Here is a 54,550-nt window from a genome sequence, read left to right as displayed (position 1 = left end):
GCCCGCAGCGTCACCACCCTGTCCCAGGACGCCCTGCTCAGCCTCGACGTGAGCGGCCCGACCTTCGACACGGTCCTGCGCAAGGCGTGGGGCGCCGCCCTGGACGCCTACCGGCACAGCAGCTTTGACTCCGTCCGGCTCTGGGACATGATCGACACCGTTACCCACGAACGCGGCAGCCGCTTCGCCCGTGACGTCGTGTTCAACGACGTCAGCAGCGTCCCCGCCACGTCCGTGGGCACCGCGGACGCCGAGCCCGGCACAGCAGTCCCCGACCTCTCCTTGACCTGGGGTCCGGAGCAGGAACTGCCCACACGCCTGCTCACCTTCGTCCATGCCATCGAACCGGCTCTGCGCCTCTCCCTGTGGGCCGACCCCGCCCTGTTCACGCCCGAAGAAGCCGAAGGCCATCTGCACGGACTCGTCCGGCTGCTGGAGGCCGCCGCACACGCGGACGTCCCGCTGGAGGACCTCACTGCCCTCACCGGCGTGCGCCCCGCCCAGCGTGACAAGCACTGGCATCGCGTCGACGGCTGCTGGATCTCGCGCCCTGCACTCGAACAGGCCATCAGCCACGTCACGGGCGGTCTCCAGGTGCGTGTCACTGTCACCGACCACGCCCGGGCCGCGGACGGCACCGAGCCAGCGGAGCCCACCGCGACGAGCACCGATGACCCCGACCCAGGCCGGCACGGCCGGCGCCTGACCGCATTCATCGTCGCGCCGCACGCACCGCCGCCGACGCCGCGCGGCATCCACACCGCGCTCATGACACAGGTCGCGGCACGCTCCGAGCTCCTCGCCCCGCAGCGCTACGTCATCGTGCGTACGCCCCCTTGTGATCGCGGTGACTCCACCGCGTGGCACCAACTGCCTGCCCTCATCGACGGGGACGGCCGGGAAAGGCCGATGTGACATGACCACCGACCATACGACCGACACGCTGCCCAGCCCATGGCGCTCGGCTCCCTTCCGGCTGTTCTTCACCGCCCGCAGCGCCTCGCTGTTGGCCGACGGCATGCTGATGGTCTCGCTGACCACCGCCGTGCTCGCCACGGGCTTCGGCCCCGCGGGCGTGGGCTACGCCCTGGCCGCGTGGATGGCCCCCGTCGTGCTCCTCGTCCTGATCGGCGGAGTGCTGGCGGACCGATTCTCCCCACAGACCACCATGGTCGCCGCGGACCTGCTGCGCATGATCGCCATGCTGCTCATGGCCGCACTCCTGGCGTTCGGTTCTCCCGAGCTGTGGCAGATCATGACGCTGATGGCGATCAGCGGGGCCGCGACCGCCCTGTTCCAGCCAGGACTTGCCGCCCTCGTGCCGCAGGTCGCGCAGGACATCCAGCGAGCCAACGCCCTGCTGCGCCTCTCCGAGGCGCTGAGCGCTCTGCTCGGTCCGGGACTCGCGGGTTTGCTGGTCGCGTACGGGGACATCGCCGCCTCCTACCTGGTGATCGCCGGCGCCTACGCGCTCAGCGCGCTGGGGCTGCTTCCCCTCAGGCGCCTGGCCTCCCGCCCCGACGAGGAGACCGCGCCGATCTGGCACCGTCTGGCCGTCGGCTGGCGGGAATTTCGCTCCCGGACCTGGCTGTGGAGCGTCATCCTCATCTGGTCGATCTTCGGACTGTTCGTCTTCGGTCCCGCACTGCCCCTGGGCGCCGCGCTCATCACCGAGCAGCACGGCGCGAACGGATACGGCTGGATCGCCTCCGCGGACGGTGCCGGCACCATCATCGGCGGACTGCTCGGCATGCGCGTGCGACCCCGCAAGCCGATCGTCGCCGGAGCGCTCGCCATGCTGATGTTCGCGCTCAACCCGCTGGCCCCCGCCCTGGGGTGGTCCTTTCCCGCCACTGCGGCCGCACATGTGCTGGGCGGTTGCGGGTTCGCCTTCTGGGGGGTGATGTGGGCGACGAGCATCCAGACACACATCCCGCTCACGGTGCTCAGCCGCGTGTCCGCCTACGACGTGGCGGGCTCCATCATGGTCATCCCCCTGGGGCGCGCCCTGTCAGGTCCCGCGGCCGAGGCGTTCGGCACCGCCCGCGTCCTGCAGTTCTCCGCCGTGGTCGCCGTCCTCCTCATGGCAGTGATGCTGACCGTCCCGGCGATTCGCCGACTCGGCCGCGAACCGGCCAGCCCCTCGGCACCGTCCTTGGCGCCGCTGACCGCGGCTGACTAGGACTTCGGTCGCTGCCCCTTCCGGCCGGTGCCGTAAGGGGCAGCGACCGCAGGGGCATGTTGCCGCCCCCAGGGGAGCCAATCGCCGGGTACGAGCCGCCGGGTACGACCCTCGCTTGAGGCCGTTCGGGGGAACTTGCCGCCGCCTGCGCACGGTTCACTCCGGAGCGATTGTCGTACGGTCATGAACGCCACGTACGCCGAACAGCGCCCGCGCCCTTCCCTGCGCGCCTGCCCAACATCCCTTCCATCGGCCGCCGAACGCCGCCATCTGCGGGAGCAGTGGGGGCTGACGCCCCTTCAGGTGGCGTCAGCGTTCGGCGTGACGGTGATGACGGTGCGGTCCTGGGAATCGGGGAAGACCTCTCCCAGAGGTGAGCGACGCCAGGCCTACGCTCGATTCCTTGAGGGCCTGGCCCAGAAAACCTGCGCGGTGCCTGCCACACCGCACCGCGTCCAGCGTCCAGCTGGGGCGATGACCGTCCCGATGAGACCAGGTGCTTCGCCCATGGTGAGCGGGCGCCCGGTTGGGAATGCACCCGATCCCATCTCCCCTCAGCGTCGGCGCAGGCTGCGCCTTGCTGCCGCAGGCGTCGGCCTGTGGAGCATCTTTGTGCACCTGATGGTGACCATCCCCGCCCCTCCCACCTGACCGGGCCTCAGCCCGCTTTCGCCCGGGGGCCGCACCGCCTTTCAGCGGCCACCGGGCAGAGGCGGGCTCAGCATGACGCGCCGCCGCGGCTCCTGTCGGCATCAACCCTGGCATCGAGAGGTGGCAGGCGGCGCCCACCCGGGGCGCCCCTCAGCAACGTCCCCTTCTGAGCGCGTGGCGTTGTAGCCCTAACCATCGGCCTTGGCGTCGAGGAGGCCCGCGATGAGGTCGGTCAGCGCCGTGACCGCCTCGCTCTCGGTTGACCGTTCTTGGTTCAGCTCGACGGCAAGCGCCTCGGCCGCACCCAGCACGCCGACACAACGCAGCCGCAGGGCCTGGGGCGCCAGGCCGGTATAGGGCAGCAGCGCCGTGGCCATCAGGTCCGTGTAATCCTCCGTCAACTCGTGCTGGACCGCTTCCATTTCCGGGCTTCCTTTCAGCGCGGCGGACACGGCGCTGAGCTCGGGCATGTCGGTGGCGCAGGCGAAGTAGGCACTGCTGATGACTCGGGCGATCTCCCCGGCGCCGGGGGGCGCATCCTGCAACGCCTGTGTGATCGCTGCCCGGTGGCGTGCGTCGAGCCGCCGGAAGAGGGCGAGCAGCAGACCGGGGCGCGTGGCGAAGTGGTCGTAGGCGATCGGTCTGCTCACCCCGGCTGCCTCGGCGAGGGTGACCAGAGTCAGGCCGTCGGCGCCTTGGGTGCGCACGATCGCCACGGCGGTGTCGAGCAGCTGCTCGCGTCTGGCCGGTTTGGACAGGCGGGTCGGTGGGGTGGTCATGGTCTCCCTTGCGGTCGCCTCCCAATCTAAGCTACAAAACGTAGGTTACAAAATGTAGCTTCATGGATGAGGGGGAACTCATGGTGGAACCATCGGAATCGGTACTGATCTTGGGCGGTACGGGACAAGCGGGCGCGGGAGCCGCCGCCCTCCTGCGCCGATGGCACCCGGCCCTGCCGCTGACGATCGCGGGCCGCGACATCGGCCGCGCACGGCAGGTGGCCGCCGACCTGGGCGCCGCGACGGCCGTGACCACCAATCTGCGACGCGGCGATCTCGGCCTTCCGACCGAGCACCGCCACTCGGCGGTGATCGCCGCGCTTTGGGACGACCGCCTGCAAGGACTGCGCTACGCCCAGGATCGCGGGCTGCCCTACCTCAGCATCTCCAGCGGTCTGACGGACATCGCACCGGAGGTCATAGCGGGCGCCCACCGGTCAGGTGCAGCACCGATCCTGCTGGCCAGCCATTACTGCGCAGGAAGCGTCGCCCTCGCGGCTGTGCACTTGGCCCGGCAGTTCGACCGGATCGACACCATCCGGATCGGTGCGGTCCTGGACGACCTGGACACCGGCGGGCCCGCGGGTCAAGCGGATCTGCAGCGGTGGGCCACCGCCACCTCGGCCGGCCTGGTGCGCCGAGACGGCGTCTTCACCTGGGTCAACGGCCCCGACGCGCGAGCGGAGGTACACAGTGCCGACGGCACCGTCCTGCCGGCCCAGAGCATCGCCGTCCTCGACGTGCCTAGCCTCGCGCTCGCGACGGACGCACCCAACGTCCGCTTCGACTTCGCCGTCGGCGAATCCGCCGGCCGGCGCCGCGGCGAAGCCCCGTCCTTCGAGGTCCGGATCGACCTCGATGGCGCTGACCGGGCAGGTATGCCGATCAGCACGAGCAGCTACCTGGTCCATCGGGCAGGGCAGCGTCCCTTGACCGCACTGGGCATCGCCCTTGGCATCGAACGTCTGCTCGGCCTGCGCGGAGATGCCGTCACGCCGGGCATCCACACTCCCGAGTCGCTGCTCGACCCGGCCTACGCGGTCGAGCGAATGACCGAGACCGGCGCCGCCTTCATCGGCGCACCCGCCAACAGCTGACCTACCCATCACGGGTTCCACACCCGGGGGGCGCCCCGCTGCGATCGTGTCGGCGTTGCTGGTGTTTGCGCTGGCCACGAGGTTGCGGGCATTGAGGAGCAGCGTCAACTCCGCGCGTTCATCCCCACCTTGGCGGCTTTGGTGAGTTTGGGGGCCCCGGCGGGGAACGTGGCTTTCCCGCCTGAGAAGAGCAGGAGGCCGCCCGGCGTCTGGGCCACCACGTCCGCATACCTGTCGCCGTCGATGTCCAACGGGGGCAGGGTGGCACTGATCGATGTACCGCCGTAGGTCGTCGCGTCGAAGGCGGTGGCCCGGGACGGGTCGGGGCCTGAACCGTCGGGTGCGCCGGGGAGCAGCGTGAAGCGGCCCGCCTTGTCCTCGCCGGGTGTGCTGACCACCAGGTCCGGATGCCCGTCACCGTTCACGTCACCGGCGCCGGAGACGGCACCGAACATGTCCCTTCCCTGCGAATCGCCGGGGATGCCGGGGGTCTCCTGGTCGTACACCGTGGTGCGGCGGCCCGTGCCGGGTCCGCCCTTGGCGCCGTAGACGATGGTGAGCTGCCCCGGGTCGAGGCCATCGGCCGGGGCAGCAGTGCCCCCTCCTCCGACGAGGAGGTCAAAGATGCCGTCACCGTCCACATCGCCGGCCAGCGGCGTCACGACTCCGTCCTCGGTGCTGTTGTCCAAGCCCTTGGGCGGGGCCGCCGAGACAGGCCCGTCAGGGCTGCCGCGGAAGTAGGCGGCTGCCGGGATCGGGTCGGACACCGGCTCCTCGTCGTCCGCGTACGGCGGGCTGCCGGTGAAGAGCAGGTCATCGAAGCCGTCGCCGTCGAAGTCACCACCGGTGGCCCCGCCTCCGGCGGCCTTCCAGTCCTGGCCCACCAGCCGGGCCGGGGAGCCGTCCCGGCCGAACGGGCCGTATGCGATCCGCCCGGGTGTCTGGGAGGGGTCTTTCTCCTGCGCCCCCTTGCCGCGGTCGATCAGGTCGAGGGCACCGTCGCCATTGACGTCGGCCACGGCCATCGCGAGGAACTGGCGCGGGGCGGCTACGGTCACCGGATCGCCGAGGCCGTTCCGGCCGCCGAACATGACCACCGCCTGGTAGATGGCGCCCGGCTTGGTCTTGTGGCCCGGTCGTGCGGGTTCTCGAGTGGTCACCAGGTCCGTGTACCCGTCGCGGTCGAGGTCGCCGCGGAGCAGCGGGCCGCTGTAGACGTCGCGATACCGGGTGGCGCGGGCCGCGTCCAGCCCCTTCTTCGAGCCCGGTACGACGACTACGTTCCAGGCCCATGAGCCGCCGGGGGCGCGGTTCGCGTCGACGGTGACGAAGTCGTCGTAACCGTCCTTGTCGAAGTCACCGAGGCCGGACTCACTGCGACCGTCGCGGTCCCGCGGAGCCGGACGGCTCTCCCCCGCACCGCCGCTTGTCCCCTGACGGCTCCCGCCGTCGCCTGCGCACCCCGTGAGCAGCAGGGCCGTGCAGCCCAGCAGTGCGAGCGCGAACCGGGGTGCAACCACAGGGAGCTCCTGACGCAAGGAAGTGACGAGGGATCCTGGCTCGCCACGTGACACAGCAGAGCCACCCGAATTTCGATGGCGCCCCAACCTAATAATCACCAGCCGTGGATGGCAATGATCAAAGCACGATGGCACAGACCACCTCGATGGCACTGAAGGCGCCTGAGCCAGCCGAAGGCCCGTTCACTCCTCCAGCCACACGGGAAAGATGCGTAATCCGGCGTCCCCTGGGGGCCGTTGGACGGGTCGGACACCGATGCCAAGGCAGGCGTCGTGGCCGATGGGGGGGCGGTGCGATAGCCGACGCCGGTGCCCTGGTCTTCGCGACGCCCGATTTGTTCAAGGTCCTCACGCTCTGAGAGCCCCGAACGCACGGCGACGGATCACCGTTTCGGCCTGCGCTCTCGCGGAGTTGGTACTCGAGCAGACTGCGGTCGCTCCGATCAGCTTCCAGTGGACACCGGCATCCCGAAGGACACGATCTTCGAGCACCATCGGAAAGGTTCGGCGCCAGCAGGCATCGCATGCCACGGTGTGCTCATCACGTCACGAGAGGAAGATGAGATGCAGCGAATGACGCGTTGGACGACAGGCCTGCTCGCCGCGGGTGGCGTCGCCGCGGCCTTGCTGGCCGCTCCTGCCGCAAGCGCCCAGCCGAACGAGTTCACCGTGCAGTGCCCCGGCGGCTGCGCCCAGACAACCCCCGACGGCTTCCAGGTCTCCTCCACCACGGGGAACTTCACCACCAACGGCAACTGGGACCCGCACTAGACCCCAGACGGACCAACCGCCAACCTCGGGAGATCCTCCGTTCACCGGCCTTGCCGCCAAAGACGATCACCAGGCTCAAGCCGGTCGCCCTTCACATCCGCCGCAGCAAAGCTCGCATCACCCCCTTGCAGGGCGCGGCCGGCACGGACAACGGACAGCGCGGGTTCGGAGCCGAGGGTTGTCCGGTTGAGGAAAAAGGCCCTGACGCGGCAAGACGGGCACGTCACAATGGGGCGCAGGAGGCCTGTTCACCGATCAAGGCCCTTTCCCGCTCGACGAATGTCGCAGCGAGGCCGCCAAGGCCACGACCGTGGACCCGAGCAGGGAGGGAACTACTTGACCTGGCCGACCCAGTGCTTCCCGTCCTGGTCGAAATCGGGGCGCACCTCCAAGTCGATCTTGTTGAGCTGCTTTTGCGGGACGTCGAACGCGAAGTAGGCCGCACCTGAAGATCCAGGTGACACACTGCCGGCGATACCCGCACCCAGATCCCCGTCGAAGATCTGCTCGCAGGTATCGCCGTCGCTTCCGGACTTCACGTACACGCTCATCAGTGCGCCCTGGAACGCCTCGTCCGTTCCGTTGTGCACCTTGATCCGCCACTTCACTGCCTGGTTGCCGGATTCATGGCCGATGGAATACGCGCCGGGCGTGAACGTGGTCGGCTTGGAAACGGTGACTGTCAGGCCACCGTCCCACTTCTTCGTGTCCTCCCAGTCGCCTGCCTGCTCAGCTGCGGGTGACAGCAGCGGAGCCGCCACGGCCAGGCTGCTGCCGGCGCCCAGGAAACACGCAGTGATCGCGGCGACCGAAAGCCGGGCGACCGCGGAGGTGCGTATGCCGTTCATACCTCCAGGGTCCGCCTGTGGTGGCGCTGGGTCGACCGGAGCACCCGGCGCGCGCGTACAGCGGGTCGGCTGCACAGCTCGGCGTCCCAACCCCCAAAGAGGCAGTCACGCAGCGTTTCAGGAAACAAGCGCAGGGGCGCCCCTCCGGGGGGCGGCCCCGGCTGCTCGGCGGAAGTGCGGGAAAGGATTCACGGCCAGGCACCAAGTAGGTACCATGGGTCTCATGCCATCACTGAATGTGAGCTTCACCGAAGAGGAGATGGAGGGCGTGCGCGCGGCGGCTGCCGCCGAGGGCAAGAGCCTGAAGGCCTATCTCCATGACCTTGGGGTGCGGGAGATGCAGCGCAGGCAGTTCGTCGCCGGCGCCGCCCAGTGGGCCGAGCGGCTGCGAGCCGAGTTCGACGCCGCCTTTCCCGACGAGGTGCCGCCCTCGCAGCGACCCGGAGCCGGAGCTGCAGCCGCCTGATGGTTCTGCACATAGACGTTTCCTGGCTGCTCGACATCCAGGAAACCGCCCTGGGTGACGACGACGTCTCCGTCTCCGACTACTCCGCGCTCGTCGCAGCCGTCGCCCGGCACAAGACACGGATGCCCACCCTGGAAGCATCCGACCCGGACGCCGCCTGGCGCGCCGCTGCCCTCCTGCACACCATCGTGCAGCTGGAACCGCTGCCGCACCGCAACAGCCTGTACGCGGCATTCGTCGCCGCCCAGTACATGGACCAGTCCGGCGAGGGCATCGATCCGCCCTACGGCGCCCTGTCGGACCTTGTCCGCAAGGTCCGCGACACCAGGATCAGCGTGTACACCGCGGCCGAAGCGCTGCGCGCCTGGAAGGTCTAGGACCCCGCCGGGCACGTTCCAGCCCACCGTCGAGCACACTCCTGCCGCGTTCCTGCTTGCGCCGGGGTCGGCTTCCTGCCTCCTTGATCACGCGCTCTCTTCTCGGCGGACGGCGAAGGCTCCCGCGGCAGCCGCCAGGACTGCCGCTTCTGCGGCCCGTTGCGGGAGGTGCGGGTCGGGGTCGGCTCGCAGGAGCACCAGCTGGTGGTAGAGCGGCGCCGTGGCGGCGATCAGCAGGCTCCGCGCGTCCGTGTGCGGTACGGGGAGTTCACCGCGCTCGACGGCGCGTTCGACGAGGACCTCGCATTGGGCGTACCGGTCCATCCACAGTTGCGTCTGGGCCCGCGCGGCCTGTTCGGAGTGGAACGAGGCGGCCATCAGGGCGATGGCGAACGACGGCCGCACGACGAGGGACTCCTGGATCTCCTGGTTGAGAGCCGTCAGATCGCCGCGCAGCGAGCCGGTGTCCGGCGGTTGCCAGTCGATTTCGCCCGCGGCGTCGATGACGTCGACGAGCAGGCCGCCGACATCGCGCCATCGGCGGTAGACCGTGGCGCGGTGCACTCCGGCGCGGGTCGCGACACCCTCCATCGTGAGGCCTTGGTGACCGCTTTCAGCGAGTTCGGCGCGCACCGCGGCGAGAACCTGGGCGCGGATACGGGCGGTGCGACCGCCCGGACGGCGGTCCGACGTCGTGTCCAGTGGGTCTGTCATCGGCAATCGGTATCCCGGTCATCAGTATCCGGTTGATCAAGGCGGCTGGGCTGTGCCAGCATCTTAACGCGACGGTTGTCGCCCTAGGTTCGCCCGAGAGGAATCGCCTCCACGATGCCGCCCGTTCCCGCTGACCCCACCGTGCTCCACCCGATGCCCGAGCACCCGCGCGTGGTGCTCCTCAAGCCGCTGGTGAAGTCGCCGCTGATCGAGGTCGGCGACTTCAGCTACTACGACGATCCGGACGAACCGACCGCGTTCGAGACGCGCAACGTCCTGTACCACTACGGTCCCGAGCGGCTCGTCATCGGCAAGTACTGCGCGCTGGGGACGGGCGTCCGGTTCATCATGAACGGCGCCAACCACCGCATGGACGGCCCTTCCACCTTCCCGTTCCCCACCATGGGGGGCTCCTGGTCGGAGCACTTCGACCTGATCACCGGCCTGCCCGGCCGGGGCGACACGGTGGTCGGCAACGACGTGTGGTTCGGCCACGGCGCCACGGTCATGCCCGGTGCACGCATCGGTCACGGCGCGATCATCGCCGCCGGCGCCGTGGTCACGGGCGACGTCCCCGACTACGGCATCGTCGGCGGCAACCCCGCCCGGCTCATCCGCACCCGTTACGACGCTGCCGACATCGCCCGGCTCCTCGCCGTGGCCTGGTGGGACTGGCCCGTGGAGCACATCACCGGACATGTACGGACGATCATGTCCGGGACCGTCGCCGAACTGGAGGAGGCCGCCGCGCAGATCGACCGGCCCTGACATCGCGTCCTCACCACACTCCCCCGCTCCCCGCCCCGCCTCACCCCCGCGCCAGAAACGAGGGATCGCCATCGCCATGCCCCAGCGCCGCGCCCATATCGCGATGGTCGGCGTCCCCATCGTCAGCCACGTCCTGCCCAGCCTCGCGCTCATCCGTGAACTGGTGGCCCGCGGACACCGCGTCACCTACGCCAACGACGCGTTCGTGGCCGACCGGATCGAGTCCACCGGTGCGCGATGGGTGCCCTGCACCTCCACGTTGCCCGTCGCGGACAACGACTGGCCCGCCGATCCCATCGCCGCGGCGAGCCTCTTCCTAGACGACGCCGTCCAGGCGCTCCCGCAACTGCGCGCCGCCTACGACGACGACCCGCCCGACCTGTACCTCTACGACATCGGCGCCTACGCCGCGCGCGCCCTCGCCGAAGCGCAGGGCCGCCCCCTCGTGCAACTGTCCCCGACGTTCGTCGGCTGGGACGGCTACCAGGAGGAAGTCGGGGCACATCTGCGCCGACTGTCGGGCGCCGACACCTACCGGGACAGGTTCGCCCGGTGGCTCGCCGACTGCGGTGCGACCACCACGGACGTGGACACCTTCTCCGGCCCGCCCGCCCGTGCCCTCGCCCTGATCCCCAAAGCGATGCAGCCGCACGCAGATCGAGTCGACACCGACACCGTGACCTTCGTCGGCCCCTGCTTCGACACTCCGGCGGACACGGACGGCTGGACCCGCCCGGCCACCGCGGACCATGTGCTGCTGGTCTCGCTCGGCTCGGCGTACACGCGCCAGCCCGCCTTCTACCGCCAGTGCATCGCGGCCTTCGGCGACCTGCCCGGCTGGCACGTCGTACTGCAAATCGGCAAGTACACCGACCCCGAGGAACTCGGCGCCATCCCGCCCAACGTCGACGTGCGTCCCTGGGTCCCGCAGCGGGCGATCCTGGAACAGGCCGACGCCTTCGTCACCCACGCCGGCATGGGCGGCTGCGGCGAAGGGCTCCTCGCCGGCGTTCCCATGATCGCCGTGCCGCAGGGCGCCGAGCAGTTCATGAACGCCGACCGGCTCGTGGAACTCGGCGTCGCCCGCCGCGTGGACACCGCTGACGCCAGCGCCGAGACTCTTCGTGCGGCACTGAACGACCTGGTCACGGACCCACAACGCGTCGCCCGGTCCCAGCAGTTGCAGGCCGCAGCCCGGGCCGAGGGCGGCACCGCGCGCGCCGCCGACCTCATCGAGCACGCGCTGGCGGCCACCAAGGGCCCACCGCTCTGAACCACTGCCACTTTCCCTTCCCCGGCCCACGCCGTCCTCGTCCGAGGACCGGCACCCGCAGGACAAGCACAGGCACCCCCGGCGCCAAGAACGGCTCCCCACCTGACTCGTGTACATCGCAAGCCTTGAGCGTCAGGCGTAGGTAGGCGCAGCGCTGCCACAAGGATCAGCGTGCGCGACCGTGGAATGCACCGCCGCCCCTAGTACTGCAACGGTGTTTGTTCTGAGTGCTGGGCAGGTGTCAGGGGCTGTGGCCGCGTCGTTTGTAGTGGCTGATGCGGGCCTGGTGTTGGCGTGTTCGTCGCCAGTGTGACCAGTGCAGGATGTGGTCGACGGGTGCGGGGCGGCGGTCGGTGAGGCGGGTGATCAGGCGTCGGATCTCGGCGAGGCTGAGGCGGATGAGCTGGGAGGATCCGTTTCTGCTTTCTCGGTGTCCAGCGCTTGGGCCCGCAGGACTGTCAGGCCGGCGTGGGCGGCCATCGCCAGGGTCATGTGGCGGTGCCAGCCGGGATAGCGGCGGACCTGGTAGTCGTCCAGGCCGCACTCCTGTTTCGCGCTCTGGAAGCATTCCTCCACCGCCCACCTGCTTCCGGCGACGTGGATGAGTTCATCCAGTGTCGTGTCGGCCGGGCAGTATGCGATGTAGTAGGAGATCTCCTGGGGCCTGCTGACGCTGCGGCGGGCCAGAACCCAGTGCCGGCGGTCCTCCCGGTGCCAGGGCCTGACCTCGACACGAGCCCAGTCGAAGACCCGCCGGCCGTGGGCCCCCTGGCCGCAGGAACGGCGTTTCCATTTCTGCCGGGGCAGGCCGGGAAACAGCTCGTTGACGGGGTGATCCATCGCCCAGCGACTGACCACGGTGTCATGCCGGGTGGTGGCCATGACGTGGAAGATGTCGCTCTGCTCCAGCTCGGTTCGCCAGCTCTTGCTGTAGCCGTAGGCGGCGTCCGCTGTCACCCATCCGAACGGGACTCCATCGGCGATCGCCCGGCGGACCATCGCCCTGCCCATGGCCACCTTCGTCTCGAAACCGACTGCGTCCTCAACGCCCGCGCGGCGGCAGCGTTCGCGGTCATCCGTCCAGGACGTGGGCAGATACAACCGCCGGTCGATCAGCGTGCGCCCGCGCCGGGATGCGTAAGCGAGAAAGACACCGACCTGGCAGTTCTCCGTCCGGCCCGCGGTTCCGGAGTACTGGCGCTGCACTCCGGCCGAGCGGACTCCCTTCTTCAAAAAGCCGGTGTCATCCACGATCAACACCGCATCGCGGTCACCGAGATGTTCGACGACATAGCCGCGGATGTCATCAAGGACCTCGTCGGCGTCCCACTCGATCCGGTTCAGCAGGCGATGCATGCGGTCCGGCGCGGCATGACCTGCCTGTTCGGCCAGTGTCCAGCCGTTCTTCCGCTCCAGCGGAGCGATCAACCCCCGCATATACGCAAGCGCCGACTCCCGCGGCTCGGACCGGTTGAACCGGTGCACGAACCGCTCGTGCACGGCTTCCAGTTCATTCGCCCACACACGCACATCAGCAAGGTCCCCACCCATAACCATGACAACGAGGAACCTGGCCAGCAGTCACGGTAGAAACCGTTGCAGTACTAGGACGTGTTTGAGATGTTGATCAGGATCGTGAAACGATCTTGGGATGTCTCGTGGCGATCTGACGGATGCACAGTGGGATCGGCTGGAGCCGCTGGTGCCTCCGATACCGAAGATGGGCCGGCCTCCGAGGGATCGGCGGCAGGTCTTCGACGGGATCTGGTGGCGGGCCCGGACCGGCTCCCCCTGGCGGGACATGCCCGAGCGATACGGGCCCTGGGAGACGGCATATGCGGTGTTCCGGCGCTGGCAGATCGACGAGACCTGGGCCCGGATCTTGACGAAGTTGCAGGTCAAGGCGGATTCCGACGGGATCATCAAGTGGGAGGTGTCGGTCGATTCCACCGTCTGCCGCGCCCATCAGCACGCTGCCGGGGCCCGCAAAAAGGGGCTGACGATCCGGACCGGCCGCGCGAGGACGGCCTGGCGTCCGAGCCGGACGACCACGGCCTCGGACGCTCGCGCGGCGGGCTGACCACCAAGATTCACCTCGCCGTCGACGCATCCTTCCATGTCCTCGCCGCTGTCATAACTGTCGGACAGCGAGGCGACGCACCCGCCTTCGAGCAGGTGATGGACCGAATCCGCGTCCCCCGGATCTGCGGTGGGCGCCCACGGACCCGGCCCGACCACGTGCTTGCCGACCGCGCTTACTCCTCCCGCGCCATCCGCTCCTACCTGCGCAAACGTCAGATTCCGCACACCATCCCGGAGAAGCGTGACCAGGCAGGACACCGCCTCCGGCGTGGTTCGGCCGGCGGCCGTCCGCCGGCGTTCGACCGCGAAATGTACAAACGAAGGCACAAAGTCGAGTGCAGATTCGCCCTGCTCAAGCAGGCCCGTGGCGTCGCCACGAGGTACGACAGACTTGCCGTCCGCTACGAAGCTACCGTCCAACTCGCCTTGATACGTCGGGCGCTGTGACCACATCTCAAGCATGACCCAGGTGCCGTCCAGCGGCTGTACTACAGTTGGCGAACCATGCCCGATCTCCTCGGAATCAACCATCTGACTCTGTCCACGACCGACCTCGACCGGCTCGTGACGTACTACACGGGGTTGCTCGGAGCGGGGCTCGCATTCGAGCGCGCTGCAACCCCTTCTGATCCTCGGATCGCAGTCCTCGATGTCGGCGGAGACGACCACCTGATGATCGTCGAAACCGCAACCGCCCCCACCACCGATCTCGACCCCATTGGCCGGGCGGGATGGGGACTGCGCGTGGGAACGTACGTGCAACTGTGTGAGGTTCGCGAGCAAATCTTGGGTGCCGGGTGGCCGGTCGGACAGATTGAGACGCTGCCAACGCAGTGGACGATGACAGCTCGCGATCCTGATGGACGTCCTGTGGACGTGCGGGCCCATCGCCCCCGCACCGCATCGCCGACCCCAACCATCGGCTAAAGGCAACCCGACTTTCAAAACACGCTCTAGCACAATCAAGGTTCGCCCCAGGTTTCCCCACACCCGCCCAAGCAACCTGCCGACACAGCAACTTGACCTGAGAGAAAGCAGGCACACACGCGCAAGTTACGCACCGCCCTTCAGCCGATGTACCGAAGCCTGGTGACGCGGACGCGCTTGCCGGTGGGCACTTCGATGACGACGATCATGGCGGCGGTGTATTCAAGGGTGAGGATGCGTTTGACGTCGGCGTCGTCCCCGCCGTGCGACTCCGTCTTTGCGTAGGGGTCTTCGCAGACAGCGACGATGGCACGCTCGAACTCATCGCGGGCAACATCGGGGAGCGAATCCCAGACCGCCTCGGCGGCCTCGCTGTAGCGGAGCTTGTACACCCGGTAAGGGTGTCAGGTCAGGCGGCGCCTTGGGGGTCGATTCGGGCGGCTGCTTCTTCAAGGCGGTGGGTGCCGTCGATCCACCGGCCGGGCGGCTCTTCACCGCGGGCTTCGGCGTCGAGGATCTCGTCCGCTTCGCCGACCGCGTCGAGGATGTCCTTCGCGACCCCTTCCCACTTGGCGAAGACGGGCAGCAACTCATGCGCCGGAGCCTTGCCGATCTCGTTGAGGAAGCGTTGGGACAACTGGGGACTACCGAGAGCGTCGCGAATCCGCTCGATGGTCCACGGCTCGCTGCTCATCGTGTCCTCCCGGTGCAGGTTCTCGTCCGAGTTCGCGGATCTGAATCCAGATGAGTTCCCGGTTGACATTCGGACTCACCGTAGCGCACTGAACAATGCGTGCGTAGGACTTCTACAGTGCCGGTGTGACCTGCACTTTTCTCCTTGCGGGATGCTTCAGGTACAGCTGCGAGCCTTATCGGCCGTGATCACCGCGTGGCCCGACGCCGGCAATCGCAATGACGCCATCGACCCCGGCGCCGCCTCGGCAACGACCTCCGCCGCGACATCGGCACCCGGGGAAGGAGGCGGTGGTCCAGCGAACGCAGGATCGGCCGGGACCAAACGTCCCGTCAGCGAACGTGGCCCCGAAGCAGTTCCGGCCCCTTGCCAGGTCTTCACCTGACTACTGGACTGCTCGGCGACGCGGGCGCAGGCGGTCGACGTACATGTCAGCCGGCCTGAAGACCGAGTGCCAGCGTCAGTTCGAGGACCCGGCGGGGTGAGGAGAGGTCCGGAAACAGTTCCCGCACCTGCGCCATGCGGTACCGGACCGTCTGGGGATGGACGAACAGCGCCGCCGCCACTTCGTCTCGCCGACCCTGGTGCAGCAGCCACTCCCGCAACGTCTCCTCCAGCCGCCGCGCGGTCGCGGCAGGCACGGTCTGCAGCGGTGCGAGGGCTCGGGCCCGCAGGTCGGCGAACGCGTCCATGTCGGCGCTCAGCACCAGCTCGGGCAGGTGGGCTTCGGTGTCGCGGATGTCGGAGGAGAGCAGGCGCGCGCGTACGGCTCGTGCGTACGAGGCGGACGCACGAGTCCATGGCCGGGCCGGGCCGACCACGGCGGTGCGGTCGGTGAGCTGCCGCAACAGATGCGACCGGTCCGCGTCGGGGACGAGCAGCACCCCGGTGGCATCCGGCAGATCGTCCAGGACGAGAGTGCTCGGGTCGAGCGTGCGATAGGCGGGCCGGGCCTGGGCGGCGGGCAGCAGGACCGCGGTCAGCGAAACCGGGGGCTGCCATCCGGCCCGTTGCACAGAGGCCAGCAGCATGTCCGGGCTCGCGTCGGCGAGCAGGTCGCGGGCCAGGTGTTCCAGGTCGCGCTCGTGGGCGCGGCCCCGGGCGACCAGTTCGTCGGCGTGGCCCGCGGCGCTCGCGGCGGAGAGCTCGTCGATGTAGGCGAAGGTCAGCTCGGCGAACTTGGCGACCTCGGCGGCGGGCAGACCCGCGGGTACGGCACCCGCTGCCAGGCATCGCCAGGCCACGCGGGCGCCGACGCGGTAGGCGCTGAGCAGGGCGTCCATCGAACGGCCGTCGCGCACCTCGCCGCGGCCCAGCTCGTAGGCTGCGTCACCGGCGTCGCCGCCCGTGGCGGCGCCGCTCGCGAGGTCCAGGTAGTGCCCCAGGGCGGTGCGGACGGCTCGGCGGATGGTGCCGCCCATGCGGCCCGACAACGCGTTGGCATAGGGAGGAACCTCGTCGATGATCGCCTGGACGACCTCGTCGGCGGTGCTCTTCAGCGCGCCCCGCAGTGCGGTGACCGTCGTCTCATCCAAGGCCAGTTCGCTGGCTTTCCGGACTGCATAGCTCATTTTTGTTCCCTGCGAACAATTCAGCCGACCAAATTCACGTCCTACGGTCAGGACTTTACGCCCTGCGGCGCATCAAGCTGAAGTCATGACGAGTGCAGCCCTCCGCACCAGGGCATGGAAACTGCTGGAGACGGTCACGACGCCGCTGCTGCCGTCGGACTACCTCGACCTGTTCAGCCCGCTGCGCACAGGCGCCGACCTGCGCGGCCGCATCGAGGCCGTGCTCCCCGAGACGGACGACGCCGCGACCATCGTGATCAGACCGGGACGGGGCTGGCGCGGCCACACCGCCGGTCAGTACGTGCGGATCGGAATCGACGTCGACGGGGTGCGCCTGTGGCGCGCCTACTCCCTCACCTCGCCGACCAACCGCAGGGACGGCCGCGTCACGATCACCGTGAAGGCCATCCCGGACGGCAAGGTCAGCAACCACCTGGTCCGCAAGGCGCAACCGGGCACCCTGATCCAGCTCGACCAGCCGACCGGTGATTTCGTGCTGCCGCGGGCCACGCCCGCCAAGGTCCTCTACCTGACGGCCGGCAGCGGCATCACGCCCGTGATGGGCATGCTGCGCGACAGCGAGTTCGACGACGTCGTCCTGGTCCACTGCGCGCCCCGGCCGCAAGACGTGATCTTCCGCACCGAGCTGCACGACCTGGCCGCGGACACGAAGCTGCGGCTCACCGAGGTGCACACCGACACCGACGGCATGCTCGACATCGCCCGTCTCGACGAACTCGTGCCCGACTGGGACGAGCGCGAGACCTGGGCCTGCGGGCCCGCGGGCCTGCTCGACGCCGCCGAAGCGCACTGGAGCGAGCACGGCGTGGCCGAGCGCCTGCACACCGAGCGCTTCCGGCCCAGCATCGTCGTGGCCGGCGACGGCGGCGAGGTCACGTTCAGTACCACCGGCAAGACCGTCGACGCGGACGGCGCCACGCCGTTGCTGGACATCGGCGAGGAGGCCGGCGTACTCATGCCCTCCGGATGCCGCATGGGCATCTGCTTCGGCTGCGTCACGCCGCTCAAGACGGGCGCCGTCCGCGACCTGCGCACCGGCGAGATCACCGAGGCCGAGCCGGGCGTCCTCATCCAGACCTGCGTGTCCGCCGCGGCGGGCCCGTGCGACATCGAACGGTAGGAGCACCTTGACCGCCATCGACCCCACCGCCCATCTGACCGCGGAGCAGATCGAGGAGCTTGGCCGCGAGCTGGACGCGATCCGCGACGAGGTGATCGCCGCACGCGGCGAGAAGGATGCCGCCTACATCCGCAAGGTCATCGCGGCGCAGCGCAAGCTCGAACTGGTCAGCAGGGGCGTACTGCTGTTCTCGATCTTCCCGCCCGCCTGGCTGATCGGCACCGCCGGTCTGTCCGTGGCGAAGATCATGGACAACATGGAGATCGGCCACAACATCCTGCACGGCCAGTGGGACTGGATGCGGGACCCGAAGATCCACTCCACCACCTGGGAGTGGGACCACGTCTCGCCGTCCGAGCAGTGGAAGCACTCGCACAACGAACTGCACCACACGTACACCAACGTGATCGGCAAGGACAACGACCTCGGCTACGGCATCATGCGCGTCGACGAGGACCAGCGGTGGCACCCGTTCCACCTCGGCCAGCCGCTGTGGAACTTCATCAACGCCTGCTTCTTCGAGTACGGCATCGCAGCCTACGACCTGGAGCTGGGCAAGAACCTGAACAAGCGCCGCCGCAAGAACCCGGAGTTCCGGGCGCGCGCCAAGGCCGTGGGCCGCAAGATCCGCAAGCAGGTGCTCAAGGACTACGTGATCCACCCGCTGCTGTCGGGCCCCTCGTTCGCCACCACGCTCGCCGCCACGTTCACCGCGAACGTGGTCCGCAACATCTGGACCCATTCGGTGATCATGTGCGGGCACTTCCCCGAGGGCGTGCAGGTCTTCGAGCGCCGGTCGATCAAGGGCGAGACGCGCGGCCAGTGGTACCTGCGCCAGATGATGGGCTCGGCGAACATCAGCGGCAGCAAGGCCATGCACTTCATGACCGGCAACCTCTCGCACCAGATCGAGCACCACCTGTTCCCCGACCTGCCGAGCAACCGGTACGCCGAGGTCGCGGTGAAGGTGCGCGCGCTGTTCGACAAGTACGAGCTGGAGTACGTCACCGGGCCGCTGCCCAAGCAGGTGTTCTCCGCGTGGCACAAGGTCTTCCGGCTCTCGCTGCCGAACAAGAAGCCCAAGGTCACCACGCCGGCCCGCGAGAAGGAGCTCATCGCGGCCTGACCCACCCGGCGTCCGTGCCACCACTCCTCCATCCCCCGCCGTTCACCGCGTCTCCAGTCAGTCCTGGGTCGGGGCGGTGTCGGTGAGGGATGCCGCCAGAGTCGTCAGGACCGAGCGGAATTCCCGCTCGGTCAGGGCGGCCTTGTGCACCGCCATCGCATGGCGGTCGACGGTGCTGTACACGTCCGTGTGCGGGCGGCGTTCGGTGCCTGTCTCCAGGAACAGCGTCAGGGCGTCCCGGCCCGGATCGCACCAGGCGCGGTGCAGCGCGAGAGGGCCCAGCGCATACGACGCGCCCGCGACGTAGCGGACCGTGTGCACGAGCCGGAGGCGAGACGGCCCCAGGGGCACGAGCAGCCAGTCGGCTCCGTCCGCGGACAGTTGCTCCCGGTACGCGGTGACCGTGAGACCCCCGTCCACGCAGCCGTCCCCCGGCCCCTGGGGCACATACAGGTCGGACCGCAGCTCACCTCGCACCACCGCGGAGGCCAGCGCGGAGCGGTGGTTGTGGATGTCCAGCCTCTCCTGCGGCCCGGCCGCCCGCCACGCGTGCAGCCGCAGGGTGCAGGAGTAGCCCCCGTCGATGAGCAGCAGTCGCCATCGGCAGCCCAAAGTGTCCCGGTAGGACCGCCGGGCGCAGGCAGCGGTGGTCTCCGTGCCGGTCGCGAGTTCCGTGAGCATTACCCGCAGGGTTGCTGCGTCCGCCAGCTCGGCCACCGTGGCGCGCGCCACGTCGAGCCGCCGCGCTTCTGGGACGTGACCGCCCAGCCTCGCCCGCAGGATTTCGCGCGCCCGCGTCAGATGTTCTCCCACCCCGTCCACCCACCTCCGTCAGGGATCACTGCTGTCAGGGACGACCAGAGCCCGAAGACGCTTCTTTGCACGGGAGTTGGAAGACGGCCACACAGGCCAGGTGATCCGAGTAGTTGTCGACCGTCACCGATTCGGTGAGGACCAGGTCGGGAGAGTGCAGGACATCGTCCACGCTGCGACCCCGGTGAGTGGGCCGTCCGTCGAAGGTGCTGACCAAAGGAACGTCCAGGGTGTCGAGCAGCAGCTCTGAGGCGTTCGCGTTGAAATCGCCGCACACCAACAATCGCCGCGGCCCGCCGGGCCGTTCCAGCTGGTCGGCGAGTGCGCGCCAGATCTCCTTGAACTCCGGCTCCGCCGCGTCACGGCGGAACAGGTAGAAGGGGAACGAGTGCAACGACGTGACATCCACCTCGCTCTCCCCCAGGCCGACGGTGACGCGTACGTGGCCCTTGTCGTGGCTGTGGATCTCCTGACCGTCCAGGACGACGCGAAGCCCGGGGTTGGGCAGCACGTACCGTCCCGTCTTCCGCAGCGGGAAGCGGCTGGCCACCGCCACCCCGCTGCGGCGGCCCGGCGTGAACGAGGAGGCGTGCAGCGGGTGCGCCGCCACGTGCCGCAGCGGGGTCCGACGCCGCAGTTCCGCCAGCAGTTCCGCGTGTCCGTGCCGGTCGAAGCCCACCTCCTGGAACGCTGCCACGTCCACGTTCCGTTCGGCGATCATCGCGACCACTTCCTCGGTGGCGCGTGGGTTCGCGGGGCCCGCCCCGTGCGCGAAGGCGCCGCTCGAGGCGTCGATCCCCTCATGCAGGTTCCAGCTGAGGACCGTGAGGGTGCTGCGCCGCGTATGGGCAGGGCCGCTTCCCGCTAGGGGCATGGCGTGGCCCGCAGTGCGTACTCCCGCATCGCCAGCGCCCCTTGGTAGGCCAGCCAGATCGGTTGCCTGCCGTCGTGCCATCGCCAGGTGCCATCCTTGAAACAGTCGAGGGTTGAGCGGGCCGTCGCGGCCAGCAGTTCGGGCGCCTCGGGCGCGCCGGGCAGCAGCAGCGCCCGCGTCACCCAGGCGGGGGTGAAGTGGCCGACCAGCAAAGCGTCCACGGTGCCGTCCGCCATGGGTCGGCGCACTTGTTCATCCGTGAGTCGTAGTTCGAGGTCTGTCCCGCACAGCCATCTGAGTCCGGCCCCGGCCACGCGGGTGAAGGGTGACCCGTCCGGCAGCGCCGCGGCCGCGCGGTGCAGGGCCAGGACGGCACGTGCGGTATGTGCGGCGGACGGCTCGGTCGCGTGCACGCTCTCTCCCCAGCACGCCGTACCGCCACCTGTCGCCGTGCCGGGGCGGGCGGCATCGGCCAGCCGGTGCACGAGCCGGAGCAGTCCGGAGGACTCCGGGGCGATCTCGGCCAGTGCGGCCACGACGATCGTGAGCACCGTGATGCGATCCATGCCGAGCGGGTCCTCCGCGGGATCGAGCATGTCCTCCAGCACGCCGGTCAGTCGTGCCCGTGTCACCTCGTCGAGGCCGCTGCGCACCATCGCGGCCAGCACCCACGCGGTGACCTCGGGCCGGCCGCGGTCACGCTGGGTGCTGGCCGCCCAGCCACCGCCGGTCTTCTGGAGCGCGAGCAGCGAGTCGAACACGTGGCGCCTGCGCACGCGCGGCTCGCGCAGGTCGCACGCCGCGAGCATGCGCAGCCCGTACGAGGTACCGATCGCGGTGGGTGGCACGTGGTGGTCGTCCAGGTACTGCGACCACCCGGCAAGGTCCAGGCCCCGGTGTGACAGCACACGGAACTCGGCCAGCACGCTGTGCGCCGAGTCGTCGACCAGCCGTCGTACGGAGACCTCCGCCGGCGGCAAAAGCGGTGCGGACGTTTCCTCTTCGGCGGGCAGGTCCCTCCGCCACTGCGTCGCCATCCGTAGAGCGAACCCCAGGCACAGGGCGCAGAGTCCGGCGAACAGGTACCGGAGCACGGAGAGGCTGAACCAGTCCTCCGGCAGCGCGTAGTCCAGCAACGCCTTGTAGGCCACGAGCGCCGCGGCGAACGGCCCCAGGGCGACGAGGCCGTCGGTGAGCCGCCGGAGTGCTCCGGGCGGTGCGGGGGGCGACGGGTCGGGGGCCGTGCCCGTGCGCATGTGGTGCGTCATCGCGTCGCCTCCCCCGACCGGCCGCGCGCGAGCCGGTAGGCGGCAGGATAGCCGGGATGCCCCGATACGTTCATGGGTGCCGCTTGATCTCTTCCAGGATCCTGCCCTCCCCCGCCGCGTCACCGCCCGCGTTGATCCACCGGCTCGGAGGGCAGGCACGAAACGGAAATTGCGCCGACCGGCGCGTCGTCGCGTGCGGCCCTGGTGCCTACTGCTCCCAGGGTGGCTTGCCCTCGAACGCCAGGTGGTGCACGTCGAAGAGGACCGCCGCCTCGACCCCGAGCGCGGCGCCGCCCATGCGCGCCGCCCAGGTCAAGAACGGGCGAGGTTCGAAGCTTTGCTCCCCCAGCCCACGGGTGTACTGCGCGTGGGCGGACAGCGACGCGATGCCGCGTTCCAGGGGTTCTCCGGTGACGTCCACGCCGTGAGTGGGGCGCTCGGAGCCGGCCACACACACCAGGCGGACGCCGCCCCAGGGCTCGAGACCTTCGTCGGCCAGCTCCGGGAAGATCCAGCGATTGCCCGCATCCCGGGCGGCATCCAAGGCCGCCAGGCCAACCATGCGGTGGTCGGCCTGGTTGGTGACACCCGCGACCATCCGCACGGTGAACGCGCCCGTCACCACCACCTCGGGCCGGTGCCGGCGCACCGCGCGCACGATGTCGCGGCGCAGGTCGGGGCCGTACTCCACCACACCGTCGCGATGGTCGAGGAATTCCACCGTGTCCACGCCCACCTCGCGGGCCCCGGCCCGTTCCTCGGCCTCCCGCAGCGGCCCGGCCTCGGCCGGATGCACCCCGTCGATGCCCGCCTCACCCCGGGTGGCCAGCAGATACGTCACCCGCTTGCCCTGAGCGGTCCAGCGGGCGACGGCCGAGGCCGCACCGTATTCGATGTCGTCGGGATGCGCCGCCACGGCCAGACATCGCTCCCAGTCCTCGGGAAGCGACGGCAGGGTGTTGTGAGGGCCGAACCCGTCCGTTTCGTCTCGTGTCGTCATGTACCGATGGTGACGCCCCACCTGGCCCGCTCCACAGAGGCGCGCGCGTCGTAACCGACCCACCCCGTCGCATGTATGCCTCTCCTTCCCCCCTGCCACCGCCGACTCCGTCGATGACGGCGGTCAGCCGACCGTGGCGGCCGGTGGGGTCCACCGGTGCGTGCGCGGGACCGTCGGGGAGACGCCGAAATCCTTCTTCAGCTGCTCGGGGATGGCGTAGTGCATGACGCGACCGCGGGTGAGGGAGGACAGTTCCAGAACGCTGGTCAGGTGGCCGAGGCGGTCCAACGCCCAGGCGCCCAGCGGGGAGCGGTCCTCGATCGTCTCCAGTACGCCCAGGAGGTGGGGCACGGTCTTGACGACGGTGTCCCACGCGGTGCGGGGAACCGCCAGCCAGTCGGCGCAGGTGTCTCCGACGAGAAAGCGGATCAGAGCCGAGACGATCGGGTCGAGGACGGTCCCGGGCACCACCTCTTCGTACAGGTCGATCAGCTGCCGGGTCAGATGCGCACCCTCTTCGGAGGGGCCCATGTGCCGGACCATGTACAGGTCCAGAAAGCGGCGGGCGTCATCGAGACTCTTGGGGACGGCGTCCTGGTCGACGCCGAGCATGGCTCCGACCACGCGCCACGCGTAGTAGTAGGCTTCCGCGCCTTCCGTCGTCATGTGGATGCCCATGCGGTGCAGGCTGTCCAGAACGAGCATCGAGAAGAACATCTGCCCGCCGATCATGTCCTCCTGACAGATCGGCGTCCCGAGCGCACCGCTGTCCCACCGGTTCTCGCGTGTGAGGTGGTGGCGGATCGAGGCGTGCAGCAGGCGGACCTTCTGGGCGGCGGGGATGAAGCGGCTGCCGCTCTCGAAGGCGTCGGGCTGCATCAGGTAGACGGTGAACTGCCCGGTCTCCGCCATCCGTTTGGACGGGTACTTCAGGCCGTGGGTGGCCGACAGCAGCTTCGCCACGTGCGGAACGACGTAGCAGGCGGGCATGGAGGCGAAGGACAGCGCGGTGGAGATGTGCACGTTGTTGTCGATGAAGAACAACCGCGCCTTCTCCATCTCTGCCCAGTCCACCCAGGCCGGCGGGGTGCGGGTGGCTTCGAGGTACTCGCGGGCGACGTCCGGAAGCCCGTCCGGCAGAGGTGAGCCGGCGGTGGAGACGTAACGCATCAAGGTGTTGAACGTGCCAACTTGGCCGCGTTCGAAGAGTTCGGCGACGGTGGCGTCGGCCAGTTCGTCCCCCGCCTGGCGCAGGGAGTCCATCGATGCCTCGGTGTAGCTCATGGCGGGGTCCTCGTCTTCTGCGTCTTCTGCGTTTGCTGCGTCTGTTGCGTTGTGCTGCGTCTGTTGCGTTGTGCTGCGTCTCTACGTGTGTCTGTCGCAGGGTCAGTCGACCCCTGCGGGCAAGGAAGCCCCGGGGGGGGCACCTGCCCCGGGCGAGGGTCAGGACAGGCGCAGGGCAGCCGAACGTGCCAGCGCCCTCAGGGCGGTCTTGGCGGGCGTCGGTGCGTCCAGGGAGTGCAGGGCGTCGAGTGCTTCCTCGACCCGTGCGCTGATCATGGCTTCGACGCGGGCGGGTGCCCCGAGCCGGTCCATCACTTGGCGCACCTCTCGCAGGCCCTCCGTGCCCAGGTCAGACTCGCCCAGGAGGATCCCTAGCCGCTCCCGCTCGGCGTCGCCGGCCAGGCGCCAGGTCTCCGCCAGCAGGGCTGTCGGCCGGTGGCCGCGCACGTCGTCGGCGTTGGACTTGCCCGTCTGGTCCGGGTTTCCGAACAGACCGAGCAGGTCGTCGCGGAGCTGGAACGCCTCTCCCAGCGGCAGTCCATACGCCCCGTAGCCCTCGCGCAAGCGGGGCCCGGCCCCGGCCAGGGCCCCGCCGATGAGCAAGGGTTGCTCGACGGTGTACTTGGCGGTCTTGTAGCGGATCACTTTCAGCGATGCCGTGAGGTCCGGGTCGGATCCGGTCCGCAGGATCTCCAGACACTCCCCCGCGATCAGCTCACGGGCCATCACCGACCACAGCGGGCGGGCCCGGGCCAGATACGCGGCGGGCAGCCCGCTGGTGGTGAAGAGGTGCCCGGCCAGCGCCATCAGCAGGTCGCCCACCAGCATCGCCAACGACCTCGCCGCGGTGGCGGTCTGCGGGTGATGGCGTACGGCGCCGCGCAGGGCGAGGTGCGCGGTGGGCCGCCCGTGCCGCAGCGGGCTGTCGTCGATGAGGTCGTCGTGCACGACGGCCGCGGCGTGCACGAGCTCCATGGAGGCCGCCGCCCGCACCAAGGCGTCGTTGTCCGGCTGGCCCACCGCGCGCCAGCCCCAGTAGCAGAAGGCCGCCCGCAGCCGTTTGCCGTCCGTGACCGCCGCCTCCAGTTGTCCGGCCACTGGGCCCAGGAGCGGATCGATGGCCGTCAGTTGGTCCGCCTCCTCGGCGACGAACCGGCGTAATGTCTCGTCGACGCGGGCCTTGAACGCGTCGGGCTCCCAGGCTTCAGACGTCATCCACGGCCCATCGCGCCAGCGCCTGCCGGGCCAGGACCTCCAGGTGAGCCGGGGGCACGGTCGCGTACCGGTCGAGCACGAGGCGACCGCGCGCGAGAAGTTCCCGTTCTGCTTCTGTCGCCAGTTCGGCGGCGTCAGAGCGCCGCAGCACTCCCCGGACCGTCCCCAGCGCCGAACCCAACGTGCTCACCGCCAGATCGGCCAGTCCGGCCACCAGCGCCACCGCCTGGCCGTCAAGGGCTCCCCGCCCCTCCGTCGGCTCTCTCATCCCGCGTCCCCCTACCCCATGGACATCCGGGCGGTGCTGGTCGCGCGCCGCCCTGGCGAGCATCCCGCGATGCCCGGCCGGAGACCGGAAGAACTCACGATCGAGTGATCACATCGCTCGACAGTACGGGCCCCGGCCCCCGGGCACGGTGCCGCCGCAAGGACGGCTGTCTTCGCCGCCGAGAAGGCCACCGAGGCGCCGGGCGGGGCGACCAAGTCGGCGGCACAGGGAGGGCACGGACGACATCGATCAAGGTGGCGGCGCCTGCTTGATCTTGCCTCGACCCCGATGACAGAGTGTCGACCGTTGCATCCCCCATGTTTCGCAGACAGGAACGTTTGTCATGAGCACTCTCGGAATCGCCGGAAAGTCCTCCGTCGCCCTCGCACTGGCCTGCGCGGCCACGATGCTGATGCCGGCCACTCCGGCCGCCGCCTCGGACTGGGACCGGAACTGCTACAGCATCTCCGCCCCCTACAAGGGCATCAGTGAAATCATCGGCAAGGCCGGGAAGACCCGCAGCGGCTGCACGGACGCCACCATTTCCCTGCAGCGTCACCGCTGGTACGGCTGGGAGGAGATGGACTGGACCCCGCTGGAGAGCGGCACCAAGCTGGCGTACTGGCACTGCACGGGCTCTGGCACCTACACGTACAAGACGGTCGTGGGCGTCGACTCCAACCTCGCCACCTACGAGAGCGCCGAACGCCGCTTGACCTGCTGAGGGCGGGCCCGACAAACCGGCGAAACGGTCGGCGCCGATACGAGGTGGCCCAGGGCACGGTGGGCCGCGACCCCTGAAGGCCCCCCATGCCACCGCGGCATATCGGCGCCGACGGCTTGGCGCACCGCGCCCCCATCAGCCGCCCGATCCCCGGGGTCCCCCGCGAGCACCGTCGCCCGCGAAGTGCCCGCAGCGGCCCAGAAGTCCCCCTGGCGCCTGGAGCCCGAAGAGCCTCGACCTCAACCGCCGGACAACGGCGACACCCCGTCCCGGGCCGCGACGAGCGAAGGCGCCTCACCGGTCCGCCACCGCGCTTGAATTGGCCAACCTCCACACAGCGGAAGCCTCACATCCGGGCTCCGTTTTGCCGCTCTGCTGCCCGTCACGGTCACCCGGTCGCAAGGTGAAAACGCCCCTGCGCTGCGGAAAGCCGGACAGCAACCTGCCGGATGACTGCGTGCGTGACCGGTCGGCGCGCGTCTCCACGCCACCGTCACACCTTCTCCACTGTCATGAGCATGAGTTTTTCGCCAACGCGACCACGGCGTGGCGCACTTGACAGAGCATCATGATCGTTTGATGTTACGATCTCGGGCACATGCCGCGTGGCTTTTTCCTCGGCATGACTACAGCCAGGGGGCTCTCCGGGGTGGTGAAGGCTGCCCACGCCGAGGGTCCGTATGGACAGATCCCGAGAGCTGGACTCCAGCCGCTCAAAGAGAGTCACATGACAATTTTGCAGGATCCGACAGTCTGGGCGCTTGCTGCCGGCGTCCCTGTCGCCACCACGGTTGTCGTTCGCCAGCGAAAAACGATCAAATCGTTGCGTCGTCAGCAGCGTGCCGCGGAAAACGATCTGACCGAACTGCAGGGCAGCCGCGCTGACCTCCACTCCACCATCGAAGAGCTCCGCAGGGGCTACGACGAGGTGGTCCGACAGGCCAAGGAAGAGGCGGAGAACGCCACCAACACCGTACTGAAGTCTGCGATGCAGACCCTGCAGGGCCTCGCGGCGGAGCAGCAGCGGGCCATCTCGGGGCTGCAGAACAAGTACGGCGATTCGGCCGTACTGCGGGACCTGCTGGACATCGACCACATGAACTCGCAGTTCAACCGGCGTGCCCAGTCCATCGCCGTGCTGTGCGGCGGATGGCTTGGCCGGCAGCGGACCGCGGCGTCCATCTATGACGTGATCCGCGCGGCCCAGGGCCGTATCCGGCACTACCAGCGCATCGACATCGCCTCGCGGGTCGACATCGCTGTCACCAGCCGCGCCGTCGAGCCGGTCGCACTGACCGTGGCCGAGCTGCTCGACAACGCCACCAGCTACTCGGCGCCGTCCTCCATGGTCGACGTCGAAGTGCGGACGGTGCCCAAGGGCATCTGCATCGTCATCGACGATGCCGGTGTCGGGATGAGCGAGGAAGAGAAGACGGCCGCCACCGCTCTGTTGTCCAGCCAGACCGCGGTGAGCGTCTCCGAACTCGGCAACCCTCCGGCGTTCGGTTTCGCGGTGATCGGTGCGCTGTGCGCACGGTTCGGCTTCACGGTCACCATCGACAGCACTTCTCCCTACGGCGGCGTGCGAGCGGTGGTGATGGTGCCGAAGGAGTTGCTGACGGACATGCCGGAGCCCACGAAGCCCACCGCCACGCCCGCGGCCAACGCGGGCGCCGAGGACGGCGGTTCGGCTGCCGCGACCGCAGCGGGCGAGCTGCCCCGGCGACAGAACAAGCGCCGCGCCATGGCACTCGTGCCGGACAACCAGGCCGACGAAGCGACTGCGCCGCCGGCCCGGTCGGCGGAAGCACGGGTGGCGGCCATGGGCGCATTTCAGCGCGGCACTCTCAGCGGCCGAAGTGCGGGGGTACCGGCCGCTGAACGCGACACTCCTGCCGATTCACACGAAGGATTCGATGCCCCGTGAGCGACGACCTGTCCTGGATGCTCGAGGACGCGCTGGCGATCCCCCATGCCCTGCACGCGGTCCTGATCTCCGCCGACGGCCTCCAGATGTCCCGCACCGCGGACATCGGCCGGGACGACGCCGACAAGGTGGCCGCCGCCGTGAGCGGACTGCAGTCGCTCAGCCGGTCCGTCGGATTCTTCTGTGGTGACGACAGCACGTCCTGGCGCCAGACCCTCATCGAGTTCGACGGTGGCTGGGTCTTCCTCAATGCCGCGGGCGGCGGCTCCTACCTCGCCGTGGCAGCGTCCGCCGAGGTCGACATGGGGGACATCACGTATCGGATGCAGCAGCTGGTCAGCCGACTGGGCAAGGCCATGGCGACCGCCCGCCGCACCGACACGGTCACCTCATGACCGATGGCGACCGCACCGAGCCCGAGCTCGTGTCCGAGGCCGGCGAATTAGTCCGTCCCTACGTCATCACCCGTGGGCGTGACCTGCTCGACGAGGGCACGTTCGCCCTCATCACCCTCGTCACGACCTCCACCGACGAGCAGCAGCGCCCTCAGCGGCTGTCGCCCGAGGAGCAGTCGATCCTGGAGATGTGCTCCAGCGGCTATCTGTCGGTCGCTGAGATCGCCGCGCATTCCCAGCTGCCTCTGGGTGTCGTCAAGGTGCTGCTCAGTTCCCTCGCCGAGGGGGGCTATCTGGTCACCCGTGCGCCGGTGCCCTCGGCTCGTCTCGCCAACAAGGCCTTGCTTCAGGAGGTGCTCGATGGTCTCAAGGCTCTCTCTGTCTGAGGACGCCTACGTGCGCAGCGGTGCCCAGCAGACTGCGGTGAAGATCTTGGTCGTCGGGCACTTCGCCGTCGGCAAGACCACTTTGATCGGCTCGCTCTCCGAGATCGCGCCGCTGTCCACCGAGGAGCAGATGACCAGCCTCTCGGAGCGAGTCGACGACCTCAAGGGGGTCCAGGGCAAGACCACCACCACCGTTGCCCTGGACTTCGGTCGCCTGACGCTCAGCGAGCGCATCGTGCTCTACCTGTTCGGCTCGCCGGGCCAGCAGCGGTTCGTCAATCTGTGGGACGACATGGCCCGCGGAGCACTGGGCGCCCTGGTCCTGGTGGACCCCGAGCGTCTGGCCGACAGTTTCGAGGTCATGGATCTGGTCGAGAGCTACGGCCTCGACTTCGCCGTGGCCCTCAACCAGTTCGACGGCAGCGCGGTCCACACTCCCGAAGCAGTGCGGGAGGCGCTCGACCTGCTGCCCGACACCCCGGTCGTCACCATCGACGCGCGCGACAAAGCCTCGTCCGTCAACGCCCTGATCACCATGGTCCGCTATCTGCAAAAGCGCGCCGCCCTGGAGCACGCATGACAACCCCGCCCACCCCTCCGCCCGGCTGCCCCGCACACGGCAGCGGGCAGCGCATATCCCTCGACACCCCCGAGTTCGCGGCCAACCCGCACGCGTACTACCGCTACATGCACCAGCTGGGCCCCACCGCGCCGGTCACCATCGCGCCCGGCGTGGAGGCGACCTTGGTGACCGACTACAGCGCGGCGCTGGAGCTGTTGCAGGACCCGACCACCTTCCGCAAGGACGCCCGCCGCTGGCGCGCGCTGAACGAGGGCCTCATCCGCCCCGACAGCCCGGTCCTGCCGTTGCTGGCCTACCGGCCGAACTGCATGTTCACCGACGGCGCCGAGCACGTGCGGCTGCGCCAGGCCATCACCGAGAGCTTCGCGCGCGTCAGCAACGGCCGGCTCAGCCGCATCGTCAACCAGGCCGCCCAGTTCCTCATCAACCAGTTCAGCGCGCGCGGCAGTGCCGACCTGCTCCGGGACTACTCCCAGCAGCTGCCCTTGTACGTCTTCAACGAACTCTTCGGCTGCCCGGCGGAGATCGGCGACCGGGTGCTGTTCGGCATCTCCGGCATGTTCGACGGTGTCAACGCCGAGCAGGCCAGCCAGGTCCTGCTCCAGGCGGTCGGCGAGCTGGTGGCGCTCAAGCGCGTCCAGCCCGGGGAGGACATCACGTCCTATCTGATGCAGCACCCGGCGCAGCTGACCGACGAGGAACTGGCGCACACGCTGGTGCTGCTGCTCGGCGCGGGCGGCGAGCCGGAGGGCAACCTCATCGGCAACGCCTTCTACACGATGCTGACCGTGGAGGAGTACGCGCGCACCGGGCAGTTCGACAAGGCCCTCGACGACACCCTGTGGCGCAACGCGCCCATGTCCAACTACGCGCCGCACTACCCGGTGGCCGACACCGACGTGGCCGGCGACAAGGTCCGCGCCGGTGAGCTGGTCCTGGTGTCCTTCGGTGCCGCCAACACGGCGCTCGCGGACCAGGGGGCCGACACCCGCGGTCACTTGGCCTGGAGCGCCGGCCCGCACGCCTGCCCGTCCAAGGAACCGGCCCGGCTCATCGCCCTGACCGGCCTGGAGGCGCTGTTCAACGCGCTGCCGGACGTGGAACTCGCCGTCCCCGCGGACAGTCTCGCCTGGCGGCCGGGCCCCTTCAACCGGGCCCTGGCCAGCTTGCCCGTCCGCTTCGGTGCCGTCACCCCGCGCCCCGCTCCGGCGCCTGAGCCCACGGCCGCAGCCGCTGGCCACCAGGCGCACCCTCCCCTGGCACCCGCGCCCGCGGCGCCGCAGGCCACCGGCAAGCCCGGACGCTGGAGCAGCTTCATGAGGTGGTTGACGAGCCAGTAGCCGGTGCACCCCCTGTGACGCATGTGACACAGGCAGTTGTTGTAGCTTGCATGAAAGATCAACTGCAGGGGTAGGACAGCGCGGAGTGTCTGGAGTGACACGAGATGAAGGAGAGGCAATGGACCTCACAACCTCCGCGCCCCGTTCCGCGGGCAACCGGCCGGGCCAACGGCGCACCCTGTCCAGCGGCAAGAACCCGCGCGGGTGCGACGACCCCGAAGAGGCGCAGGGCCGAATACCCGTCGCTCATGGCGGATCGGCCCGCGTCTCCTGCGGCGTCGGCCCCGCACGGGCCCGTCCCTGCGCACCCTGCGGGCCTGTGCCGCGCCACCACGACCTGCGGGGAACGCGATGACGCCCCTGCCGGAGGCGGGCACAGCAGCACCCGTCCCCGCCCAGCCGACGCTCGGGGATCACGTACTGGGCCAACTACGGCGCCTCGGGGCCGTGGTGGGCCTGAGCGAGGCCGACACCGAGCTGTACGGGCAGGTCCTGCTCGACTCCCTGGCAGACTCCGCCCGGCGGCCGTTGTCGCTGCCCCCGGCATCGCCCAGCTTCCTCTCCGATGACCACTCCCCCGTCGAGTTCTCCCTGGCCTGCACCGCGGACGGCACCCCGGCCCTGCGGGTGCTCGTGGAGCCCGGATGGGCTCATCAGGACATGGGCGACAGCGGCCGCACCGGGCTCGATGCCATCCGCGCGATGGCCGAGCGCTGGAACTTCTCCACCGCACAACTCGACGCCCTGGACGACCTGTTCCTGCCCGCAGCGGCCAAGGGCCCGCTGTCCCTGTGGTACGCGCTCGACCTGCGCACGGGAGGGGTCCCCGGCGTCAAGGTCTATCTGAACCCCTCCGCCGCCGGACCCGAGCACGCCGCACGCACCGTGCACGAGGCGCTGCGCCGGCTTGGCTACGGCCAGGCCTTCGCGCAGCTTCCCCCCGCGGCGGGGTATCCGTTCCTCGCCCTGGACCTGGGCGACTGGAAGTCACCTCGCGTCAAGGTCTATGCCAAACACCCGCGGATGTCGGCCGACGACGCCTGCGCGCTCGGCCGCACCTCCGAGGCCACGGCGGCCGACCTCCGCTACTTCTTCCGCGCCGCTGCCGGCTCCCTTCGGCCATCCGGTCAGGAGGAGCACGGCGTACAGCGGCTGGTCCGACGCTCCGCGCTCACCTGCCACTCGTTCACCGAAGGCGACAGCCACCCGAGCGGCTTCACGCTCCACATCCCCGTCCGCGACTACGTGCGCGACGACGAGGTGGCCCTGGCCCGGGCCACCGCCGTGCTGACCCGCTTCGGCATGGACCCCACGGTCTTACGCGAGAGCCTGCGCGCACTCACCCGGCGCCAACTCACCGACGGTGTGGGGCTGATCGCCTACCTCGCTGTCGTCTACGAGCGAAACCGGCAGCCGCGCGTCACGGCCTATCTCTCCTCCGAGGCCTACCAGATCCGGCCGCCCACAGAGCAGACCGCGCCCGCCGGCCCTCCCGCCGCACACCAGCCCCAGAGTGCACCCGACTCCGGGCGCACGGCCGCCGACCATGCCATCCCGCACACCGCACCAAAGGAAGCCACGTGGAGCCGTACCGCATCAAAGTTGTAGAGCCGATCGCGTTCACCACCCGAGCCGAGCGCGAGGCCGCGCTGAAGCGGGTCGCTTACAACCCCTTCGACCTGCGGGCCGACGAGGTCACCATCGACCTGCTGAGCGACTCGGGCACCGGCGCCATCTCCGCGGACCAGCTCGCCGCGGGCATGCACGGCGACGAATCGTACGCCGGCAGCCGCAGCTACTACCGGTGGCACGAGGTCGTCTCCGAACTCACCGCCTACCCCCACATCCTGCCGACACACCAGGGCCGCGCCGCCGAACGCATCTTGTTCTCCGCGCTGCTCAAGCCCGGCACGAGCGTGCTGTCCAACACGCACTTCGACACCACCCGCGCCAACGTCGAACTGACCGGCTGCCAGGCCTACGACCTGCCCTGCGCCGAGGCCAAGGACCTCGACAGCGACTACCCGTTCAAGGGCAACATCGACCTGCTCGCCCTCGAACAGGCGCTGGAGAACGCGCAGCAGGCACCCGTGGCGGCCGTGCTGATGACCATCACCAACAACGGTGGCGGTGGCCAGCCGGTCAGCATGGACAACCTGCACCGGACCGCCGAACTGTGCCGCCGCCACGGCGTGCCCATGATCCTGGACGCCGCGCGTTTCGCCGAGAACGCCTGGCTGGTGGTCCAGCGCGAACCGGGCTACGCCAACCGCACTCCCCGCCAGGTCGCCGAGGAGGCCTTCCGCCTCGCGGACGGCTGCGTCATGAGCGCGAAGAAGGACGGCATCGTCCACATCGGCGGCTTCATCGGTCTGAAGGACCCCGAGCTCGCCGAGAAGTGCGCGGGTCTGCTCATCGCCACCGAAGGCTTCACCACCTACGGCGGCCTGGCCGGCCGTGACCTGGAGATGATGGCCCGCGGCCTGGTGGAAGTCACCGAACCGGCCTACCTCGCCGAGCGCGCCGACATAGCCGCCTACCTCGCCACCCGCATCCGCGAGGCCGGCGTCGACATCGTCGAGCCATCAGGTCTGCACGCCCTGTACGTCAACGCCGGGCGGCTGCTGCCCCACATCCCGCCGCACCAGTACCCGGGCACGGCGCTGGTCGGTGAGCTCTACCTGCGCGGAGGCATCCGCTCGGCGGAGCTGGGCAGCCTGTACCTGGGCGAAGAGGACGAGCACGGCAACTCCGTCAAGACCGCACCCTATGAACTCGTGCGGCTGGCGCTCCCCCGACGGGTCTACACCCGAAGCCACTACGACCATGTCGCCGCCACCCTGGGGGACATCGCCAAGAACCCCACGTCGGTGCACGGCTACCGCATCGTGGGCCAGTCGCCGATCCTGCGCCACTTCAGCATCAAGCTGGAGCCCGTGCACTCCGGCGGCTGATCCCTGAGCGACGCCTCACGTCGCGTCGCGCACGAACGGGCCAGCGGCGCCGGTTCTCCCTCTTGCGGGGAGGCCGGCGCCGTCCTTAGACCGATGCCTCGGCGCACTGCGTCACATGCACATTGCGTGCCCCGATCAGCTTGCGCATGTAGCGGCCGAGCGCCACCGCCTCCACGCCCGCCCCCAGCAGACCGAAGGGCGCGGCGAATTCCACCACGTCACGCATCACCGTGCCCCCGCGCCCGTCCGGCGCGAAGTAGTGCGCGTGGTGCCACCGCTTGAACGGCCCGGCCACCTGCTCGTCCACGAAGCTCGCGGGCCGCTCGTAGGCACTGATGCGTGAGGTCATCCGCCACCGCATACCGAAGTGCCGGGCCTCCCAGGTCACGGTGTCACCGAGCGCCATGCGTCCGGCTCGGACCCCGCCGATGATCCGCTCGCCTGAGTCGGCCATGGACGCGGTGTGCAGATCGACGTCCAACGACAAATCGAAGACGGTCGCCGGCGGGGCGGCGATGTGCGTGATGGTCTCGAAACACTGCATGCGCGCATGCTTGCACGAGCGCCCGGAGCCGCCTTGCCCCGGCCCTTGAGCGCCCGCCCAGGCTGGAGTGGGTGCGTCCGCCGGTGTGTGATCACGGTCCGCGCCAGAGGTTGGCGAAAGCCGTGTTCTCGATGGCCCGCCTCTGCCGTACGGCCTCCAGCTCCATCACCGCGTCGTGGACGGCGGCCAGCACGGCCGTCACCGCCTGGTCTTCGGGGTCCGACTGGTCCTGGGATGGTTCGTCGTAGATGCCCACGGCCGCGGCGAGCGCGGCCAGAACGGGTTCCTTGTCGTTCCAGCGCCGGCCCGCACGGCGGCGCGCGGGCGTATCGACCGGTTCGACGCGTTCGGGACCGAAGGGCGACCGGCCGCCGCGCTGCGGCTTCAGCTCACCGCTCTCCTCCAGGGCGGCCTGATAGGCAGCCGCGAGGTCTCGGCCCCGGCGCCACAGCCAGTCCTCGACCGCTTCGTAAGGCGTCTGCCGGGTGAGTGCTTCCGCGGCCCGGGCCGTGAAGGGGTCCTCCAGCGCCGGCTGTCCGGCCGGAACGATGCGGTCGCCGTCCACGGAAGCCGCCCCCGCCCCGATGAGATCGATCAGCTCGGCTCCGGCGAGGGCGAGGGACAGGTCGCCTTGTCCCACGGACTGCTTCGGTTCCATGGCGATGATGAACAGGTCTTTCGCCGTGGTCATGAACGGCTCCCCTCAAAGACGTCAACAACGGTGCGGGCGCGCCGACCGGGCCCGCACCGGGGGGCCGGCCCGGAAGCCGGGCGACTGTCACCACCAGTATCGCCCCACCCGCACGGTTGCAGCCTTTTCACTCGGCTTCGCCGTGGAACCGAGGCACCTGGCAGGGAACCCCGGTGCACGCGCCGAACGGGTGCGGCCCGTAACGGGCCTGCTCAAGGCTCGTTTACGAGCCGCGGACGGCATACGTCCGCGGCCCATAAATCCGCTTTCTCTGCAGGAGGTGGCGTGTGCCCCTTGCCTATCTGGAGTCCGACGCCGATCGCTTGTTCGGTGCCGGCTGGCCGACCGTGCTGGCCCGGGAAACCGCAGGGGCCCTGCGCGACATGGGGACCGCCGCCCGTCGCGGCACGGGCCGCAGCCGGCTGCTCGCCCCGTACTGAATGGCGCGCCGCTTCGCGGGCGCGGCCACTCGGCCCCTGAACGGCACGGCCCTGGCGGGTTTCACCTTCGCCACCGGGCGTCACTGAACGGATCCAGCCGTCGTGCGTCTAGGACGCCGTCCAACACGAGGGGGAAGAGCACCTCCAGGGCCTTGGTCTTGCCGGATCCGTTGTGCCCGCGAAGCACCAGGCGACCGTCGGCGAAGACGAATTTCCCCAGGGTGTGGTCCGTTGGAACGTTCGCACCGTTCTCGTACCGGTTCACCTCCCGGCGGGTCACCGTTGCCCGGCCGGAGGCGGCGTTGATCGCACCGGCCTGCTCGTCCTGCGACCGATTCGCGTTACGCCGCAGGTGACGGAGCAACTCGGCAAATGGATCCACCGCCATGAGTCTGACCCCTATCCGTGGGAGAAAGCCGATCGCCCTCGGGACTGCAAAGCTCGCCCATGGCGGATCAGGGCCCACGCCTTGAGGGCCTCGGGGCGTCCGCCCTTCTGCGCGGCGGTGACGTAGATCGCGGGGCCTACGTAGCGCACCAGTTCGCCGCAGCGGTGGAGTCGAAGCCCAACACCATGGGCCGGCAGCGGGCTCAGGCCATCGCTGCCGGGCTCCCCGACACTGAGCATGACCTGGCCAGCCACCTGCTGACGTTCGCGACGCTGTGAAGCGTCGAAGCGCACAGGCTCGGTGAGAGTGAGGCGCTGTAGTGGGGGCCTTTACCCCGGGCGTGTCTCGTCGACGGCCCAGGACAGGTACGCCTCCGACCCTCCGGTCACAGGCAGCGTGACCCACTGGGGGACGTCGTACGGGTGCCTCTCGTGCAGCCATGCCTCTAGCGCGGGGAGGCGATCCGACGACGTCATGTAGGAGATCCGCCACTCCTGAGCCGCCTCGACCTTCCCCTGCCACCAGTAGAAGGCGGTGATGGGCGCATCGATGTGGACGCCCGCCGCCAGTTTGCTCTCAACAGCTCCTCTGGCGAGGGTCTTCGCCTGCTCCTCGTCGTCACTCGTCGTCTGCGCGATCACGATCTCGGGGTCCATGCGGCTACCTCTCCAGCTCGGATACCGCGACCCTATCCACTTGTCCGATGAAGGCGGGCGGGAGGTAGTTACCGGCAGGGCTTGGCGATTCATTGCGCAGCAGACAGCTCGGACGATCAGTTGTTCAATGTGTCGGGATCGATCGCATACGGGAACGTCGTTCATCAGCCCTCATGCGAAACCAGCGAGCCGTAGGGAACCGGATCGCGCATCAGGCCCGGAGTAGCTGGAGTCGCCTGAAAAGGCGCCGAAGTACGAACGCAGGGATCAGGCGTCGGAGCCCGAAGCGGTAGCCAAGGGCGCGCTCCAGCGTGGTGACGATGTGCTGTTGGTTCCCCACCCCGAAGCCGCCCAGGTTCATCTCGGCGGCGGCGGTGACAGGTGTGGCGTTCCAGGCATCGCAACAGGCCTGCTTGAAGGCAGCGTCGAGGTTGGTGAGGCAGTTGTCGAATACCTCACTGAGTACCGTACTCTCTGTCGCGATCCAGGCGCGGCTCTCTGCGAGGGTCTCCTGGAGGTCGTGTCCGGTGATTGCGAGCCTGCTCAGGACCTCGGGATCGTCGCTGGTGCGGCGGCGTATCCGGTAGGGGTACTCGATACGTGCGACCAGAACCTTCACCGCGGCGGCGTAGCGGTCTCGGCGGACGGTCGCTCCAGCGCGCAGTCCGGTCAGGATGTCTCCGAGGGCTCCCGCGACGACGGAGGAGCCCAGGACGAGCGCGAGGATCGTGATCACAGATGTGGATGCCGTTTCTGGTGCGGTGGAGGGTGCCGGGCCCATCGGCGAGCCTCCTGTTGTGTCTCGGCGGTACGCAGCGGGTGGGTGCCGTGGGCGGGTTGGCCATGTGGTGCGTCTTCGGCCGGCCAGGTGCCGGAGCGGCGCCAAGCCTCTTCGTAAAGCAGATGTCGGTGAACGAGAGTGATCAGCGCTTCCAGGCCGTCCTCGGGGATCCAGCGCAGGGTCGCGTCATCGCTGGGGTACTGCAGGCACAAGTCCCTTAGCGGCGGCGGGTTGCGGTGCTTGAAGGCACGGTCGGCCGAGTCGAGCGGGAAGGCGTGCACGGTGTAGTCGGGTCGGATGACGAGGCGGACACGTTCGGTGGGGTAGTTCTCGCGTTCCAGGGCGGGCAGCGGGCGCAAGGTGAGTTCGAGGAGCGCGGCTCCGGCCGGACCGATGCGGCCAGCCGCCTGCTCCACGCCGTAGACGGTATCGGCGTGGAGCAGGTGGTCGGCGGCTGCGCCGGGGTCGGCGAGCACCGCCTTCAGCGGGTACGCCATGACCGGGCCGGTCGCGTGGGCTGCTGCCCGCGCGGGGAGACGACGGCGCGTCCGGTGGAGGTGATGCTGCCGGCCGCCAGTGCGCGCAGCGCGTCGGTAGCGTTCTGGGACTCGGACTGTGGGAACGGGTCTCCGATCAAGGTGTGCCAGAGCTCGATGGCCGCAGCGTGCTGTCCGTCCTCTTCCAGACGTCGCGCCTCGGCCGCCCGTCGGGCGGTGGCGGCCAGCGTGGTGGCGTACGTATTGCGCTCGTCGATCGTCCACTCGGCGGTGAGGTCGTCAACACCGGTCGGGTCGAGCACCGGGTGGGTGACCGCCTGGGCGGCGTGAGCCAGGGTGGTGGCGAGGGCCTGGGAGTGCTCAAGCGGGCCGGTGACGGCCGCGTAGGCGAAGGCCTCCCACAGCAGCCCGCAGGTGTCGTCGAGGACAGGGTTGCCCTTCTTGAACGACTTCAGCATGCGGACCTGGTGGACGAACCGTCCGCCGGTGGCCTGGTTGCGGGTGCTGATGATCCGGTTGAGCGTACGGGTGTTGGACCACTCTCAGGTGTCGCTCTCCCTGTCGGCGATGTAGACGATCTCGCTGTCTTCAACGTCGAGCGCGGGGACCAGGTCGAAGGTGAAGTCCAGCTCGGCGAAGGTGACCTGGAGGGCGTGGGCAGGGGCGTCATCCACGTCGAAGAGGGCGTCGGGGTACTTCTCGGCGATGACCTCGCGGATGAGGCTCATCGCGTGGGCCGGGCCGCTGGGCTGACGCAGGGTCTTCTCCAGGCGCGGATGCATCCGGATGACCATGTCGACATCCTTGAGCGGCTTGAGCATCGTCTTGCGGGCGAAGCTGCCCTGCAGGAAGGTGGCGATGGCCAGGCTGGCGATCACCAGATGTTCGGTGATCTCGTTGTGCCGCTTCTGGGCGCTTTTGCGCTCGTGGCCATCGAGGTTGAGTTCCTCGTCGAAGGCATCGAAGGCGTTCGTGGTGCTGTCGTTCATCGTGCTGTCGTGCTCGTTTCTGCCGGCCGGGTAGATCGTGGTGCCCGGCGCCGGCTCCGGGGTCCCGTACGTGGTGAGGCGCCCGGGGTGGGTGCCTTCACTGGGGACAGACGACGTAACTCGGCAGTAGCGCGACGGGTGTGACGAGAGTTCAGTCGCAGTCGCGGCAGCGGCCGCTGGCGCCTTCGAACATGGCCGCCGGATGGACGACGAAGCAGGCCGTGCACTGGCGCTCGAACACCTTGCGGTCGCAGCTGCAGCGGTCGCAGTCGGGGCACGAGGCAGACTCGCAGCGGGCGCAGGCGCGGGCGGAGGAGGTGAAGTCCTCCCCGCAGTGTGCGCAGGTATAGCTGGCGGCCTCGGGGCCGTTGTATGACCGCCCGTGTGGTGTCGGGTCTGTGGACGCCGGGCAGCAAGCGGCTGCGGGCCTCGTCCTCGGCCGGGGATGCGGCGCGGGGTGCGGCCGCGCGCGTGGTGCGCGAGGTCCTGGCGGACCCGGCGGCGTATGTGCAGCGCGTGGCGGACTGACGTCGCCGTCCGGGCAGGGCCGGCGGTGCCGGTCCGCCGCGCGCCGCGGGGCGGTGTCAGCCCCGATGCGCCGCGATCAGCCGCCGGTACCAGTGGTAGCTGTCCTTCGGGGTGCGCCGCTGGGTGTCGTAGTCGACGCGTACGATCCCGAACCGCTTGGCGTAGCCCAGGGCCCATTCGAAGTTGTCCAGCAGCGACCAGACGTAGTAGCCGCGTACGTCCACGCCCTTGTCCATGGCGGCAAGCAGGGCCGTCAGGTGGCTGTGCAGATAGGCCACGCGGTCCGGGTCGTGGACGCTGCCGTCCTGGTCGACCACGTCGTGCTCGGCCGAGCCGTTCTCGGTGATGTGGATCGGCGGCAGGGCCGCGCCGTAGGTGTCCTTCAGCGCGGTCAGCAGGTCGGTGAAGGATTCGGGCACGACGGGCCAGTTCATGGCCGTGCGCCGCACGTCGGGGTAGGCCACTTCCTGGTAGCGGTTGTCGGTGGCGACGCGGAGGGCGGGGTCGGGCTCGCGGTGGGGGGCGTCGGCGACCACGATCGGCCGGTAGTAGTTGACGCCGAGGAAGTCCAGCGGCTGGGCGATGAGGTCCAGGTCACCCTCCCGGCGGAAGTCCTGGCCGCTGATCAGCTCGCCCCAGGTGTCGTGTTCGGTGGCCGGGTAGCGGCCGGCGAGGATCGGCTCGGTCCACACCAGGTTGTGCTGGGTGTCGGCGCGCAGGGCGGCCGCGCGGTCGGCGGGCGTGTCGTGGGCGGGCACGTTGCGGTCGAGGTTGAGGGTGATGCCGGCTTCCTGGACGCCGGCCGCGCGCAGGGCCTTCATCGCCAGGCCGTGGCCGACGAGCAGGTGGTGGGCGGCGGCCAGGGCGCCGGTCCCCTCCTGGGCGCCGGGTGCGTGGCGGCCGACGGAGTAGCCGAGGAACGCGCTGCACCACGGCTCGTTGAGGGTGATCCAGCGGGGTACGCGGTCGGCGAGGTGCTCGGCGGCGATCTGCGCGTACTCGCCGAAGCGTTCGGCGGTCTCACGCACGCGCCAGCCGCCCCGGTCTTCCAGGGCCTGGGGCAGGTCCCAGTGGTAGAGGGTGGCGGCCGGTTCGATGCCCGCTTCGAGGAGTTGGTCGACGAGCCGGGAGTAGAAGTCCAGGCCCTTGGCGTGGGCGGGGCCGGATCCGGTGGGCTGGATGCGGGGCCAGGCGAGGGAGAAGCGGTAGGAGTCGACCCCCAGGTCGCGCAGCAGGGCCACGTCTTCGGGGTAGCGGTGGTAGTGGTCGCAGGCCACGTCGCCGGTGTCGCCGCCGTCGACGCGGCCGGGGGTGTGGCAGTAGGTGTCCCAGATGGAGGGGCCGCGGCCGTCCTCGTGGGCGGCGCCCTCGATCTGGTAGGCGGCGGTGGCGGCGCCGAAGACGAAGCCGGCGGGGAAGACGGGCAAGTCACTCATGGATGGCCTTACGTGGCGTACGTGGTTACTTGACGGATCCGCCGGTGATGCCGGCGGCGATGTATTTCTGGGCGAGGACGAGCAGCGCCGCCGCGGGGATCGCGGACAGGACGGATGCGGCCATGACGGAGCCCCAGTCGCCGACGTGGGCGCCGATGTACTGGTAGATGCCGAGGGTGACCGGCTTGACGTCGTCGGTGGTGTTGAGCGTGAGCGCGAACATGAAGTCGCTCCACGCGTACAGGAAGGAGAAGAGCCCCGCGGTGATCAGGGAGTTGCGGCTCATGGGGAGCACGACCTGTACGAAGGTGCGCAGCCGGCCCGCGCCGTCGACCTCGGCGGCCTCGATGACCTCGTGGGGGATGGCCACCATGAAGGAGCGCATCAGGACGATGGCGAAGGGGATGCCGAGTGAGGCGTCGGCGAGCATGAGGCCGAAGTAGGAGTTGACCAGGCCGAGATCGACGTACGCGCTGTAGAGCGCGTTGGCGATGACGATGCCCGGCACCATCTGGGTGATGAGCGTGCCGAAGACGATGGTGCGGGTGCCGCGCAGGCGGAACTGGGCCAGGCCGTAGGCGGCGGGGGCGGCGATGGCCAGGCAGATGGTGACGGCGCCGAAGGCGACGGCGAGCGAGGTCAGCAGGTGGCCGCCCTGTTCGCGGATCGCGGAGGTGAACCCGGACAGGTCCAGCCCGTGCGGGAGGGGCGAGACCTCCAGGAGGCCGGAGGCGGGTTGCAGGGCGGTGTTGAGCATCCAGTACAGCGGGAAGAGCATCGCGCACAGGATGAGGACGCCGACGGTGGTGGTGCCCCAGCGGCGCTGTGCCCTGGCGGGTGTCCGGGTGGCGGGCGTCTTGGTGACGGTGGTGGTCGCCATGGCGGTCACTTCCCCTCGGTGCGGTTGGCCCGCAGGTAGAACACCGCGAAGACGGCGGAGATCAGGATCAGGACGTTGCCGACGACGGCGCCCGCGCCGAAGTCCAGCTGCACGAAGGAGTTCTGGTAGGTCAAGGTGCCCAGGGTCTGGGTGGCGTCGGCGGGGCCGCCGTCGGTCAGGGCGAGGATCAGGTCGAGGATCTTGACCGTCGACATGAAGCCGAGGACCAGCACCACGGTGATGACCGGTTTGAGCAGCGGCAGGGTGATCGAGCGGAACGTGCGCCAGGCGGACGCGCCGTCCAGGGACGCGGCCTCGTACAGCTCCTTCGGGACCTCTTGGAGGCCCCCGTACAGGATCACCATGTTGAAGGGGATGCCGATCCAGACGTTCACCAGGATGACGGAGAACAGGGCCATGCCGGGGCTGGTCAGCCAGGGTGTGGCGCCGCCCAGGCCGAGGGTGTCGAGGAAGGAGTTGAGCACGCCGGTGTCCTGGTCCAGGATGCGGCGCCACACGATGCCCGAGACGACCATCGGGACGAGCCAGGGCAGCAGGATCAGCGAGCGCAGGACGCCGTTGAGCGGGAATTTCTTGGTGAAGAAGACGGCGAGCGCGAGGCCGATGCCGAACTGGCCGATCAGGGAGCCGAGGGTGAAGACGACGGTGTGCCACAGCGCCTTGCCGAACAGGTCGTCCTGGAAGACCGTGCTCCAGTTGTCGGTGCCGTTGAAGGGGGCCTTGCCGTCGAAGAAGGTGGACGGCGAGTAGTCCTGGAAGCTCATCAGGACGTTGCGCACGAGCGGGTAGCCGAAGAACAGCGCCATGAAGATGACCGCGGGCGCGATGAATCCCCACTGGGAGAGCCGGCGGCGGCGCCGGGCGCGGGCCGGGTCGGGCTTCTTGACGGTGGCCGTGGGCCGGTCGTGGCCCGGCGTGGTGGCGGTGGCTGTGGTGGTCGCCATGTTCGTCACGTCACTTCCCGCTCGTGGCGCGCTGTTGGGCACGCTGCAGCGCGGCCTCGCTGGATTGCCCGGTGAGGGCGGACTGGAAGGCGCTCTGCAGGGCCAGCGACACCGACGACCAGCGCGCGCCGACCTTGGCCGTGCGTGAGCGTGCGGTGGCCACCTGGTCGGCCAGGGCGTCGAGTTCGGGCACTTCCTTGCGCCAGACGGCGGCGGCCTTCTGGTTGGCCGGGACCATCCAGCTGTTGCGCGCGTAGGTGATCTGCTCCTGCTCGCCTGCCATACAGCCGACGATCTTCGCGGCGGTCTTCTCGCGCGCGCCGTCACCGGTCTTGGGCACGGTCAGCACGGCGCCGCCGAGCGGGCCGACGGACTTGTCCCCCGCCCGCGGCACGGGGATCCGGGCGATGCCCCAGTCCAGGTTCTTCTTGGTGTTGAGGGTTTCGACCTGCCACGGACCGTTGATCATCATGGCGGCGTTGCCCGCCATGAACTGGTCGTTGACGTCGGCCTGGGTCCAGTTGACGGTCGACTTGGACAGCGAGCCGTCCTTGATCAGGCCCTTCCAGTAGTCGAGTGCCTGGGCCACCGGCTTGCTGGCCAGGTGCGACTCGTCGCCGCCGTTGGACCACATGAACGGCGTGAACTGGAAGACGCCGTCCTCCGCGCCACCGGCGCTCAGGGCGATGCCGTACCGGCCGCCCTGGGTGAGCTTCTGGGCGGACCGGCGCATCTCGGCCCAGGTGGTGGGTACTTCGAGGCCCGCCTTGCGCAAGGTGTCCTTGTTGTAGAAGAGGGCGAGGGTGTTCACCGTGCGCGCGGCTCCGTAGTAGGTGCCCTGGTAGGAGCCGAAGTCGACGATGCCGCGCGGGATGTCCTGGGTGGACAGGCCCAGCGTGCGCAGGTCGATCAGGCCGCCGGCCTCGGCGAACGTCGGCATCTCGGAGGCGTCGAACTGGATGACGTCGGGCAGGGACTTCGACGAGGCCATGCGCAGGGACTTCGTCATGACCTGCGCGGCGGGCACGCTCTGCTGCTCGATGGTGATGCCGAGCCGCTTGCTGCAGCGCGCGAGGGTGGCCGCGTCCCAGCCGTGATACGAGTCGTCGGTCGACGAGTTGAGGACGGTGTAGACGTCGTCGTCGCGCTGCTGGCCGCATCCGGTGAGCGCCGCGGTGGCCACGAGTGCGAAGACGACGGTGAGCGGGACCGTCGTCCGCCGGCCGGCGCGGCGGCGCCTGACCCGCGCGCGCTGCGGTATGTGTGCTGCTGTCACGGTGGTTGCCCTTGCCTGAGAGGGGTGGCCGGTCCGGTGGGACGCCCGTGTCCCGCCGGGGGTGTGCGCAGGTTTCCGTACGGCTCCGGCCGTGGCCGTACGGGCTTGATCGCGGGGCCGTGGGGGTCAGCGCGCGCCGAGCAGGTGTTCCGTACGCAACCGCTTGGCGGTGGCCTCGCGCTCGGCGTCGCAGGAGCCGGAGGGGGCCAGGCCGTCGTCGTGGAACGCCATGCCGTACCCCCCGAGTCCGGCGCGCCGGTGCGCGGAATCGACCGGGTCCGGTGCCGGGCGGGTGGCGTCGCCGGCGGGGCGGTCGCCTCGCCAACCGGCGGTCCGCAGACCCCGCGTGAAGGTGTGTTCGGGGGTGGGGGTGAAGCGGTCGGACATGGGGCGGCCCTTTGCTGCGGGTTTGTTTTCTGACATGACTAATACGCGACCAAGCGCTTCGACGCTAGACCCTGAACACGACTTCATGACCCGCAAAGGTCGCGCCAACTGGGATCACCGCGAATCGAAGCGCTTCCGCGACTGAGCCGAGAATCGCCCCTTGCCGTTTTGTTTTCCGTACGGTCAAATGGCACGGCAGCCGCCCCCTCCTTCAAGATCGCAAGCCGGTTGAGGGATCCCACGCCTCCGGCCCGGCGTCGCCACCGGCCGGGCACCTACGACGGCCTCCCCGCGACCCGAACCGCCGCCCCGCACCACCCTGAGGAAGATCATGAAGTTCACCGACGGCTTCTGGCTCATGCGCGACGGGGTCCAGGCCTCGTACGCGACCGAGGTCCGCAGTGTCCGAGCCGGCGCCGACCGCTTCACCGCCCACGCCGCGACCAAGCGCGTCGAGCGCCGCGGCGACACCCTCAACTCCCCCCTGCTGACCGTCGACTGCTTCTCCCCCGCCGAGGGCGTCATCGGCGTCCGCACCACCCACCTGGCGGGCACGCGCCGCCCCGGCCCGGACTTCGCCCTGCCGGGCGCCGACAGCGGAGCCGGCCAAATACGCCACGACGGCGACGTGATCGAGCTGACCAGCGGCCCCCTCACCGCGCGCCTGGACCAAGCCGCCCCCTGGGCCCTGTCGTTCTGTGACGCGGAGGGCCGGGAGCTGACATCCGCGGGCCGCAAGGGCACGGCCTTTTTCACCACCGGCGACGGCGCGCACCACATGGCCGGACGGCTGGCGCTCGGCGTCGGCGAACAGGTCTACGGCCTGGGCGAACGCTTCACGCCGTTCGTCAAGAACGGCCAGGTCGTGGACATGTGGCAGGCCGACGGCGGCACCAGCAGCGAACAGGCCTACAAAAACGTCCCGTTCAGCCTGCACGTCTCCCCCGCCGGCGCCTGGGGCGTGTTCGTCAACCACCCCGGCAAGGTCAGCTACGAGATCGGCTCGGAGGCGGTGGGCCAGATGCAGTTCAGCGTCGAGGACCAGACGCTGGAGTACTACGTCGTCGCGGGCCCGACGCCCAAAGACGTCCTGCGCCGTTACACCGCGCTCACCGGCCGCCCGGCGCTGCCGCCCGCATGGTCCTTCGGCCTGTGGCTCACCACCTCGTTCACCACGCAGTACGACGAGGCGACGGTGACGTCCTTCGTCGACGGCATGGCCCAGCGCGACATCCCGCTGAGCGTCTTCCACTTCGACTGCTTCTGGATGCGCGAATACCAGTGGTCGGACTTCACGTGGGATCCGGACGTCTTCCCCGACCCCGAGGACATGCTGGCCCGGCTCAAGGAGCGGGGCCTGAAGATCTCCGTGTGGATCAACCCGTACATCGCGCAGAAGTCCGCCCTGTTCGACGAAGCCGCCACCGCCGGGTACCTGGTGAAGCGGGCCAACGGCGACATCTGGCAGTGGGACCTGTGGCAGGCGGGCATGGGGCTCGTCGACTTCACGAACCCCGACGCCTGCGCCTGGTTCCAGGCGAAGCTGAAGGTGCTGCTCGACCAGGGCGTCGACTGCTTCAAGACCGACTTCGGCGAGCGCATCCCCACCGACGTGGCATGGCACGACGGCTCCGACCCGCAGCGCATGCACAACTACTACACGCACCTGTACAACCGCACCGTCTTCGAACTCCTGGAGAAGGAACGCGGGACGGGCGAGGCGGTGCTGTTCGCGCGCTCGGCGACGGCGGGCGGCCAGCAGTACCCGGTGCACTGGGGCGGCGACTGCTGGTCGTCGTTCGGCGCGATGGCGGAGTCGCTGCGCGGTGGCCTGTCACTGTCGTTGTCGGGGTTCGGCTTCTGGTCCCACGACATCGGCGGCTTCGAAGGCACTCCGGACCCGGCGGTCTTCAAGCGCTGGCTCGCCTTTGGCCTGCTCTCCTCCCACAGCCGCCTGCACGGCTCCAGCTCCTACCGGGTGCCGTGGGCGTTCGGGGACGAAGCCGTCGACGTGACGCGGCGTTTCACGCGGCTCAAGCACCGGCTCATGCCCTATCTGTACGGGGCTGCCGCCGATGCCCACCACACCGGTGTGCCGCTGATGCGGCCCCTGCTCCTGGAATTCCCCCAGGACCCCACCGCCCGTGGCCTGGACCGGCAGTACATGCTCGGCCCCGATCTCCTGGTCGCCCCCGTGTTCACCGCCGAGGGAGACGTCGAGTACTACCTGCCCGAGGGGACCTGGACCCACCTCCTGACCGGCGAACACGTCCAAGGCCCGCTCTGGCGCCGCGAGAAGCACGGCTTCGACAGCCTGCCCCTGTACGTCCGCCCGGGAGCGGTCCTGCCGCTCGGCTCCGACACACAACGGCCCGACGGGGACTGGCTCGACGGCCTCGCCCTGCTCGTCACCCCGGACGCGCACCGGGTGACGGTCACCGTCCCCGACCACGCCGGTCGCCCTGCCGCCGCTTACCGGCTGACGCGCGACGCGCGCGACGGGACGGTGACCATCACCCCGCCGGACGGGCACAGCGCGCCACGCTTGGTGGGATCGGCCGAGCTGTGAAAGCCGCCGTACGCGGGGCGCTATCCCCGAGCGGGTGAGGGCAGCCGTCGTGTGATCCGGTCGAACAAGTCCGTCAGCGGCTCACCCACGTCGTGGCCGAACTCGGTCAGTCCGTAGGTGACCTGGGGTGGCGTCGTCGGCTCCACGTTCCGCCACACCAGTTGGTCCTGGACCAGCGCACGCAGGGTCTGAGCGAGCATCTTCTCGCTGATGCCCTGGATGCTGTCACGCAGCTCGTAGAACCGGAGGTCGTTGCTGCGCAAGGAGATCAGCACCCAGACGCCCCATCTGCTGGTCACGTGGTCGACCACGTCCCGGGCGGGGCAGTCGGTGTGAAACACCTCATACGCTCGCCCCGCCTCGGCCTGCGTCACCTGCGCGCCTTCCTCCATGTCCGGAGCTTACCTACAGGTATGTCCTTACGAAAAGTAAGTCCCGCTCCTAACGTCACTCACCGCAGTGCGCAACGGACTTGGAGCTGAACATGATCGTGGTGACCGGGGCTACCGGAAATGTGGGCCGGCCTTTGACGCAGGCCCTGATCGAGGCGGGCGAGCAGGTGACGGCGGTCTCGCGACACCCGGCGCCGGTGCCGCACGGCGTGCGGCACGTGACGGCCGACCTGACCGAGCCAAGTGGCCTCCTGCCCACGCTGGATGGGGCGAAGGCCCTGTTCCTGCTGCTCTCCGGCGACCTGCACGCCCCTCAATCCCGACCGGCCGACGTCATCGCCCTGGCCGCGGCCAGCGGGGTCCGCCGTGTCGTCCTGCTGTCTTCGCAGGGCGTGGCGACCAGGCCGCTCGGTCCCTCGCGGATCGCGATGCGCGCAGTGGAGGACGCGTTGCGCCAATCAGGCCTGGACTGGGCCGTCCTGCGGCCGGGCGGCTTCGCCTCCAACGCCTTGGCCTGGGCCGAGACCGTCCGCACGCAGGGCACGGTCTGCGCACCCTTCGGCGATGTGGGGGTGCCGGTCATCGACCCGGCGGACATCGCCGAGGTCGCGGCGGCCTGCCTGCTGGACGAGCGGCACACCGGCCGGACGTACGAGCTGACCGGACCGGAGGTGATCACTCCACGTCAGCAGGCGGAGGCGATCGCCGCCGCACTCGGCTCGCCCCTAGGGTTCCATGAACTCACCCGCGAGGAAGCCAAGGCCGCGATGACCCGGTTCGTGCCGGCGGAACTCGCCGACGACACCTTGGACATCCTCTCCGCCCCGCACCCGGCCGAACTCCGGATCAGCCCGGACGTGGAACAGGTCCTCGGCCGCCCCCCGCTCCCCTTCAGCGACTGGGTCGCCCGCAACATCGCCGTCTTCCGCTGAGCCACAGCTCCACCGAATCACCCGGGCAGTCTCGTGCGCCCACCACCGCACGAGACTGCCCCGCAGTGGCTTCGCCACGGTCCGCACCCTGAAGCGGCAGCACTGAAGGGGAGCACGGAGTACGCGTGAGCGCACCCCCAGCCCTGGGCCTGAACGCCGCATCGGGCGCGGCGGGCCGGGGCAGGCTGGGGGTGCGCTCACGCGCCCGATTTCGATGGCAGGGGCCGCCCGGTGTTACGCGTCCACTTCACGGCCGAAGACCTCGCCCGGACCCGGGTGGCCGCAACGATCGGCGTCGCTGCGGGGGTCTTCTACAGCCTGGAACAGCTGAGACAGAACCGGGAACCCGGCGACCATCCGGCGCAGGGTCGCCGGGAAGAGGATCGCCTCCCCCGCCACCACCCGTACCGCCTCGGCGATCTGCGGGACCGGAAGCGATGCACTCCTCGGTGCCCGCGCCGGCCTCGTCAGTGGTGTCGGACCTCGTCAAGGGCGCGCAGCGCTTCGGCCGCCGCCTCGCGGACGTAATCGGAAGGGTCCGCGACCAGGGCGGCGAGCCGCTCGCGCAGCTGCTCCTCGTCCGAAGGGCGCAGGCCCGTCTCCCCCACCCAGTGGGCCACCCCCTTCGCGGCGACCCGGCGCACCCACATGTGCGCGTCGTCCAGGTGCCGCACGAAGATCGGCAGATCGTGCGGGGTGCCGGTGTCCGTCGCGTTGTGCGGGTCCAGCAACTCCAGCGCGGCCGATCGGACCGAGGAGGACGGGGTCTGGTCCACCAGTTTCCGTAGACCCGGCAGGGCTTCCGCCAGGCCCGTGAGGACCCTGGCGGTCACCAGGACCAGGGTGGCGTCGCGGCCGAGACGATCCACCAGGGCCCGGGCGACCGCCGTGCGTTCCCACGGCCGGAAGCCGGTGTCCGCCATGGCGTCCAGGCCGCGCAGCGCGCCCTCGTACACCTCGGGCGCGGCATGGTCCAGCAAGGGGAGCAGCAGCCACACGGCGTCCCATCTGCCCACCTTGCCGTAGGCCGTTGCTGCTGCCGCGAGCGGGCGGACGGCCGTGGTCGGGTCGATGAGCACGGCCCGCAGGAGCCTGGCGGCGCTTTTGTCGCCGATGCACCCCAGGGCGTCGGCCGCCGAAGACCCCGCCCGCTCGTGCCTCAACCAGCGCGAGGCCGGGCCCCGCAGCCGTTCGTCGCCCGATCGCCCGAGCAGGAAGAGCAGTTGGGAGACCATCACCGGGTCCCGCTCCGCCTCCAGAGCGGCGAACAGCGCGTCCTGCGTCTCGGGGCGGCGCACGCGTGACAGTCGGAATGCCAGGGCGCAGCGCACCTCGGTCGAGGGGCCGCCGGTCAGTTCTTTCAGCAACGACGGCAGCAGCCGTTCGGCGTGCTGGTCCGGCACCATGCACAGGGCGTGCACGCGGGCGGCGTCCGCACCCCACTGGGCCGTGCGGACCAGCTCCGCCTCGACCTCCGGATCCTTGTCGAACATGAAGACCAAGGCCCGCGCCCGGCCCCACACGCCATGGGCCGGATCGCCCAACAGCCGGACGAGCGCGGCGACATCACCGGGCACGCCCAGCTCCAGCAGCGCCTCCAGGGCATTGATGCGCAGGTGGTGGTCAGGATCTCCGAGCAGTCGCGCATAGGCGTCCACGACCTCGCGATCGCGCAGCCCGAGCCGGACGGACGCCAACGAGGCCTTCCTGCGCACCCACGGATCGACGTCGTTCATCAGCGCGGACAGCGTGTGCGCTGCGCCCGCACGGACCCCCAGCCTGCCCAGGCCCACCGCCGCGCCTTCCCGCACCTCGGGCGCCGGGTCGTCGGCTGCCCGCACGAGCACCGCGGCGTGCTCGGCGTCGCCGAGTTTGCCCAGACCCTTCGCCGCCGCTGCTCGCCGCCAGGTGTCGCCCGTTTCCAGCTCCCTCAGGAAGAAGGCAATCTGATGATCTGCCGTCATGTGCACCCCCGCGAAGTAAGACCGCCGAACCGGCAGGAGGTTGCATGGGCAAGCCTGTGCCATTCGTCCGGGGGCGTGTAGTTCTTCAACTCTCCTTTTTTGAGCGGTGATTCGGTGGCCTGGCTCCGAGAGCCCCGCGGCCCGGGCCGGATCAGGGGCCGTGGCCCGCTCGTCGGAGCCGGTGCAACCGGCTCGCCAAGACCGTCCCGGTGCAGGGCGACCGTACGGAGGAGGGCAGCCACCGGGGTCGAGCAGGCGGCCCGGTCAGCCGTACATCGCCACGTCGTAGAGGGTGGCCAACGCGCCGTCGATGGCGTGGGGCTGCGGCATGCCGGAGGAGTCGAGCGTGTTCCATCGCTGAAGGTTCACCGCGACCGCCATCTGCCGTAGGCCGTCGGCGCGGGTCATGGCCAGCGCGCCGCCGCCCCAGACCGTGCCGCCGTGCCCCCAGAAAGTGGCCTTTCCGGGGCTCTCCATCGGGTACAGACCCAGGCCGTACTCGATCGTCTTTCCCTCTTGGGAGATGACCGGGACGGTACGTTGCATCTGCGCCAGCGACGCCGGGCTGACGATCTCTCCGGCCAGCAGCAGGCCGTAGAAGCGGTTGAGGTCGGCGAGGGTCGATATCAGCGAGGCCGCCGAAGTCACCCAGGACATGTCGTACACGCTGTAGTCGCGTGGCGGGTCGATCATGCCGAACCACGCCTCGTAGAGCTGTGAGTGTGGCCCGTCGATGTACGGGCCGGTGGGCAGCTCGCTGGCCTGGAGCCCGGCGCGCTTGATGACGTGGTCGGTGATGTACTGCTCGGCCGTGGTGCCGGTGACCTGCGCCAGGAGTTCACCCAGCAGGAGGTAGTTGGTGTTGGAGTAGACCCCCGGCGTGCCGCCCGGGGTGCCGACGGCAGGTGCGCTGACCCCCCACTCGATGAGTTCGACGGGGTCGAATGGTGTGAACCGGTGGTCGTCCAAGCTCTGGGGCCCGGTGTCCGCGACGGCGGGAAGCCCCTTGAGGGAGGGGTAGGCGTACGGGAGGTACTCGGCGAGGCCACTGGTGTGGTTGATCAGCATCCGGACGGTGATCGCGTCTCCGCGTTCGCCGGGCACCAGGTTCGGCAGGTAGCGGCCGATCGGTGCGTCGAGAGCGATCTGTCCGCCTTCCACCTGCTGGAGCACCGCGGCGGCGGTGAAGGTCTTGGTGATGCTGCCGACGCGGTGGCGCAGATCGGCGGTGACGGGGCGGCCGGTGGTGACATCGGCGACCCCGGCGGCGCCGCGCCAGACCTGATCGCCTTCCCGGACCTCGGCGAACAGGCCCGGCATCCCGCAGCGGTGGACGTTCTCCAGGGCGGCGTCCAGAGCCGCGCGGTTCAGTGAGCTCTTCACGTCATGCGTCCTTTCGTGTTCCCCGGGTGAGCTGCATGAGCTGCGCGTCGGTCGCCGACCCGGGCAACAGGGCACGAATGGCGTGCCGGCCGGCCCGGCACACCCATGACCTCATTATGCACGCGGTGCGTGCAACACCAAGTGCACAGCTAGGATGAGATCCGATGAGAGGAGCACGATGACAGGCCGACGGCGCTGGTCAACCGATGAAATCCTGGACGCGGCGGCGGAGTTGCTGCGCACGAGCGACGCGGATTCGTTCAGCGTGCGCAAGCTCGCCGCGGTGCTCGGCACCGACTCCTCCAGCCTGTACCGACACTTCCGCAGCAAGACCGAACTGCTGCGCGCGGTCGCCGACCGGATCCTGGCGGCCGCGATGGACGACTACCGGCCCCAGGGCGACTGGAAGCAGCGCATCACCGCGCTGGCCCTGCACGTACGAGAGGCTTTCGGCCAGCAGCCCGAGCTCGCCGCGGTCTGGGGACGCTACGCCTCCAGCGGCACCGGCTCCCGGCTGGCCATGGAAGAAGTGCTGCACGCCCTGCGCACGTCAGGGCTGCCCGACGAGCAGATCCCGGCGCAGTACCACCGCATCACGATCCTCATCGCCGCTTTGATCGCCTCCGATGCCGGGATCAGCACCATCACCCCCGCCGAGTACGAACAGGGCAGGGAGCTGTTTCGTGTGGCGGTGCTGGGCGCCGATCCCGAACGCTTCCCGACCGTGGCCCACTTCGCCCGCGACCTGCGCCCCCTCGGCGTGGATCGCCGCGCCGCGTTCGAACAGCTTCTCGCCGCCCAACTCGCCCACATCGAGACCACCATCTGACCCGAACCTGCCGTCCGGCTCGAAACCGCCGGCAATCGCCCGAGCCGAACCACGGCCAACAGCACGACGAGCACGGCTGGATCGCCCCCGGGCGGGGGCCACTTACATCTGCGGCGCCCCGCCGGCTGCCAGCCGATGGCGGCCCGCAGGAGCAACCCGCCGACCCGGCCGTCACCCGGCCGCGTAGGCTGCCGCCCGAGCACCACGCAAGCGGACCGCCCGTTGTCGGTGACCGCGGCCTCGGCGGAGCCATGCGGACCAGGTCACCGGCGGGCCGTCAGGCCGTCGCCTGTCAGGCTGCTCCTACGGACTCAACACCCGAGAGGAGCCCATGCACCGACAGATATGCACGCGTCGAACAAAGCGCTCCGCCCTGCCAAGTGGCGTACACGCGGCAGCAATTACGGCCATCAACGGAACGTCCGATGCAGGCGAGCGTCGGTTCGGTCGCCGTTGCGGATGCGGCACCGTGGGACACGGCCTGTGAGTCTTCTCAGCCGCGGGCACCCCTGCTCTCCGTCCTGGACGTCGGCCGATTGGAACCGTGCGTATACGGGCGGATGCGTCTCGCCAATTGTCCGGTATCCGTCCCAGGTGTTGCCCGCCCGGTGGAGACTGCCCTTCACCTTCGTGACACCCAGGGGCCCCATGACCGACACTCCGCAGCGTCCGCCGCGTCCAGATGAGGAACTCGCACGGTTCCACGACGGCGACACCCTCGACAGCATCCCCGTCGTGCGCCCGTCACCTCCGCCCGAGCGCCGACGATGCCTTCGGCTCATCCTGCTGGCGCTCGCCGTCAGCGCGGTGGGTGCCCTCGCCGGGGTCGGGGTCGTCTCCCTCTCCGAGGGCAAAGGATCAGACGGGAAGGAACAGGTGGCGGCACCGCCCGCGAGGTCCAGCACGCCGCTGAGCTCGTACTCCGCACCAAGCAGCGCGCCACCCTCGTCCACCACGCGGGTGGAGCAAGTGCGCATCATCCAGACACCGCAGACGGGCGGTGATCCCGGAGCGGACTATTGCCTCGTCTACACAGGCTCCTTCTCCGGTACTGCGCGAGAAGCAATCTTGCTGATGGGGGCACCGGCGTACCAGTGCTCCGAGTTGCTGCCCTTCGACCCCAGCGGCGAGACACCGGCGTTCACCGTGGAGGTACCGGATTGCGTGGCTCCTGCCCGGCCGGCGGTGGTGACGTTCGCGGAGCCCGGGGGCTGGGAAAACGAGTTGCAATACACGTGTCTGACCGAGCACAACGGCGCTTAGTCCCAACGACGTTGGGGCGGCGGGCCAGGGTCGGACAGGCTCTCAGGACGGCGCCCAAATGCCTCGCGCCGTCATCGGGCGGCGCCGCGGTCACTCGGTCCGGTGACCGGTCGCGAAGTGGCCGTCTTCCGGAGCGGACTTGGGAGAGAGTCGGGCTCGTGCGCCGCGCCCTCACGACCCTCATAGCCCTCGCCCTGCTCGGCACCGCCGGGTGCACTTCCACGCCGGAGCCCGCTGATCCGCATCGGCTGCCGCCTCGCCGATCGCTCGCGCCTACGGGGGCCGCAGCCTCCACTCCCGCCACCTCTCGTCCTCCCGCCGTGCAGCCCGCAGCCCGTGACGCCCTGGTGCCGAGCGGCATTGGCCAGGGCCGAGGGGAGAAGGGGCAGCCGAAGCCAAAGGAACGGACGCCGCGGCGCACGGAGTCCGCCGCCGTCGACCACAAGCCGTCGGCGCGAGGTTCTGCACCTCCTCCAGCAACCCGGGTGCCGGCATCACCGCCTCGTCCTGCGGTGCAGCCACCGGAGCGGCGCCCGGCCCCTGCGGCGCCCCGTCCCGTGCGGCCGCGAACGACGTATGACGGCCGCGTCGCGTGCAGGTTGGCGGACGGTGTGGCTGACCCCGCCCTCGTGGCTCTGTGCTGGGAGCAGTTCGGGCGGTGAGTTCCGTCCACGGGTCGAACTGCCCGTCAGCGCCCCTCCGCCAGGGGGGAGTTGATGTTCGGCTTCATGAGCGCGGCGCA

Annotated in this window: 57 protein-coding genes and 2 pseudogenes (1 of these 59 only partly in view); 28 read left to right on the top strand and 31 right to left on the bottom strand. The window is 69.5% G+C overall.

The genetic code is table 11. The annotated features are described in order from the left end of the window. From QBL25_RS42625 to QBL25_RS42615, 3 genes are all read left to right on the top strand, one after another. Nucleotides 1–915 carry the 3' end of a condensation domain-containing protein gene (locus QBL25_RS42625; RefSeq protein ID WP_409062362.1) on the top strand. It extends 939 nt beyond the left edge of the window, so the window shows 915 of its 1,854 coding nt (coding positions 940–1,854); its start codon lies beyond the left edge, outside the window; its stop codon occupies nt 913–915. Nucleotide 916: 1 nt separating this feature from the next. Continuing rightward, nucleotides 917–2,182 (top strand): MFS transporter, encoded by a 1,266-nt coding sequence (locus QBL25_RS42620; protein WP_409062361.1) that lies wholly within the window; start codon nt 917–919, stop codon nt 2,180–2,182. Nucleotides 2,183–2,365: 183 nt separating this feature from the next. Continuing rightward, nucleotides 2,366–2,833 carry a helix-turn-helix domain-containing protein gene (locus QBL25_RS42615; RefSeq protein ID WP_409062360.1) on the top strand — a complete coding sequence of 156 codons (468 nt, stop codon included), beginning with the start codon at nt 2,366–2,368 and terminating at the stop codon, nt 2,831–2,833. A gap of 188 nt (nt 2,834–3,021) precedes the next feature. On the opposite strand, the gene QBL25_RS42610 is transcribed toward QBL25_RS42615, so the two are convergent. Further along, nucleotides 3,022–3,612: a TetR/AcrR family transcriptional regulator gene (locus QBL25_RS42610; protein WP_409062359.1), complete on the bottom strand. Its 591-nt coding sequence runs from the start codon at nt 3,610–3,612 to the stop codon at nt 3,022–3,024. A gap of 80 nt (nt 3,613–3,692) precedes the next feature. Between QBL25_RS42610 and QBL25_RS42605 the strand changes: the two genes are divergently transcribed. After that, complete coding sequence (locus tag QBL25_RS42605) at nt 3,693–4,709, top strand: saccharopine dehydrogenase (protein WP_409062358.1); 1,017 nt, start codon at nt 3,693–3,695, stop codon at nt 4,707–4,709. A 104-nt stretch (nt 4,710–4,813) separates the two neighbouring features. On the opposite strand, the gene QBL25_RS42600 is transcribed toward QBL25_RS42605, so the two are convergent. Next, nucleotides 4,814–6,229 carry an FG-GAP repeat protein gene (locus QBL25_RS42600; protein WP_409062357.1) on the bottom strand — a complete coding sequence of 472 codons (1,416 nt, stop codon included), beginning with the start codon at nt 6,227–6,229 and terminating at the stop codon, nt 4,814–4,816. Nucleotides 6,230–6,793: 564 nt separating this feature from the next. Between QBL25_RS42600 and QBL25_RS42595 the strand changes: the two genes are divergently transcribed. Then, complete coding sequence (locus QBL25_RS42595) at nt 6,794–7,000, top strand: hypothetical protein (protein WP_409062356.1); 207 nt, start codon at nt 6,794–6,796, stop codon at nt 6,998–7,000. Nucleotides 7,001–7,332: 332 nt separating this feature from the next. Here the strand turns inward: QBL25_RS42595 and QBL25_RS42590 are convergent, their stop codons facing one another. Continuing rightward, entirely contained in the window at nt 7,333–7,848 is a 516-nt protein-coding gene (locus QBL25_RS42590; protein ID WP_409062355.1) for a hypothetical protein, read from the bottom strand. Between the two features lie 223 nt (nt 7,849–8,071). On the opposite strand from QBL25_RS42590, the gene QBL25_RS42585 reads away from it, so the two are divergent. Beyond that, on the top strand, nt 8,072–8,314 hold the full coding sequence (locus QBL25_RS42585) for a hypothetical protein (protein WP_409062354.1): 243 nt from the start codon (nt 8,072–8,074) through the stop codon (nt 8,312–8,314). Continuing rightward, nucleotides 8,314–8,691, top strand: a complete 378-nt coding sequence (locus QBL25_RS42580) for a toxin Doc (RefSeq protein ID WP_409062353.1) — start codon at nt 8,314–8,316, stop codon at nt 8,689–8,691. Before QBL25_RS42585 ends, QBL25_RS42580 begins: the two co-directional genes overlap by 1 nt. An 87-nt stretch (nt 8,692–8,778) precedes the next feature. Here the strand turns inward: QBL25_RS42580 and QBL25_RS42575 are convergent, their stop codons facing one another. Further along, nucleotides 8,779–9,405, bottom strand: coding sequence for a TetR/AcrR family transcriptional regulator (locus QBL25_RS42575; RefSeq protein ID WP_409062352.1), 627 nt, complete (start codon nt 9,403–9,405; stop codon nt 8,779–8,781). A 114-nt stretch (nt 9,406–9,519) separates the two neighbouring features. On the opposite strand from QBL25_RS42575, the gene QBL25_RS42570 reads away from it, so the two are divergent. After that, a complete protein-coding gene (locus tag QBL25_RS42570; protein WP_409062351.1) occupies nt 9,520–10,173 on the top strand; it encodes a CatB-related O-acetyltransferase in 654 nt (217 codons plus the stop codon). Nucleotides 10,174–10,249: 76 nt separating this feature from the next. After that, nucleotides 10,250–11,446 carry a macrolide family glycosyltransferase gene (locus QBL25_RS42565; RefSeq protein ID WP_409062350.1) on the top strand — a complete coding sequence of 399 codons (1,197 nt, stop codon included), beginning with the start codon at nt 10,250–10,252 and terminating at the stop codon, nt 11,444–11,446. A gap of 366 nt (nt 11,447–11,812) precedes the next feature. Here QBL25_RS42565 and QBL25_RS42560 read toward each other — a convergent pair whose 3' ends face one another. Continuing rightward, a complete protein-coding gene (locus tag QBL25_RS42560) occupies nt 11,813–12,997 on the bottom strand; it encodes an IS701 family transposase (RefSeq protein WP_409062965.1) in 1,185 nt (394 codons plus the stop codon). A gap of 100 nt (nt 12,998–13,097) precedes the next feature. Between QBL25_RS42560 and QBL25_RS42555 the strand changes: the two genes are divergently transcribed. Continuing rightward, nucleotides 13,098–13,975, top strand: a protein-coding gene (locus tag QBL25_RS42555) for an IS5 family transposase (protein WP_409062349.1) whose coding sequence is annotated in 2 segments (ribosomal slippage) — nt 13,098–13,452 and nt 13,452–13,975 — 879 coding nt in all. Because the reading frame shifts where the segments join, the coding sequence is not laid out codon by codon here. 57 nt (nt 13,976–14,032) lie between these two features. Further along, complete coding sequence (locus QBL25_RS42550; RefSeq protein ID WP_409062348.1) at nt 14,033–14,455, top strand: VOC family protein; 423 nt, start codon at nt 14,033–14,035, stop codon at nt 14,453–14,455. 140 nt (nt 14,456–14,595) lie between these two features. Here QBL25_RS42550 and QBL25_RS42545 read toward each other — a convergent pair whose 3' ends face one another. From QBL25_RS42545 to QBL25_RS42535, 3 genes are all read right to left on the bottom strand, one after another. Continuing rightward, nucleotides 14,596–14,847 (bottom strand): hypothetical protein, encoded by a 252-nt coding sequence (locus QBL25_RS42545; protein ID WP_409062347.1) that lies wholly within the window; start codon nt 14,845–14,847, stop codon nt 14,596–14,598. 17 nt (nt 14,848–14,864) lie between these two features. Then, complete coding sequence (locus QBL25_RS42540; RefSeq protein WP_409062346.1) at nt 14,865–15,149, bottom strand: hypothetical protein; 285 nt, start codon at nt 15,147–15,149, stop codon at nt 14,865–14,867. A 431-nt stretch (nt 15,150–15,580) separates the two neighbouring features. Beyond that, on the bottom strand, nt 15,581–16,720 hold the full coding sequence (locus QBL25_RS42535) for a PucR family transcriptional regulator (RefSeq protein ID WP_409062345.1): 1,140 nt from the start codon (nt 16,718–16,720) through the stop codon (nt 15,581–15,583). 85 nt (nt 16,721–16,805) lie between these two features. Here QBL25_RS42535 and QBL25_RS42530 point away from each other — a divergent pair, with 85 nt between their 5' ends. Then, on the top strand, nt 16,806–17,861 hold the full coding sequence (locus QBL25_RS42530; protein ID WP_409062344.1) for a ferredoxin reductase: 1,056 nt from the start codon (nt 16,806–16,808) through the stop codon (nt 17,859–17,861). 7 nt (nt 17,862–17,868) lie between these two features. Then, nucleotides 17,869–18,987, top strand: a complete 1,119-nt coding sequence (locus QBL25_RS42525) for a fatty acid desaturase family protein (protein ID WP_409062343.1) — start codon at nt 17,869–17,871, stop codon at nt 18,985–18,987. A 57-nt stretch (nt 18,988–19,044) separates the two neighbouring features. Here the strand turns inward: QBL25_RS42525 and QBL25_RS42520 are convergent, their stop codons facing one another. The 7 genes from QBL25_RS42520 to QBL25_RS42490 all read right to left on the bottom strand — a co-directional run bounded on the left by QBL25_RS42520 (nt 19,045) and on the right by QBL25_RS42490 (nt 25,709). Next, nucleotides 19,045–19,800, bottom strand: coding sequence for a hypothetical protein (locus QBL25_RS42520; protein ID WP_409062342.1), 756 nt, complete (start codon nt 19,798–19,800; stop codon nt 19,045–19,047). Nucleotides 19,801–19,834: 34 nt separating this feature from the next. Beyond that, complete coding sequence (locus QBL25_RS42515) at nt 19,835–20,674, bottom strand: endonuclease/exonuclease/phosphatase family protein (protein ID WP_409062341.1); 840 nt, start codon at nt 20,672–20,674, stop codon at nt 19,835–19,837. Next, complete coding sequence (locus QBL25_RS42510; protein WP_409062340.1) at nt 20,665–21,942, bottom strand: hypothetical protein; 1,278 nt, start codon at nt 21,940–21,942, stop codon at nt 20,665–20,667. The genes QBL25_RS42515 and QBL25_RS42510 overlap by 10 nt, the downstream gene beginning before the upstream one ends. Nucleotides 21,943–22,150: 208 nt before the next feature. After that, entirely contained in the window at nt 22,151–22,942 is a 792-nt protein-coding gene (locus QBL25_RS42505; RefSeq protein WP_409062339.1) for a PIG-L deacetylase family protein, read from the bottom strand. Between the two features lie 123 nt (nt 22,943–23,065). Beyond that, a complete protein-coding gene (locus QBL25_RS42500) occupies nt 23,066–24,226 on the bottom strand; it encodes an oxygenase MpaB family protein (RefSeq protein ID WP_409062338.1) in 1,161 nt (386 codons plus the stop codon). 159 nt (nt 24,227–24,385) lie between these two features. Continuing rightward, complete coding sequence (locus tag QBL25_RS42495) at nt 24,386–25,441, bottom strand: polyprenyl synthetase family protein (RefSeq protein ID WP_409062337.1); 1,056 nt, start codon at nt 25,439–25,441, stop codon at nt 24,386–24,388. After that, entirely contained in the window at nt 25,431–25,709 is a 279-nt protein-coding gene (locus tag QBL25_RS42490) for a polyprenyl synthetase (protein WP_409062336.1), read from the bottom strand. The genes QBL25_RS42495 and QBL25_RS42490 overlap by 11 nt, the downstream gene beginning before the upstream one ends. Before the next feature lie 343 nt (nt 25,710–26,052). On the opposite strand from QBL25_RS42490, the gene QBL25_RS42485 reads away from it, so the two are divergent. From QBL25_RS42485 to QBL25_RS42450, 8 genes are all read left to right on the top strand, one after another. Continuing rightward, the gene (locus QBL25_RS42485) at nt 26,053–26,433 is read left to right on the top strand and encodes a hypothetical protein (protein WP_409062335.1); all 381 of its coding nucleotides are present in this window, start codon (nt 26,053–26,055) and stop codon (nt 26,431–26,433) included. A 727-nt stretch (nt 26,434–27,160) separates the two neighbouring features. Then, entirely contained in the window at nt 27,161–28,360 is a 1,200-nt protein-coding gene (locus QBL25_RS42480; protein WP_409062334.1) for an ATP-binding protein, read from the top strand. After that, the gene (locus QBL25_RS42475) at nt 28,357–28,755 is read left to right on the top strand and encodes a roadblock/LC7 domain-containing protein (RefSeq protein WP_409062333.1); all 399 of its coding nucleotides are present in this window, start codon (nt 28,357–28,359) and stop codon (nt 28,753–28,755) included. The genes QBL25_RS42480 and QBL25_RS42475 overlap by 4 nt, the downstream gene beginning before the upstream one ends. Then, the gene (locus tag QBL25_RS42470) at nt 28,752–29,141 is read left to right on the top strand and encodes a DUF742 domain-containing protein (RefSeq protein ID WP_409062332.1); all 390 of its coding nucleotides are present in this window, start codon (nt 28,752–28,754) and stop codon (nt 29,139–29,141) included. Before QBL25_RS42475 ends, QBL25_RS42470 begins: the two co-directional genes overlap by 4 nt. Beyond that, on the top strand, nt 29,116–29,721 hold the full coding sequence (locus QBL25_RS42465; protein ID WP_160509866.1) for an ATP/GTP-binding protein: 606 nt from the start codon (nt 29,116–29,118) through the stop codon (nt 29,719–29,721). The genes QBL25_RS42470 and QBL25_RS42465 overlap by 26 nt, the downstream gene beginning before the upstream one ends. Continuing rightward, nucleotides 29,718–31,064 (top strand): cytochrome P450, encoded by a 1,347-nt coding sequence (locus QBL25_RS42460; protein WP_409062331.1) that lies wholly within the window; start codon nt 29,718–29,720, stop codon nt 31,062–31,064. Before QBL25_RS42465 ends, QBL25_RS42460 begins: the two co-directional genes overlap by 4 nt. A 351-nt stretch (nt 31,065–31,415) precedes the next feature. Next, nucleotides 31,416–32,672, top strand: coding sequence for a tryptophan dimethylallyltransferase family protein (locus QBL25_RS42455; RefSeq protein WP_409062330.1), 1,257 nt, complete (start codon nt 31,416–31,418; stop codon nt 32,670–32,672). Beyond that, nucleotides 32,645–34,018 carry a tryptophanase gene (locus QBL25_RS42450; protein ID WP_409062329.1) on the top strand — a complete coding sequence of 458 codons (1,374 nt, stop codon included), beginning with the start codon at nt 32,645–32,647 and terminating at the stop codon, nt 34,016–34,018. Before QBL25_RS42455 ends, QBL25_RS42450 begins: the two co-directional genes overlap by 28 nt. A gap of 85 nt (nt 34,019–34,103) precedes the next feature. Here the strand turns inward: QBL25_RS42450 and QBL25_RS42445 are convergent, their stop codons facing one another. Then, the gene (locus QBL25_RS42445; protein WP_409062328.1) at nt 34,104–34,562 is read right to left on the bottom strand and encodes an SRPBCC family protein; all 459 of its coding nucleotides are present in this window, start codon (nt 34,560–34,562) and stop codon (nt 34,104–34,106) included. A gap of 91 nt (nt 34,563–34,653) precedes the next feature. Beyond that, entirely contained in the window at nt 34,654–35,253 is a 600-nt protein-coding gene (locus QBL25_RS42440; RefSeq protein ID WP_409062327.1) for a GOLPH3/VPS74 family protein, read from the bottom strand. 287 nt (nt 35,254–35,540) lie between these two features. Between QBL25_RS42440 and QBL25_RS42435 the strand changes: the two genes are divergently transcribed. Next, nucleotides 35,541–35,693 (top strand): hypothetical protein, encoded by a 153-nt coding sequence (locus tag QBL25_RS42435; protein WP_409062326.1) that lies wholly within the window; start codon nt 35,541–35,543, stop codon nt 35,691–35,693. A gap of 61 nt (nt 35,694–35,754) precedes the next feature. Here the strand turns inward: QBL25_RS42435 and QBL25_RS42430 are convergent, their stop codons facing one another. Continuing rightward, the gene (locus tag QBL25_RS42430; RefSeq protein WP_409062325.1) at nt 35,755–36,081 is read right to left on the bottom strand and encodes a helix-turn-helix domain-containing protein; all 327 of its coding nucleotides are present in this window, start codon (nt 36,079–36,081) and stop codon (nt 35,755–35,757) included. 95 nt (nt 36,082–36,176) lie between these two features. Between QBL25_RS42430 and QBL25_RS42425 the strand changes: the two are divergent. After that, nucleotides 36,177–36,359: pseudogene (locus QBL25_RS42425) on the top strand (transcriptional regulator); the annotation flags it as partial. A 51-nt stretch (nt 36,360–36,410) separates the two neighbouring features. Here QBL25_RS42425 and cutA read toward each other — a convergent pair. The 5 genes from cutA to QBL25_RS42400 form a co-directional block, all read right to left on the bottom strand. After that, nucleotides 36,411–36,737 (bottom strand): divalent-cation tolerance protein CutA, encoded by a 327-nt coding sequence (gene cutA / locus QBL25_RS42420; protein WP_409062324.1) that lies wholly within the window; start codon nt 36,735–36,737, stop codon nt 36,411–36,413. 211 nt (nt 36,738–36,948) lie between these two features. Further along, on the bottom strand, nt 36,949–37,473 hold the full coding sequence (locus QBL25_RS42415; RefSeq protein ID WP_409062323.1) for a hypothetical protein: 525 nt from the start codon (nt 37,471–37,473) through the stop codon (nt 36,949–36,951). Next, nucleotides 37,470–38,015 carry a hypothetical protein gene (locus QBL25_RS42410; protein ID WP_409062322.1) on the bottom strand — a complete coding sequence of 182 codons (546 nt, stop codon included), beginning with the start codon at nt 38,013–38,015 and terminating at the stop codon, nt 37,470–37,472. Before QBL25_RS42410 ends, QBL25_RS42415 begins: the two co-directional genes overlap by 4 nt. Next, nucleotides 38,000–38,473: a hypothetical protein gene (locus QBL25_RS42405; RefSeq protein ID WP_409062321.1), complete on the bottom strand. Its 474-nt coding sequence runs from the start codon at nt 38,471–38,473 to the stop codon at nt 38,000–38,002. Before QBL25_RS42405 ends, QBL25_RS42410 begins: the two co-directional genes overlap by 16 nt. Before the next feature lie 84 nt (nt 38,474–38,557). Further along, nucleotides 38,558–39,004: a nucleotidyltransferase gene (locus QBL25_RS42400; RefSeq protein ID WP_409062320.1), complete on the bottom strand. Its 447-nt coding sequence runs from the start codon at nt 39,002–39,004 to the stop codon at nt 38,558–38,560. 372 nt (nt 39,005–39,376) lie between these two features. Between QBL25_RS42400 and QBL25_RS42395 the strand changes: the two are divergent. Beyond that, nucleotides 39,377–39,532, top strand: a pseudogene (locus QBL25_RS42395) (transcriptional regulator); the annotation flags it as partial. Nucleotides 39,533–39,588: 56 nt separating this feature from the next. On the opposite strand, the gene QBL25_RS42390 reads toward QBL25_RS42395, so the two are convergent. From QBL25_RS42390 to QBL25_RS42370, 5 genes are all read right to left on the bottom strand, one after another. Beyond that, entirely contained in the window at nt 39,589–40,968 is a 1,380-nt protein-coding gene (locus QBL25_RS42390; RefSeq protein WP_409062319.1) for a GH1 family beta-glucosidase, read from the bottom strand. 25 nt (nt 40,969–40,993) lie between these two features. After that, a complete protein-coding gene (locus tag QBL25_RS42385) occupies nt 40,994–41,848 on the bottom strand; it encodes a carbohydrate ABC transporter permease (RefSeq protein WP_409062318.1) in 855 nt (284 codons plus the stop codon). A 5-nt stretch (nt 41,849–41,853) separates the two neighbouring features. Continuing rightward, entirely contained in the window at nt 41,854–42,813 is a 960-nt protein-coding gene (locus QBL25_RS42380) for a carbohydrate ABC transporter permease (RefSeq protein ID WP_409062317.1), read from the bottom strand. A 10-nt stretch (nt 42,814–42,823) separates the two neighbouring features. Beyond that, nucleotides 42,824–44,089: an ABC transporter substrate-binding protein gene (locus QBL25_RS42375; protein WP_409062316.1), complete on the bottom strand. Its 1,266-nt coding sequence runs from the start codon at nt 44,087–44,089 to the stop codon at nt 42,824–42,826. A gap of 126 nt (nt 44,090–44,215) precedes the next feature. Continuing rightward, nucleotides 44,216–44,512 (bottom strand): hypothetical protein, encoded by a 297-nt coding sequence (locus QBL25_RS42370; RefSeq protein WP_409062315.1) that lies wholly within the window; start codon nt 44,510–44,512, stop codon nt 44,216–44,218. A 295-nt stretch (nt 44,513–44,807) separates the two neighbouring features. Between QBL25_RS42370 and yicI the strand changes: the two genes are divergently transcribed. Continuing rightward, entirely contained in the window at nt 44,808–47,045 is a 2,238-nt protein-coding gene (gene yicI / locus QBL25_RS42365) for an alpha-xylosidase (protein ID WP_409062314.1), read from the top strand. A gap of 20 nt (nt 47,046–47,065) precedes the next feature. On the opposite strand, the gene QBL25_RS42360 is transcribed toward yicI, so the two are convergent. Then, nucleotides 47,066–47,437 (bottom strand): winged helix-turn-helix transcriptional regulator, encoded by a 372-nt coding sequence (locus tag QBL25_RS42360; RefSeq protein ID WP_409062313.1) that lies wholly within the window; start codon nt 47,435–47,437, stop codon nt 47,066–47,068. A 92-nt stretch (nt 47,438–47,529) separates the two neighbouring features. On the opposite strand from QBL25_RS42360, the gene QBL25_RS42355 reads away from it, so the two are divergent. Beyond that, a complete protein-coding gene (locus QBL25_RS42355) occupies nt 47,530–48,369 on the top strand; it encodes an SDR family oxidoreductase (RefSeq protein WP_409062312.1) in 840 nt (279 codons plus the stop codon). 467 nt (nt 48,370–48,836) lie between these two features. Here the strand turns inward: QBL25_RS42355 and QBL25_RS42350 are convergent, their stop codons facing one another. Together QBL25_RS42350 and QBL25_RS42345 are read right to left on the bottom strand one after the other, a co-directional pair. Further along, the gene (locus QBL25_RS42350; RefSeq protein ID WP_409062311.1) at nt 48,837–50,333 is read right to left on the bottom strand and encodes a HEAT repeat domain-containing protein; all 1,497 of its coding nucleotides are present in this window, start codon (nt 50,331–50,333) and stop codon (nt 48,837–48,839) included. A gap of 264 nt (nt 50,334–50,597) precedes the next feature. Further along, nucleotides 50,598–51,653, bottom strand: a complete 1,056-nt coding sequence (locus QBL25_RS42345) for a serine hydrolase domain-containing protein (RefSeq protein WP_409062964.1) — start codon at nt 51,651–51,653, stop codon at nt 50,598–50,600. A gap of 241 nt (nt 51,654–51,894) precedes the next feature. Here QBL25_RS42345 and QBL25_RS42340 point away from each other — a divergent pair, with 241 nt between their 5' ends. Next, nucleotides 51,895–52,545, top strand: a complete 651-nt coding sequence (locus tag QBL25_RS42340) for a TetR/AcrR family transcriptional regulator (protein WP_409062310.1) — start codon at nt 51,895–51,897, stop codon at nt 52,543–52,545. Between the two features lie 648 nt (nt 52,546–53,193). Next, entirely contained in the window at nt 53,194–53,808 is a 615-nt protein-coding gene (locus tag QBL25_RS42335; protein ID WP_409062309.1) for a hypothetical protein, read from the top strand. Nucleotides 53,809–54,550: the final 742 nt, after the last annotated feature.

This window comes from Streptomyces sp. SYP-A7185 (assembly GCF_046103685.1).
Classification (GTDB): domain Bacteria; phylum Actinomycetota; class Actinomycetes; order Streptomycetales; family Streptomycetaceae; genus Streptomyces.
The sequence above is the reverse complement of the archived record's forward strand: the minus strand, read 5'-3'. Positions and strand labels throughout refer to the sequence as shown.

What these genes read in the sequence shown, in the direction of transcription:
- QBL25_RS42620 (WP_409062361.1), top strand. Translation starts at nt 917, where the DNA reads ATGACCACCGACCATACGACCGACACGCTGCCCAGCCCATGGCGCTCG.
- QBL25_RS42615 (WP_409062360.1), top strand. Translation starts at nt 2,366, where the DNA reads ATGAACGCCACGTACGCCGAACAGCGCCCGCGCCCTTCCCTGCGCGCC.
- QBL25_RS42610 (WP_409062359.1), bottom strand. Translation starts at nt 3,612, where the DNA reads ATGACCACCCCACCGACCCGCCTGTCCAAACCGGCCAGACGCGAGCAG.
- QBL25_RS42605 (WP_409062358.1), top strand. Translation starts at nt 3,693, where the DNA reads ATGGTGGAACCATCGGAATCGGTACTGATCTTGGGCGGTACGGGACAA.
- QBL25_RS42595 (WP_409062356.1), top strand. Translation starts at nt 6,794, where the DNA reads ATGCAGCGAATGACGCGTTGGACGACAGGCCTGCTCGCCGCGGGTGGC.
- QBL25_RS42590 (WP_409062355.1), bottom strand. Translation starts at nt 7,848, where the DNA reads ATGAACGGCATACGCACCTCCGCGGTCGCCCGGCTTTCGGTCGCCGCG.
- QBL25_RS42585 (WP_409062354.1), top strand. Translation starts at nt 8,072, where the DNA reads ATGCCATCACTGAATGTGAGCTTCACCGAAGAGGAGATGGAGGGCGTG.
- QBL25_RS42580 (WP_409062353.1), top strand. Translation starts at nt 8,314, where the DNA reads ATGGTTCTGCACATAGACGTTTCCTGGCTGCTCGACATCCAGGAAACC.
- QBL25_RS42575 (WP_409062352.1), bottom strand. Translation starts at nt 9,405, where the DNA reads ATGACAGACCCACTGGACACGACGTCGGACCGCCGTCCGGGCGGTCGC.
- QBL25_RS42570 (WP_409062351.1), top strand. Translation starts at nt 9,520, where the DNA reads ATGCCGCCCGTTCCCGCTGACCCCACCGTGCTCCACCCGATGCCCGAG.
- QBL25_RS42565 (WP_409062350.1), top strand. Translation starts at nt 10,250, where the DNA reads ATGCCCCAGCGCCGCGCCCATATCGCGATGGTCGGCGTCCCCATCGTC.
- QBL25_RS42560 (WP_409062965.1), bottom strand. Translation starts at nt 12,997, where the DNA reads ATGGGTGGGGACCTTGCTGATGTGCGTGTGTGGGCGAATGAACTGGAA.
- QBL25_RS42550 (WP_409062348.1), top strand. Translation starts at nt 14,033, where the DNA reads ATGCCCGATCTCCTCGGAATCAACCATCTGACTCTGTCCACGACCGAC.
- QBL25_RS42540 (WP_409062346.1), bottom strand. Translation starts at nt 15,149, where the DNA reads ATGAGCAGCGAGCCGTGGACCATCGAGCGGATTCGCGACGCTCTCGGT.
- QBL25_RS42535 (WP_409062345.1), bottom strand. Translation starts at nt 16,720, where the DNA reads ATGAGCTATGCAGTCCGGAAAGCCAGCGAACTGGCCTTGGATGAGACG.
- QBL25_RS42530 (WP_409062344.1), top strand. Translation starts at nt 16,806, where the DNA reads ATGACGAGTGCAGCCCTCCGCACCAGGGCATGGAAACTGCTGGAGACG.
- QBL25_RS42515 (WP_409062341.1), bottom strand. Translation starts at nt 20,674, where the DNA reads ATGCCCCTAGCGGGAAGCGGCCCTGCCCATACGCGGCGCAGCACCCTC.
- QBL25_RS42510 (WP_409062340.1), bottom strand. Translation starts at nt 21,942, where the DNA reads ATGACGCACCACATGCGCACGGGCACGGCCCCCGACCCGTCGCCCCCC.
- QBL25_RS42505 (WP_409062339.1), bottom strand. Translation starts at nt 22,942, where the DNA reads ATGACGACACGAGACGAAACGGACGGGTTCGGCCCTCACAACACCCTG.
- QBL25_RS42500 (WP_409062338.1), bottom strand. Translation starts at nt 24,226, where the DNA reads ATGAGCTACACCGAGGCATCGATGGACTCCCTGCGCCAGGCGGGGGAC.
- QBL25_RS42495 (WP_409062337.1), bottom strand. Translation starts at nt 25,441, where the DNA reads ATGACGTCTGAAGCCTGGGAGCCCGACGCGTTCAAGGCCCGCGTCGAC.
- QBL25_RS42490 (WP_409062336.1), bottom strand. Translation starts at nt 25,709, where the DNA reads ATGAGAGAGCCGACGGAGGGGCGGGGAGCCCTTGACGGCCAGGCGGTG.
- QBL25_RS42485 (WP_409062335.1), top strand. Translation starts at nt 26,053, where the DNA reads ATGAGCACTCTCGGAATCGCCGGAAAGTCCTCCGTCGCCCTCGCACTG.
- QBL25_RS42480 (WP_409062334.1), top strand. Translation starts at nt 27,161, where the DNA reads ATGACAATTTTGCAGGATCCGACAGTCTGGGCGCTTGCTGCCGGCGTC.
- QBL25_RS42470 (WP_409062332.1), top strand. Translation starts at nt 28,752, where the DNA reads ATGACCGATGGCGACCGCACCGAGCCCGAGCTCGTGTCCGAGGCCGGC.
- QBL25_RS42465 (WP_160509866.1), top strand. Translation starts at nt 29,116, where the DNA reads ATGGTCTCAAGGCTCTCTCTGTCTGAGGACGCCTACGTGCGCAGCGGT.
- QBL25_RS42460 (WP_409062331.1), top strand. Translation starts at nt 29,718, where the DNA reads ATGACAACCCCGCCCACCCCTCCGCCCGGCTGCCCCGCACACGGCAGC.
- QBL25_RS42455 (WP_409062330.1), top strand. Translation starts at nt 31,416, where the DNA reads ATGACGCCCCTGCCGGAGGCGGGCACAGCAGCACCCGTCCCCGCCCAG.
- QBL25_RS42445 (WP_409062328.1), bottom strand. Translation starts at nt 34,562, where the DNA reads ATGCAGTGTTTCGAGACCATCACGCACATCGCCGCCCCGCCGGCGACC.
- QBL25_RS42440 (WP_409062327.1), bottom strand. Translation starts at nt 35,253, where the DNA reads ATGACCACGGCGAAAGACCTGTTCATCATCGCCATGGAACCGAAGCAG.
- QBL25_RS42430 (WP_409062325.1), bottom strand. Translation starts at nt 36,081, where the DNA reads ATGGCGGTGGATCCATTTGCCGAGTTGCTCCGTCACCTGCGGCGTAAC.
- cutA (WP_409062324.1), bottom strand. Translation starts at nt 36,737, where the DNA reads ATGGACCCCGAGATCGTGATCGCGCAGACGACGAGTGACGACGAGGAG.
- QBL25_RS42410 (WP_409062322.1), bottom strand. Translation starts at nt 38,015, where the DNA reads ATGGCGTACCCGCTGAAGGCGGTGCTCGCCGACCCCGGCGCAGCCGCC.
- QBL25_RS42405 (WP_409062321.1), bottom strand. Translation starts at nt 38,473, where the DNA reads ATGCTGAAGTCGTTCAAGAAGGGCAACCCTGTCCTCGACGACACCTGC.
- QBL25_RS42400 (WP_409062320.1), bottom strand. Translation starts at nt 39,004, where the DNA reads ATGAACGACAGCACCACGAACGCCTTCGATGCCTTCGACGAGGAACTC.
- QBL25_RS42390 (WP_409062319.1), bottom strand. Translation starts at nt 40,968, where the DNA reads ATGAGTGACTTGCCCGTCTTCCCCGCCGGCTTCGTCTTCGGCGCCGCC.
- QBL25_RS42385 (WP_409062318.1), bottom strand. Translation starts at nt 41,848, where the DNA reads ATGGCGACCACCACCGTCACCAAGACGCCCGCCACCCGGACACCCGCC.
- QBL25_RS42380 (WP_409062317.1), bottom strand. Translation starts at nt 42,813, where the DNA reads ATGGCGACCACCACAGCCACCGCCACCACGCCGGGCCACGACCGGCCC.
- QBL25_RS42370 (WP_409062315.1), bottom strand. Translation starts at nt 44,512, where the DNA reads ATGTCAGAAAACAAACCCGCAGCAAAGGGCCGCCCCATGTCCGACCGC.
- yicI (WP_409062314.1), top strand. Translation starts at nt 44,808, where the DNA reads ATGAAGTTCACCGACGGCTTCTGGCTCATGCGCGACGGGGTCCAGGCC.
- QBL25_RS42360 (WP_409062313.1), bottom strand. Translation starts at nt 47,437, where the DNA reads ATGGAGGAAGGCGCGCAGGTGACGCAGGCCGAGGCGGGGCGAGCGTAT.
- QBL25_RS42355 (WP_409062312.1), top strand. Translation starts at nt 47,530, where the DNA reads ATGATCGTGGTGACCGGGGCTACCGGAAATGTGGGCCGGCCTTTGACG.
- QBL25_RS42350 (WP_409062311.1), bottom strand. Translation starts at nt 50,333, where the DNA reads ATGACGGCAGATCATCAGATTGCCTTCTTCCTGAGGGAGCTGGAAACG.
- QBL25_RS42345 (WP_409062964.1), bottom strand. Translation starts at nt 51,653, where the DNA reads ATGCCGGGCCTGTTCGCCGAGGTCCGGGAAGGCGATCAGGTCTGGCGC.
- QBL25_RS42340 (WP_409062310.1), top strand. Translation starts at nt 51,895, where the DNA reads ATGACAGGCCGACGGCGCTGGTCAACCGATGAAATCCTGGACGCGGCG.
- QBL25_RS42335 (WP_409062309.1), top strand. Translation starts at nt 53,194, where the DNA reads ATGACCGACACTCCGCAGCGTCCGCCGCGTCCAGATGAGGAACTCGCA.